This window comes from Streptomyces laurentii, assembly GCF_040635425.1.
GTDB classification, from domain to species: Bacteria; Actinomycetota; Actinomycetes; order Streptomycetales; family Streptomycetaceae; genus Streptomyces; species Streptomyces laurentii.
The window spans coordinates 1-49,524 of sequence record NZ_JBEYHT010000058.1 but is presented as its reverse complement, the minus strand read 5'-3'; the positions used below and the strand labels follow the sequence as shown (position 1 = coordinate 49,524).

The window sequence follows — 49,524 nt, the reverse complement described above, 5'->3', positions numbered from 1 at the left end:
GCCGCGGTCACTCCGCTGCTCCCGGGCCAGTACGTCCTGGAGATCGACGCGGCCTCGACCGGCGGCTTCCACGTCGACACGACGTACCACCTGACCGCCGCCCCCGTGTAGGTCCAAGGATGCCGCGGCCAGGAAGTGGCCGGTGACGACCGGGACGGCGAGCAAGGCCGCCGTCTCGAAGCTGGTCAACAGCCTCAAGGGCGTCTCCGCTCGCCGGATACGGCAGGAGTTCACCGGCCGGTTCAACCGCGCCATCATGCACGGGCGCCTGTGGTCCCCCTCCTATTTCTCCGCATCGTGCGGCGGAGCACCGTTGACGATCGTCCGCCAGTACATCGAGCAGCAAAAACGTCCACTCCAAAGTGCACGTCAGAGCAATCTTGAGATTCATTCATCCCCGGCGTGAACGCCGGGGCTTTCTGCAGGGAACCCGGCAAGAGGCCGCCCCCACAACCCAACTCCTCCCTGTCCGAGGCGCCTTGTCGGGTCGGACAGACGGCAAAACGGCCATTGCACCGAGGGGATGCATGTCGTTCGAAGAGGAGTGGAACCAGCTCAAGGCCGACGCTCTGCGCAGACGCGAGACGAGCATGGCCCTCGCCTCCGCCGACGGACGGGGCGGCGGGGGTGGGGTGGCCGCGCCCCAGAACGGCGACCTGGGACTCCGCGACGCGCCCATCCGCGCCAAGGCCTCGGGCTTGCGGGTCGCGAACGGCGAGGCGCGCGGAAAGACCAAACTGGACGACGCCCTCGCCGCCGCCATTCGGACACCCACCTTCGGGGCCCGCCGGCTTCGGCACGTTCATCGCCCGTGCGGCCCACCAGATCCGCGGCACGTCACGCTGCCCCCGAAGCTGCCGCGAGCCGCCGCCAGTCCGCCGACCGGCACGTTCTCCAGATCTCGCCGACTTCTACGGCGGCCGCGTCATCGACAACCAGTAACACCCGACGAACCCGAGAAGCATCAATGAGCCTTTCCAACCTGGCGGTAGTGGCCACGAGTTGGACGCTCCTGCGCAACGACGAAGCTCCTGGTGGACGGTGTCACGACCAAGATCCACCGTGCTGCCAGGAGCCTCGCGTGCTTGTCTACCCGTCGTCGATCGACCTGTCCAGTCGCACCCTGCGATATCTGGCCGGACATCCGACCGGATCGCCGCCGACACCCCGTACCACTCCGGGAAACACAAACGCCACGGCATGAACGTCCAGGTCCTCACCGACCCGTTCGGACGCCTCCTCGGCACCGGTCCAGGAGGCCGCACCCGGACGCGGGCCGTCCGGGTGCGGTGCGCACCGTCGGCGCCCGGACGGTCAGGGGGCGAGGTGGTAGGCGTGCAGGATGGTCTGCTCCACGGTGCCGCCGTCGGTGCTGAGTGCCGTGGCCTTCAGGGAGACGAAGGAGCCGGAGCCCGCCGGCGGAGGAGTGATGGTGACGCGATGGCTCGCGGTGCCGTCCGAGCTGACCGGGGCGTCCTGCCATGTCGCGCCGTCGTCGAAGGAGACCTGCACGGTGAGGCTCTTGGTCGTGGACGCCTCGGCGCCGGCCTGCCGCTCCACCCGCGCGGTCAGTGTGTGCTCGGTACGGGCGGTCTGGTTGGTGGTGTCGACGGGGGCGAAGAAACGCACGACGTCCAGGGGCAGCGCGTCGGTGCGCACCGCACCGTCGTCGCCGGGTGCGACCGCGGCGGAGCGGAAGGTCCATGCCGCTTCCACCGTCGTCGACAGGGGCGTCCACGGCTCTCGGCGGGTGGCCCGGGCGGTCAGCCGGTAGGTGGCGGTGTCCTGGGGGACGGCGAAGGTGGCTCTGGGGGACTCGCTGGAGCCGAGCTGCTGCCCGTCCTTCGCCAGGGTGAGGTGCACGGTGTCCTGCAGCCAGTCGGGCATCGGGCCGCCGTAGTGCCTGGGGGCCGCGTCGCTGAACAGTTGCGGTTCCGCGCTGATGGTGCCGTCACTGGCGCGGCCGATCGACGGCGCGTCGTTCTTGACGGGCGCCAGGCCCGGGCCGATGACGGCGGCGTTCCACCGGTCGACGCAGGTGCCGCCGGCCGTGCACGAGACGGTGCCGGTCTGGGTGACGGGCAGCGGCAGGTACTCGCCGCCCGCGCCGACGTGCTGGCTGAAGTACGTCTCGCGCAGCTGGCCGCGCACGGTCATGTACTCGGTGCGGGCGGCGGGCAGGGCGAAGTCCGGTTCGACGATGCTCATCCCGCCCAGACCGGACTCGGTGGGCCAGCTCGACGTGCTGCCGGCGGTACCGGGCCCTTGCGCGTAGTAGTGAGTCCTGACGGCGGCCAGGTCCTCGCGGGCGAGGCGGAAGGCCGGGTCGGGGAGGGAACCGGTGGTGAGCAGCAGCAGGTCGTAGCGGTCGGGCAGGCGTCCGTTCGATGCCTGCGTGCCGTTCTGGATGCTGCGGACGTAGAAGTCCAGGGCGCCGGCGGACGCCCGCTCGCCGGGCACGACGTAGAGGCGTCCGGGCCTGCCGAGCAGGGCGCTCTGGTCCGTGCACGGCTCGTCCTCGTCCGGGCGGTAGCAGTAGCCGACCGACAGCGAGTAGGGCTTCGCCCCGGGGTCCGGAACGGCGACGGTGACCGGCTTGCCCTGCCGGGCGTCCACCGTGCGTCCGATGTCCTGGCGGACGTCCAGCTCCGGCTGGAGGAACATGGCCGACGTCGGTGCGGTGGTGTCGGTTCCGGGGGTGACCAGGGTGCCGCCGAGGTTGTAGCGGCCCTCCGGCACGCTTGCTGCGGCCTTGCCGTCGTTGAAGGTGAGGCCGAACGTCCGGCCGTCGGCGAGGTTCGTCAACCGTACGGAGGAGAAGCCCTGTTCCCGTGAGCCCGGGCCCAGCGGTGCGCCGTTGCGGTCGACGGCCTCGACCGTGACCTGGCGCCGTACGGCCTCCTTGGTGACCGCGAAGGCCGGGCCGGTCACGACGGTGCCGCCCTCGGCGGTCGCGGTCAGACGTCCGCTGAAGGATGTGCCGGACGCCGCGGCGCCTGGGTCGATGGTGACCGTGGCCTGGGCCGTGCCTCCGGAGGGCACGGTCACAACGGTAGGCGACACGGCGAACAGCCCCTTCGGTCCCGGCTCGCCGTCCGGGCCTGTGGTGTCGGCGGCCACGGCGAGGGAGACCTCCGCCGAGCCGGTGTTGTGGTACGTGACGGTTCGGGCGACCGGTTCGGTGGCCTTCGGGTCGGCGAAGTACACGCCGGTGTCCTCGGCGGTGGCGAACACGCTCTGGGCGGTGGCCCGCGCCACGTCCAGGCGTCCGGCGCCCTGCTCGTACGCCCCCTGCCCGGCGATCGGCTTCGCCGAGGAGGTCAGGGCGGCCTTGAGCTGCGGTCCCTTCCAGTCCGGGTGTGCCTGGGCGAGCAGCGCCGCGGCGCCGGCGACGTGCGGCGTCGCCATCGAGGTGCCCGACAGGGCGGTGTAGTGGCCGCTGACCGGGTTGTCGCCGTCGGTGCCGGCCGCGCGGGCCGCGACGACGCCGATACCAGGCGCCGTCAGGTCGGGCTTGACCGCGTGATCGCCCGGTCGCGGCCCCTGGCTCGACAGGCCGGCGAGCGTGTCGTCGCGTTCGACGGCGCCCACGGTCAGGGCCGCGTCAGCCGTACCGGGCGCGCTGACCGTACCGGGGCGTCCGAGGTTGCCGGCCGCTACGACGAACAGCGTGCCGTGACTCGCGGAGAGGTTGTCGACGGCCTGCGAGAGGGGGTCGGTTCCGTCGGTGACGGCGCCGGACAGGCTGAGGTTGACGATGGGCGCGCGCGCGGCGGCCCACTCCATCCCTTGCAGGACCCACGACTCCTGCCCACCGCCGTTGTCGTCCAGCACCTTGCCTACCAGCAGTTCGGCGTCGGGGGCCATACCCCGGTAGCGGCCGTCGGACGCGGCACCGTCCCCCGCGATGGTGGAGGCCACGTGCGTGCCATGACCGTCGCCGTCGGACACACCGCTGCCCTGCGTGAAGTCCGCCGACTCGCCGATCGATCCGGAGAAGTCGGGGTGCGTGGAGTCGATGCCGGTGTCCAGCACGGCGACCTTCACGCCTTTTCCGGTCCAGCCGGACTTCCAGGACTGCGGCGCACCGACCTGGGCCGTGCTGCGGTCCAGGCTGACGCCGACCTTGCCGTCGAGCCAGACCTTGGCCACGCCCGGGGCGAGAGCCGCCGCCGGCCTGCCCTTCGACACGGCGGGGCCCCACTGCTTCCAGACCTGGGACACCCGCTTCTTGTCGGCCCGCAGCGCCGCGCCGCGCATGCTCGCCAGGGTACGCACGGACGTCACCCCGGCCGACGGTCGCGGTGCGGCTTTCCCGCCGGCCGCCTTGTCGTAGGTGACGATCAGCGGCAACCGCGGGCTGTGGGCGTCGTCGTACCCCTGGGCCACGAGTCCCGTGATGTCGAACAGTCGCGGGTCCAGGTACCCGGCGCGCAGCGGTGCCACCGCGTCCTGCGGGACCAGCGACAGCGAATCCCCGCCGCCCTGCTGGGTGAACGCGATGTCCTCGCGCCCGGGGCCGGGCAGTACGGCGACCACTGACACCGTGCCGTCGGCGCCGACCCGGGCGGTGACCTCGTCGCCCGTGATGAGCGTCACCTTCACCACGGACCCCGCCCCGGCAGCCGCGGCCGTGTGGGGTGGGGCCGCTCCGGCGGGCGGCGCGGCCGCCGTGCCGGTCAGCAGTGCGGCCAGCACGACGGCGGTCGGCGGGCCTGTTCTCCGTATGCCTCGCATCCGTGTCCTCTCGATCGCGCGGCCCCGCGGGAGCGTCCGCCCGCATGACACGGGCGGACGCTCCGGACGCGGGCGCCGCTCGCTTCCATGTCTCAACAGGACGACGGAGCGGGCAGGGCGCGGGGATGTCACGGGGTGCCGGGAAAAAATAATCCGGAGAGATCTCACTGCTCGTGACATCCCCGCGCCCGGCCCGCTCCGTCGAAGGGGCAGAGACGAACGGAGACACCCATTGCGTACCGGTGACCTGGAGGAATTCCGCGGCTTCGCCGAGGAGCGGCTGGTGCACCTGCGCCGCACCGCTTACCTGATGTGCGGTGACTGGCACCACGCCGAGGACATCACGCAGACGGCGCTGGCGAAGCTGTACGCCGTGTGGGGGCGGCGGCGCCAGATACGGAACCTGGAGGCGTACACCCACCGCGTACTGACCCGGGCCTGCGTCGACCACATGCGCAGGCGCTGGCGTCGCGAACAGCCCTCCTGCGTACTGCCCGACAGTGCCGAGCCCTGCGCGGACCCGGCGCTGGGACTTCAGGTGCGCGCCGCGCTGGCCGTCCTGCCGCCTCGGCAGCGGACGGTGGTGGTGCTGCGCTACTGGGCCGATCTGGACATCGCCGCGACCGCCGCGGCCATGGGCTGCTCCACCGGCACGGTGAAGAGCCACGCCGCGCGGGCGTTGGACCGCCTGCGCTCCCTCCTGGGGGACGACGCGGACGCCGACATGTTCGGGGCGTTCGCTCCTCCAGCCGATTCCAGCCGAAAGATGGTTGCACTGCGATGAACGACCACGATGTCAAGACCCTTCTGGAGGCCGGGCTCCACGGCGAGCCGCCCCTGCGGACCAGCGTGGAAACGGTGGTCACGGCCGGACGGCGCAGCCGTGTCCGCCGCCGTGGAGCACTCGCCGGAGTGGGCCTGACCGCAGGGGTCGCGGTGGCCGCCCTGGCACTGGTCGTGCCCGGCGCCGGCCCGGGCGCGACCCCGTCCGCCGCGGCCGACCCGCTCGTCGGGCCGCTGGTGCCCGCCGCGGCCGACAGCGCGGCGCCGCGAAGCCTGCGGCCCGACACCTTCGGGCCGGGAACCGAGCACACGACCCGGTGGAGCAGCGAGCGGCTCGCCGCCACCCTGGTCGGGCTGCTGCCGCCGGGCGGGGCGACCGTCTCGGAGGCGGACATCCCCGGCCGGACCTATCGCGTTCAATGGGACGGCGGGACCGGCCCGGTGGAGTTCGTCGGTGGAGCGGAATACACCGCCAAGGCCCCGCGGGTACCGCTCTGCGCGAGTATCACGATGCCGAAGGTCGCCCCCCGGCCGGGCGCACCTGCTCCGCGTGACACCGCCCCGGCGAGTGACTGTCGGGTGGTGGAACTCGCCGACGGAGCACGGGCGGAGGCCGTGACGCTGCGGTTCCCCCGGGACGGACAGTCGTCCTCGTACGTCCGGGTGCTGCGCAAGGACGGCCGGACAGTGTCCCTTCAGCAGTGGACGGGCCGACCGGACGCCGAGGGGGCGCCCGGCACGCGGTCACAGCCGCAGCTGGACACCACCGCGCTGCTGAAGATCGCGAACGACCCCGCCTGGACGTTCTGACCTGTGCATGCCCCGGCCCTGCCGCCTCGATCGGGCAGGGCCGGTGGTGTCCGGCTGCGGCCGAGGACCGTGAGACGGGCCCCCGCCCGGCCGGTACCGACGGGAAGGCGCCGGCGTGTTCTGTTCGTCTGGTCACCGTTCGCGGCACCGCGCCCGGACATCGCGTATCGCGCGTGATTCGCGGTGGCGGGGAGGGACGCGCGCGCTGGAGGTGGTGATCCGGAACCGCGAATGAGGTGGTGGCGGCGATGCCGTACGAGACGTCGGCCCGGCGTGCGGCCGAGCCATGGCCACGCCGGCATCGGCGTGGCCATGGCTCGGTTTCGTTCGCCTCGTCCGGTGCCGATTCGCCGGCCTGCCCGGGCCGCGTGACGGTACGGGCGTGGGGACGGGCGGCGTCGTGGCAGCGGCGGCGGCGTGGCCTTCAGCCGGGTGCCCGGTGTCCGGGGTCTCCCCAGGCCCGCCGGTGCCGAGGGGGCGCGTCGCAAGACGCCGGCCGTGGATGGGCGCGTCAGAGATCCGTAAGCGGCGTATGGAATACGTCAGCGCCGCTTCTCCTCCGTACGGGGGCCGACGCAAGATCATTCTCGGCCTCGGAACCGGGGCCGAGTGAACACCCGGGAGCGGTGGAAACCGCTGCCGGGGAAGAGGAGTGGTCATGTCGAATTCCCAGGCCGTAGAGCCGTCGAAGCGCGCGGAGATCTCCAAGCGTGCCGCGCTGAGTGTGGCGGCGCTCGCCGTTGCCGGAGGGGCGTTCTTCGTGCCGTCGGTCGGAGATGCCGCCGCATCCCCGACCGACGGCACGAAGATCGAGGCCGCGTGCCCGGAGTGCTTCCCCGACGTCATGTGACCGGCTGACCCATGCGCACGCGAGTGCGCGCGAGCACGTCCGGGACCCGCCGGTGCCTACCGGTACCGGCGGGTCCCCTCAGGGAAGGGCCGAAACAATGGACTGGCTGGAGCGGTGCGTACCGGATGCGGAGCAGCTCCTGGGTACGTACTGGCGGAAGGAACCGGTGCTTCTGCGGCCGCGGAACCCGCCGTTGGAGGTGCTGACACTCACGGACGTGGACGCACTCCTCGACGCGGGGCTGCTGCGCGTTCCGTACGTCGGCCTGTACACCGCGCAGGGGAAAATCGACGACGAGCGTTTCTGCCCGACGCGCGTCGTCACCGGGAGCCCTGCCCAGGGGTACGTCGACGCGGCGGCGGTCCGGCGACTGATCGATGAGGAGCGGGCGACCCTGCAGTTCCGCTACGTCGACCAGTGGCATCCCCCGGTGCGTGAACTCACGAGGGGCGTCGCCGAGCGGCTCGGCCGACTTGTCGAGGCGTTCTTCTTCCTGAGCCGTCCCGGCCGCCGGGGTCCGGTGCACCGGGACGACGGGGACCTGCTGGCCATTCAGCTCAGCGGCGCCAAGCACTGGCAGGTGTACGCGGGTCCGGCCGACGGCGACTGGGCCCCGGTCCGCGAGGAGAATCCGGGAGCGCCACTGCTGGACACGGTCCTGGAGGCCGGTGAGGTGTTGTACGTACCCAGAGGTTTCGCGCACACGGCCACGGCCGTGGGCGACTCCTCGTCGGCTCATCTGACGGTGGTCGTGAGGGAAGCCGGTGCGGAGCACCTGCGCGCCGCTCTGCTGACGCGGATCGTCGACGGCCTGACTCTGCCGGGCCGCCCACTGGACGACGACGCCCTGCTGCGCACCGCGGCCGACCTCCTGGACCATCTGGGCACGCGGCTTGACGCGGTCACCCCGGAGGATGTCATCGGCCAGGCACGGCCGCGTGCGTACAGCAACCGTCAGACCGTCTGATCAGGCCGACGGCATGGAGCGTGGAGAGGCAACGATGGACCCGCTTGCACGATTCGTGGACGACGAGCAGGTGTTCCACCACACCCTGTGGCGCCGCACACCCGCCGTACTGCACCCCCGCACACCCCCGATGGAGACACTGACGGTCGCCGAGCTGGACGGGATCCTGGACGCGGGTCTCCTCACCACCCCCTACGCGACGCTTGTGCGCGAGGACGGTCCTGTACCGGAGGAGCGTTACTGTTCCCCCCGTGTCGTCCAGGGCGGGATCGACAACCGCCACGTGGATGCCGGGGCGGTGCGCCGGCTGATCGGCGAGGAGGGAGCCGTGCTCCTTCTGCGGTACGTCGACCAGTGGCACGCCGGTGTACGGGAGCTGGCCGACGGGCTCGCGGAGTGCTTTCAACGCCAGGTGGAGGCGTTCTTCCTCTTCACCCCGCCGGGGACCCGGGGCCGTCCCGCGCACCGCGTCGACGCCGACGTGCTGGCCGTGCAGATACACGGCTCGGAGCGGTGGCGTGTGTATCCGGGACCGCTCGACGGGAACTGGCGGCCCGAGCGCGTCGACGGCGACCCGGGCGATCCGCTGCTGGACGTGGTTCTGCGTCAGGGCGAAGTCCTCTACGTACCGAGGGGGTTCGCGTATGTGGCCGAAGCCACCGGGGGGAGCGCCTCCGCTCGCCTCTCGTTCACGGTCCGCGAGGCCGGTTCCGCCCACTTGTACGCCGTTCTTGAGGCACTCCTGCTGGACGGCGACGGTTTGCCCGCCCGGCCCAACGATGACGCAGCGCTGTCCGGAGCCGCGAGCGACCTCATCGCACACTGCCATCGCACACTCGCCGGCCTCACGCCGGAAGAGCTGGTACGTCTGGCCCGGGGCGCGATGCGCCGCGAACGGCACGCCGTCGGCGGCACGTTGAGCGCACTGCCGGCCTGACCCGGTCGTGAGCGCGAGGTGAGAGCGGAGGCGGAGGCGGAGACGGAGGCGTCGGCCTGGTCGGGTTCGGCTTCGCGGAGGACCTCGCGAGCGAGGGGGCGACCTCACCCCGGCCGAAAGGCGCCGGAAGTCGGTGAAGGGGTCGCCCTCGACCCACTCGAAGCAGGCACAAGGATCCCCCCGGTCCCTCGGAGGGGTTCTGCGTCCACGTGGCGATGTCCGCGGGCAGCCGCTTCCGGGTCCTGGCACGGGAGATCCCGGAGAGATCGGGCGGGACATCGGGCGCCGCCCGAGCGGTTCGCGCGCTCCGTGGACACGGGCTGCTTCTTCCCTGACTCGGGCATGCCGCTCGGGCCCGACCGTGGGAGGGGAAACAGCCGAGCACATGGCCCCCTGTGGGCGGACTGGCCGGCTCCGCTCCGGTCGCGGGGCCCGGAGCTCTGCCCGCCGTGTCCGGATCCCCGTGCAGGCGCGGAACGAGCCCCGCGTCGGCACAGCCGGGACGCGGGTCCCCTGGCCTGCCGGATCAGGGCGTCACCGGGGGCCTGGGGCCGTCACATCCCGCGGGGCCCCGGCTCGCCCGGCCCTGAGCCGCCCGGTTCGCTCCCGCCCACGCGGCCCGCGCCCCGGGCCGACCGGATGAGCGAGCCGAGCTGCGTCCGCGACCGCACCCCCACTTTGCGGTACACCCGTGTCAGCACGCCCTCGACGGTCTTGGCGCTCAGGAACATCCGCGCCGCCACCTCGCGGTTGGTAGCCCCATCGCCGACGAGCACCGCGATCCGTTCCTCCGCAGATGTCAGTGCCGGGAACAGGCGTCGGCCGGCCCCGATCTCGCGGCCCGCGCCGGTCCCCTCGCACAGTGCCAGTGCCCGGGCCGCCTGCTCGCTCCACGGCCGCGCCCCGCAGCCGCCGAACAGCTCCGAAGCGGAGGTCGCCGCCTGCCGCGCGGCGGAGAAACGCCGCCTGCGGCGCTCGATCCGGCTGCGCACGAGAAGGCAGTGCCCCTGCTCCAGGGGCTGACCGAGCGAGGCGAGGCTCTGCTCGGCCCCGTCGAGGAGTGCCAGTGCCCTGTCCATGTCACCGCAGCCGGCCAGCAGTACCGCCTCGGCGCGGTCGAGCTGGGCGGTGACAGCGCTGTCCGCCGCGTCGGGCACCTCCCGTGCCAGGGCCTCGCGGGCCTCGGCCATGACGATCCTGGCCTCGCCGCTCCGGCCGAGCCGGACCAGGCCGAGGGCGAGGTCACCGTGCCAGCGCAGCACGACCGGGGCGCTCAGCCCACGGGCCCGCTCCTCTGCCGCCACCCGCTGCAGCACCTGGACGGCGCGCGGCACATCCCCCGAACGCAGCAGCGTCTGCCCCAGCGCGTGCAGACCGCGGCCCACGTAGATGGCGTCGTGTTCCTGCTCCGAGGCATGGACGGCGCGTTCGGCGAAGAACGCGGCGCGGGCCAGGGTGCCGCCGGCGAGTTCGGCCACCGCGCGGCTGTACCAGGCGGGCCCCGGGCTGGTGCCGCACTCCCGTGAGACCCGCATCGCACGGCTCGCGAAGTCCAGGGCGTCGCGGCAGCGGCCCATCCGGGCCGAGACCTCGGACAGACAGCGCAGCACCACCACCAACTCGTCGCCGAGGCCTCGTTCGACCCGGGCGAGCATCTTCAGCAGGTCGAGGCGGGCCTCGTGCAGCCGGTCGTCGAAGAACGCGAAACGCGCGGCGTGGAAGTGCGGCGACATGTGCAGCATCCCGGGTGGCGCCGATTGCGGCAGCGCCTGCGCGGCGGCGAGTGCCGCCCGTGCCTCCGCCGGACGGGCGGTGACGCGGGCGGCGAGGGCCTGCATCGTCAACGCCATCGCCTCGGTCGCCGGGTCCTGCGCGGACCGGGCGAGCTTCGCCGCGGCCTGTGCCTCACCGCGGCCGCGCTCCAACTGCCCGTTCATGATCTCCGCCCACGACAGGCGCAGCCGCACCCTGGCCGTGAGCGCCGCGTCTCCCTCCGCGTCGACGAGGGCTCCCGCGAGCACCTCGTCCATGCCCGCGACGCCCTGGCCGGACAGGTCGATCAGCGCCAGGCGGACCCGTACCCGCTGCGCGGGGTGCGCTCCGGCGGCCAGGACGGCGTCGGCGGCCCGGTGTACCGTCTCGGGGAGCGAACCGGCGGCAGCGACCTCGGCAGCGGTGACGAGCCATTCCAGCCGCTCGGCGTCGGACTCGGCCGGAGTGCGGTCGGCCGCCAGCAGATACAGCTCGGCGGCCAGCGCCCGGGCGCCGTTGCGACAGGCGGTCTCGGCGGCGGTGGCGAGGGAACGGGAGAGGTCGGCGTCGGAGGTGGCGGTGGCCAGGGCGCGGTGCCTGATCCGGCCGGCCGCGTCGGTGACGATGGTGGCCAGCGCGCGGTGGGTCCGTGCCCGTTGGGCGTCGGGGGCGGACTGGGTGATCACGCTCGCGACGACCGGCGGGGTGAAGCGGATGGCGCCGTCCTCGGACACCAGGAGTCCGGCCGAGGCGGCGGCCGCGATCTCGTTCTCGGCGAGGTCACGGCCCGCGCGCCGCAGCAGGTCGGCCGTGGGACGGTCGGCCAGGGCGGCGGTCAGCAGCGTCTGCCGGACCTCGTCGGGCAGGGCGTGCAGCCGTTCGGCGATGAACAGATGCACCGGGTGCGGCAGTGGCACCGGGCGCAGATCACCAGGTGACCGGTCGGCGAAGGCGCCGCCGAGGGCGAGTGCCAGATAGGGGTTGCCCGCGGAGTCGGCGTGCAGTTTGTTGGCGATCCGGGCGGGGAGGGCGTACTGCCGCAGAAGCTCCGTCAGAGCGCCCGGGGTGAGGGCCGGTACGGGGATCTCCAGGGCCGCGGGCAGCGCCCATTGCCCCGGGTGGCCGGCGGCGACCACCCGGAGACGGCGACCGGGCCCCGTCACGCGGCGGGTGGCATAGGCGATGACGTCGGCGGAGAGCGTGTCGATCCACTGGGCGTCGTCGACGAGCAGCAGGGCCGGGCCGTCGTCGGCGCACCGTTCGAGCAGTGCCTGCCAGGCGAATCGGCAGGCGCGTGGCTCGGGGTCGCGGAGGGTGGTGCTGCGCGCCCGGAGCAGTGTCGCGTCGACGGCGGTCCGCAGCGGACCTCTGAGTTCGCCCACCAGCTCGTGCGGAATCTGTCGGAGGAGGTCCGACAGCGCGGTGCAGGGGATCCAGCGTTCGCTTTCGGCGCCCGCGAGGTGCAGGACGCGTTCGCCGCGCGCGCGGGCCGCCGCCGCCAGGGCCTCGATCACGGCGCTCTTGCCTATGCCGCTGGGACCGGTGAGCACGACCCGGTGTCCGGCGGCGGTGTGCGCCTCGACGGAGGCGATGAGCTCCGTCCTGCCCACGAGCCGCGGTAGCGGGAGGCCGGGGCGACGCGGCGGGTTTGAGGCGTGCTCGATGATCGGTCCCTCCCCTGGCCCCCGCACGGTGTCGGCTGACGATAACCGCAGATGGGCGGGGGCATCAATGGGTGGGACACGGTCGCGTCCGACGTGCGGACACGCACGCCGGACGCGACCGGATCAAGCCAGAACGTCAGCTGACGTTCACCGTGATGTCGTCGAGCGCGAAGGACGTCTTGAGAGCGAAGTCCTCGGTCCCGAGGAAGCGGATCACGATGTCCTGGCCGGCGTAGGGCGCCAGGTCGAGAGTCCGCTGGAAGTAGCCGGACGCCGCGTTGACGTTGGAGTACGTCTTCAGGGTGTCGAGTACCCGCGAGCCGTCACTGTTGAGGACCTGGACCTTGAGGGTGTCCCAGGCATTGACGGACGACTCGGCGGTGTCGATGCGCAGCCAGTAGTCCAGGGTGTAGGAGTTGCAGCCCTGCGGCAGGGAGACACCCTGCGTCAGGGAGTCGGTGTGCTCCTTGCCGTAGCCGTCGAGATGGGCGTTCCAGGTCCCGGAGCGCGGGGGCTGGGTCGTGCTCTGGCCGATGACTCCGCTGGTGGCCGTCCAACCGGTGCTGCCCGCTTCGAAGCCGGGGTTGACCAGCTTCTGGCCGTCCGGGCAGGGGCCGCCGCTGACGGTGAGGGTGAACGTGACGGTGTGCGAGATGGCCGGGGACGTGCCGGTCACCCGCACCGCGTAGGTGCCGTTGGGCGTGGTGGGGGAGGTGGTGATGGTCATGGCCGAGCTGTCGCCCGCGGTGACGGACGCCGGGCTGAAGGTCGCCCGCGCGCCGTTCGGCAGGCCGCTGGCCGTGAGGGCGATGTCCTGGGCGGTGCCCTTGGCGAGGGTGGTGTTCAGCGTGCTGGTGACCGACCCGCCGACCGTGACGGCGCCGGAGGACGGAGAGAGCTTCACCGTGAAGTCGTTGGCGACGGCCGCGGCCGTCGCGCGCAGCAGCTTGTTGGGGGAGCCGGTACCAGGGGAGGTGACCGCGCCGTCCGTGGCCCGGGCGACCATGGCGTCGCGGATCTCCTGCGGCGTCCAGGTCGGGTTGGCGGAGGCGATCAGCGCGGCGTCACCCGCGACGTGCGGGCTGGCCATGGAGGTACCGCTGATGGTGTTGGTGGCGCCGTTGTCGGAGTTCCACGCCGAGGTGATGGCGCTGCCGGGCGCGAAGAGGTCCACGCAGGCGCCGTAGTTGGAGAACGAGGAACGGGCGTCGGTGGAGGTGGTGGAGCCGACGGTGATCGCCGACGGTGTACGGGCGGGTGACGCCGAGCACGCGTCGGAGTTGTCGTTGCCCGCGGAGACCGCGTAGGTGACGCCGGAGGCGATGGAGCGTGTGATGGCGTCGTCGAGGGAGCTGCTGGCGGAGCCGCCGAGGCTCATGTTGGCCACCGCCGGCTTGACGGCGTTGGCGGTCACCCAGTCGACGCCGGCGATGACGCCCGCGTAACTGCCGCTGCCGTCGCAGCCGAGCACCTTGACGGCGACGAGCTTCACACCCTTGGCGACGCCGTACGTGCTGCCTCCGGTGGTACCGGCCACGTGCGTGCCGTGGCCGGCGCAGTCGGTGTCGAAGCCGTCTCCGGTGGTGTTGGTGCCCCAGCCGGCCCGGCCGCCGAAGTCACTGTGGGTGGTGAGGATGCCGGTGTCGATGACGTAGGCGTGGACGTTCTCTCCCCTACCCGCGTAGGTGTAGGACGAGTCCAGTGGCAGCGCTGCCTGGTCGATGCGGTCCAAGCCCCACGACGGCGGGTTGGGCTGCACGTCGGTGGCCTTGACCGTCCGGTCGGCCTCGACGCGGGCGACGGCCGGGTCGGCGGCCACGGCGAGGGCGGCCTGCTCGTTCATGGTGACGGCGAAACCGTTCAGCGCTGTGCGGTAGACGTGTTTCACCGCGCCGCCGTGCTGCCGGACGAGCCGGTCCGCGGCGGGCGCGACGGACTGCCCCTCCTTGAGGGTGACGATGTAGCTGTCCTTGACGCGGTTCGGGGCGTCGAAGCCCTGGAGCACTGCGCCGCCGCTGGGTGTCGGTTCGGGGACGGCGGCCGTGGCCGCCGGTGAACCGACCAGCGTCATCGCCACCGCGGCGGTGAGGGCCGTGGAGAGGAACGCCCCGCGGACGGCACGCCGCCGTTCAGGGGAAGAATGTGACTCAGGCATGACAAGTCCTCGTTCGTGGGAGTGGGTGCGCCGGGCGTCAATGTCATGGAGCAAGGCCACCCCTGACGTACAGGGGGGGTGACCGGTGCCCACCCTACGAACGCGACCCCCCGCTGTAACCGGGGAAACCCCCTGCATACCGCAGAGGTTCGAGAGGGGGACGGGGGCGCGGCGACGACGGTGTTGCGTCTCTTGTACCGCTCTCGTCAAAGCCGGGCGGCCGTCCGACGCGTGAGCCGCCGCACAGCGGGCGACCTGGCTGTCGGCCGTCTCCGGGACGGTGTGCAGGACGCCGCGTTGCCGCAGGTCCTGGCGGCAACGGGCCGTTGCCGTACGCCTTGTCCGCCACGAGGCCGTCGGGCTTGTTTCGGCCACACCGAGCCGCGAGCCCCACCGTTGCCCGGGGAGCCGCTCAGCGACGCCGGGGCCGGAGACGCCATGGTGGCCGCACTCACCCTTCGACTGGCTGCGGGCGACGACCCGGTCGAGGCCTGTGCCCTCGGGGTGGCCGTGGCCGCCGTATCAGTGCTCACCCCCGACACCGAACCGTTCGATCGAGAGGTGGCCGAGTCCCTCTGCCCCGCAGTGCGGACAAGACGGCAAGCCGGCTCATGACCGAAGCGGCACAGGTCCCCTGAGGCATCCGGTGACGTCTCCTTGAGGTCGGGCGCGGTACGAACCGTCATTCCTGGCCTCAGGTGCCGGCGGCCGGTCATGCGCGACGTGCCACCGGCTGTTCCCGTGGTCCTGCCTCCCCAGCCACACCACCCGCGGGCGCAAGTCGGGGTCAGCGGGGTGACCGCTGCTGGGCGCGGTAGTAGTCGCGCCAGATGAGCCGGTACACCCGTGTCCAGCGCGGGATCGACCGGATTCCGGGGATGAAGGGGACCAGGACCAGGACCAGGCTCAGCAGGGCCATCAGTCCCCAGATCAGGGCGTCGGCATTGTCGGAACTCTTGAACGGGTCGATCTGGTACCAGAAGGTGTAGAGCCACAGCCAGGGCTGGCCGGGATAGTTGCCGGTCTCGTTCATCATGCCCCACTGATCGCCGGCCAGGTGCCGGCTCTGGGCGAGGTCGGCGAAGTAGCTGCCGTCGCCGAGGAAGAGCAGCGGGCGAGTGTAGTCGGTCTGATAGAACTTCCCTCCCTCGGTGAGCAGTTCGCCGTCCAACGCGCCCGACTGGGCCAGTTCCAGCAGCCGGGCGGTGAGGACCGGGACTGGGCCGTAGTCGCCGGGGGCCACATGTGCGGGGTCGCTGTCCGGTGCTTTGCCGAGCGCGTCGGAGTAGGCGGAGGTCCACGCCTGCTGCCGGCTCGCGGGCGCTGCGCTCCAGGCGGTGAGGGCGTCGGTGACCAAGGGTGGTTCGGGGGCTTGGCGCAGGGGTTGGATCACGAAGTCGTTTGCGGTGTCGATCGGTACGCGCACCCCGGCGAGGCTTTGCAGGCCGATCGGCCCGATCTTCTGTCCGGCTCCGGGCGTGTGGTTGTACGGGGGGCCGTACTCCGCGGTGGCGCTGGTGCCGCCGAGTTCGGACACTGCCGTGGTGGTGAAGTCGGCCGAGTCGGCGCGCGACCACGAGCCGAGGGTGACGGGCCGCTCGTCGGGGGAGGAGAACAGCGCGGCAAGGCCGGCGGTCAGCAGGGCGACCAGGACCAGCGCGATGGTGACCTCTTTGATCAGGTCGTAGGGCCGGGCCGGGAACGCCGGCGACTCCGGTGTACCGGTCCGATGGCTTCCGCGCCTCATGCCCGGCCCTCCTGCCCGGACGGGGCCCTGTCCGGGCCGGGTGTGAGGGCGTCGATGGGCGGCACGATGCCGCGCATGCGCACCAGCAACACGTGCCATCCGCTGAGCAGGCAGAGCCCGAGGGGGAACAGCACGATGTGCCACATCAGCATCTGGCCGAAGTCGAGGACGTTCCAGAACGCGCCGATGCCGACCGCGTTCATGCCGTCCTTGGCCTGGTCCGAGATCCACTGCGAGTCGAAGTTCTGCTGCACCAGGTAGCCGGAGAACGCCGTGCCGATGGAGGTGAGGAACGCGATCGCCCCGGTGACCCAGGTCAGGGCCCTGCGGCCGCGCCACGCGGCCATGAAGAACTTCGCCCACAGATGGAGCACCAGGACGAACATGAACAGCTCGACGCTCCACAGGTGCAGGCTGTTCACGTACTTCCCCACCGAGGAGACGTGCCACCACGCGGGACCCTTCAGGGCCAGCAGACCCCCGCTGACCAGCACCACGACCAGCGAGGAGACCGTGAGGACGCCGAAGACGTAGACCCAGGACGCCATGTAGGCCGGCTGAGTGTCGGGCAGCAGCTTCTCCGGCGGCAGCGCCGCGACCAGTCGGCGGCGCAGCGCCGCGGTCCAGCCGTGTTCGGGGGCCGGGGCGGTGCCGCTCATCCGCGCTTCCGTCCGTGCGGGAAGGGCAGCAGCAGTGCGAGTACGAAGACCAGCACCATCAGGGCGATCACCACGAGGTTGGCGACGGAGATCTGCACCACGCCCCAGTGGACGTAGTGCCCGGTGCCGTCGAGGTCGACCGGCGCGGCCGGTGGGCCTGCGAGCTCGTGCCTGGATCCGACCATGGCTCCCGACTTCCTGGATCAGCTGGACTGGCTGGGGCTCGCTACTGCCGGGGCAGGCGCGAAGTGGCGCTGGCCGAAAGGCCCAACCCTCAGCACCCACGGCCGATTGTTCTGCCCTGGTGCTCCGCCGCGCCAGAGGCGCTACAGCGCTTCACTCGTTGGGCCGAGCGACCCGCCCGGTCACCGGCGAGGGAGCCGGTGATCACGCAGGAGAGGACGGGGCGGTGTCCCCGGGGCAGGTGTCAGATGCCGGACGCGTGGGCGAGCCGGCCGACCGCGGCGGTGACGGCCATCGCCGGTCCGCAGCCGACGCACCGCATCGGGCGCAGGAGCGTGGTGCCGGCCACGCGGGCGGCGAGCAGGCCGGCGACGGCCGGACCGCACAGGCTGACGGCGACGATCAGCCACAGACGGCCGGTGGTGGTTGTCGCCAGCAGCCCCAGGGATGGCACGAGTCCACCGGTGAGGAAGCCGCCGCTCGCGGAGGCGATGGCCGCCTGGGGCGGCCAGGCGGCGGTGTGCTCGCTGTGGCCGAGCTCGTCGCGCAGGTGCGCCGCCAGAGGGTCGGCCCTCATGCAGCGCCTGCGCCACCTGCAGCGCGAGTGGCCGGACACGACCCGTGCCCTGTTCGTGCCCGGCCGTGGAGACGCCTGGGCCGCTTCAAGCAGGCCCTCCTCGCACTGGCCCACCTGCGGAAGAACGAGACGTTCGCCCAGCTCACGGCAGGGTTCGGCGTCTCGACCGCGACGGCCTGTCGCTACGTCGACGAGGCCCTGGACGTCCTCGCAGCATGGGCACCGGGCCCGCACGAGGCCCTGACCGGCCTGGGCGAGGGCGACTTCGTCATCGTCGACGGCACCCTGATCCCCACCGACCGCATCGCCGCCGACGAACCGTACTACTCCATGAAACACCGAAAGCACGGCATGAACGTGCAGGTCATCGCCCGGCCCGACGGCACCCCGCTCTGGTTCTCCCGCGCGACGCCAGGCCGCACTCACGACCTGACCGCAGCCCGCGCCCACGGCATCATCCAGCCCTGCCTGACCCGGCAGATCCTCGTCCTCGCGGACCGCGCCTACCAGGGCGCCGGCGCCACCGTCCGCACCCCGTACTACCACCACCGCGAACAGCCCGTGCACTACCGGCAGTTCAACCGCGACCACGCCCGGCTCAGAGCACCCGGCGAACGCGCCTTCGCCCTGTTGAAGTCATGGCGACTGCTCCGGCTACAGAGAAGGAACAGACCGACGAGACGGTTACCGACTCGCCAGGTCATGCCCAGTGCCTGCAGGATGCTCTGCATCTCAGGCAGCTCCGGCGGACGCCATGCTCACGTCCTGCACCATGGTTCCGGCGGCCCTGACCGAGCCCGAGGAATCCAGGAGCGCGAAAGCCGGATACCCCTTCACACCGAGTGCGGCGGCGACCGCTCCACCCTGCTCCTCCGTGACGACGCGCGCCACCGGGGCGAGCTGGTCCCGCTTCTCGGTCACGTTCTCCGCCGGGCCGACGACTACCGCGAACACCTGGTCCTTGCCGCCCGGGAACTTCTCAGCGAGCTCGAGGAAAGCTGGAAAGCCGCTCGTCACAGGACGAGCGTCCGTAGGCGAACGCGCCGACCAGAGTGGTCGAGTCAGCCAGGTCGTCCTGCGTCAGCGTGGCACCTTCGACGGTCACCGCCGTGAAGGCACCGACCGTCTCCCCTTCGCCGAGCATCACCTTGGGGCCGGAACCCTGGACCCTGTTCCGCGCGGTCAGCATCTCGGTGTGCTCACGGAGCCGGCGTACCACGCCGAAGGTGAAGATCATGTTGAGGATTCCCAGAACCCCGACCAGCGCTACAAGGGTGACGAGTATGGACAAGGCGCCAACCTCCCATTAGGTGGTAGATCGAAATAGCTCGGCTGTGTCGTCGGTGCGGAGTGTGATCCAGGTGAGGACGGCGGCACACAGGACCACCGTCACGAGAGCGGTCGGGTTCGGGGACGCGGACGAACTCGTCGACAGCACCGCTCCGGTGGCCGCACCTGCCGGCAGAACGAGATTGCGCAGCACGTGCACCGGTCCTACCGGGACCGACGAGGTTCCGAAGCACTGGCAGAGAACACGTCGCCTGCGTCGGACCGCCACGAGGATGCTTGCTGTGAACGCGAGGAGCAGGGCGGATGCCAGGACGAACCCCGCCACGGCTGTCGCCGGTATCGCCACGAGGATGACGATCGCGGCTTCGGCCGCCACCACCATCGGGGCCGAGGCTTTCGCCGGCAACCCGGCTGCCAGCTCTCCCGCCGCCTTCACGAAGTCCGCGTACCGCTCGCGCGTCCGGACCTTTCCGATGAAGGAGATGAGGAAGACCACGCCGATGAACACCTGGCAACCGGCGACTATGGCGGAGACCGTCATCGAGATACCTCCCTGTGCGCGAGGAACAGCCCCACCAGCGGGACGGGCAGCACGGCCAGCCAGACCTGATGCACCTTGTCCCACCGAGGACTGCCGGGATACGGCCAGACCGCTTCGAACCAAGGCAGCGTGATGACGGCGAGGCCCAGGAGCACCGCCGCCCCGATCACCGCGGCGAGCCGCTCGGGCCGCTGCCGCACGACGAACGCGGTGCAGGCGAGTCCTGTCAGCAGACAGACGATCGCCTCCGTGGCCAGCCCGGGGGCTGCCAGCTCCGCGCCTTCGGCGAGCCGGACCGACAGGATGAGGAACGTGCCCGCCCAGACGGCGGCGATGGGGGCGGCCACGAGCAACAGCCGGAGCCACTGCCGCGGCCAGCGCGGTACCGGAACCACCATCGTCGTGGCGGAGGCCGTGTCCACCAGCGCGAAGCCGGCGGCAGCGCCGAGAAGCACCCCGGCCATCCTCAGCGTGATCGCGGCGTTGTCAGGCTCTACCGGGGAGCCCGGGGTCGTGGCCAGCGCGAGGCCGACCGAGACCGAGGCAACCGCTGCCACGGGAGTCCAGTCGACCGCCCGGATCAGCGGTCCGAGCAGCTGGCCGGAGATACGCGTCACTCGCACGGCGATCCCTTCGGTGTCTCGGCGGCGGCCCGGTCCAGTTCCAGCAACGGCAGCGCCTGATCGACGGTTGTGGTGGGGGCAGTCAGTACGGTCCAGTTCGCCCAGATTCGTTCACGGGCCCCGGACTGCTCCAACAGCTGGTTCGCATAGGCGAGTTCGGAGGATCCGTAGTCCACGGATCCGAGGTCGGAGCGCGGCACCTCCATCACCTTCTGCTTGCCGTCGCCCGTACGAATGGACGTACGCGTGCTCGTGGCAGCGACCGGCCGCTCCACCTGGCCGATCAGCCACAGGGCCACGACGGTGCGCGCCTGCCCTCGGGCGTCGCAGCCCTGTGGGCCCCCGCCGCGCTGGGTTCCCCACGGGAAGCCTCTGGCCGCTGCGGCCATCTGCGCGGCCAGCGCCCGCCGGGAACCGCGTTCCGCTCCGTTGCGCCCCCAGGACGTCGTCGTCAGGATGCTCTTGTCGGCGACCGCAGGATAGAGGACCCCGGTGGGGGCGCGCTGGACGATGCCGGGCAGCCGCTCGCGCGCCTTCCGGGACCGCCGCCACCACTGGTTCGACCGCATCCCGCCATGGCCCGCGCGGCCGCCACCGCGCCGGCGGTGAGTTCCTGAACGAAGGCCGCCCTGGCAGGTACGGGGGAACCTGCCAGGGCGGCCTTCGTTCAGCGTACGGGCGCCTGTGCCCGTGGATGCCGGCTTTGCGTCAGACGCCCATCACCAGGTCGTCCACCCATCCGGCGAAGCCGTCCCGTCCGAGCGCCGCGACCCCGCACATCGACAGGAAAACGGCCTCATAGTGAGCCGAGACCTGCCGGCCGTGCGCGGACCGGGCAGAGGCGTGGCCGGTGTACCTCGTCGCGGAGGTGAAGGCCGTCTACCGGCGCCCGGAGGCTCAGCGACAGGACTGGTGGCGCCCCGAGGCGGCCCCTGAGACCGAGAGGTATGGCACCCCTCCCATCACAGCTCACCCCCTTTAGAGGAGCTAACAGAAAGCTTTGTTGAACCCATGACTCTTCCTGGGTAGCTCGTTGAGCGGGTCATGGGGAAGGGGAAGGGGCCTCCGTGGGTGGTGTCGGATGACCTGTGGGGGCGGATCGAGCCGTTGCTGCCGGTCAGGCAGCGCCGGACGCGGAATCCGGGACGGCTGCCGTTGGATGATCGTGGTTGTCTGCAAGGGATCTTGTTCGTCCTGCATACCGGGATCCAGTGGGAGTGGCTGCCGCAGGAGCTCGGCTTCGGGTCCGGGATGACCTGCTGGCGGCGGTTGCGGGACTGGCCGCCGCCGACACCGCCGTCTCCTCGGGCTCGACCACCACCGTCGGCCCCAACGGTGTGTCGACCAGCTCCGGGACGAGCGTCAACACCTCGAATGGCCCCGGCTTCACCATCTCCGAGACGACGCACGAAGTCGTGGCTGGCGTCGCTGGTTTCAGCATGACCGACACCAACGTGACCATCAGCTTCAACTGAGATTGGCGGGCGGGCCGGCTGACCACGATGCGAGAAGGCCCTGACGCTCGTTGAGCGGTGGGTTTCCCGGCAGGCGCCGGGGCTCCGCGGCGCAGGCCGCCCGGCATGGTGTACGGGGATGTGCTGGATCGTCGCCGCCTTGGTCATCGCTCCCTGAGGTGGCGACGATCCGTTTCCTGGCCGGCCCGCGGCGAGGTGCTACTGGCCACCTCGCCAAGGAACGGGCGGACGGTGCCGAACCGCCCCACGAGCATGGACCGCGCCACTCCTCGTCCGCGTCGGAGTCCAGCGGCGGCGTCAGCTCGAACAGCGCGGCGATCGCGGCGGCCGGCTCGTGCCGGGGCACCATCGCCTCGAAGCTCTCCACCGCCGTGCCGGGGGCCTCGCCGGTGTCGGCGTCGACCAGCTCGCTCGTGGTGTCGAAGACGACCTGGAACGCGGTCGCGAGCTTCGCCGAGGCCCGCCCGGCCTTCGGCAGCGTCTTCATCTCCTCCGAAGCCGTCTCGCGCTCGGCCCTGGCCAGCGGCTTCGTCGTGATCAGCACCTCCAGGAGGTCAAGCACGTCGTCGACGGCCAGGTCGTCAGGTAGACGGCGGCGGCCAGCAGCGTCGTCAGCCGCCGCGAAGCGCCGTGCCGGCGCAGCAGCGACGCCTTGCCGTCCACCTCGTACCGGGGCAGCTCCGCCAGGCGGCGCGGCGGGATCGCCGACACGTCGAGGTCGCCCATGCCGAGGGCGGCGATCTCCTCGGCGCGGACCCGCTCGCCGGGCGGCACCGTCAGCAGCGAGTCCAGCACGGCCCGCTGCCCGGTGTTCAGCAGCCCGTACAGCGTGTCCCACAGCCGCTGGTTCGCCGCCTCGCGCACCGTACCCGCCAGCCTCGTCAGCGTCGTTGTCCTGGGCAGAAGCACCCGCCGCCCGCGCAGCCACCCAGCCGCCGCGTCGAGCAGTGCCTTCGGCCCGTCCCCGGTCGGCCAGGCCCGCGCGTCCAACCACCCGCTCAGCTCGTCCCGGGCCTCGGCGAAGTCCCGCCAGCCCCCAGCCACCTGGGTCTCCCCGGCGTGCGTACGGGCCGTACCGTCCCGCTCGCCGTACATCTTCAAGTACACCGCCCGAATCCGTACGGGCTCGGATCGCCGAATAAGGGAGAGTTGCGTGTCAACGCGAATGGGCCCAGGCCCCTTCACCGCAGGGAGCGGGAAGAGCCCGGGCCCGGGGCCGGTGCTCTCAGCTGGCATCGGTCAGGCCGCCCTCCGGAGCGGAGGGTCAGGCGCCTCCGCCGCTAGAAGAACCCGAGCTTCTTCGGCGAGTAGCTGACCAGGAGGTTCTTCGTCTGCTGGTAGTGCTCCAGCATCATCTTGTGGGTCTCGCGGCCCACGCCCGACTGCTTGTATCCGCCGAAGGCGGCGTGTGCGGAGTTTGATGAAACTCCGTAGACACGGAAGGTGGCTGACCAGGGGTGATGACGGATGCAGAGTGGCTTGATCACTGGTTGCAGCGGGCCCCGGCCCTCTCAGGCGAGGCTCTGGATCGACTTGTGGAGCACCTGACCGAGGGCGAGGAGGATTGATCATCGGGACTTTGTCGTTACTTCGAGCCGGCAAGGCTCGAAGGCTGCTCGGGCAGCAGGCCGCGGAGATGGCCGAAGACCCAGGTGTCTACGGCGTCGGGGTAGCCATTGATCCAGTCCGTCGGTGGCACTCTCGGTGACAACATCATCTCGCAGTGGTGCCACGGCCTGGCTGAACCGCATGGCGCCTTCGTGGGCGATCCAGTTCCGGGCCTGCCTGGCTTTGTGCAGGATGCCCATGTCCATGGTCCGGCCCATCGCGTGGGCGGCCAGGCTGTGCAGTGTGCCGCCCAGCAGCTTGTCGGCAGGGACTGAGGCGACGGCCTCTTCGAAAGTCATGGCCGGGTCGGCTTGGTGGGCGGTGATCAGGTTGCCGACACGGAGCACGTAACAGCGCATCGAGCAGCTCCGGTTCCCGGGGTCTCAGGAGGCTAAGTGACCAGCTCATGCCTGACACGTTAGCGCTCGGCTCCCGGTTGCTGCGGTCCTTTTCCGGCGGACGGCTACTTGCCGCGGGCGATGTCGATCTGTAGTTGCACTTCTCGGTCGACGGCCATGACGGCCTTCTCGACGAGCTCCTCGAAGGGCTCGAATGCGTCCTCGATGGCTGCGTACTCGCGTACCAGCTCGTGCTTGTCGGTGATGGACTCCAGGGCGGAGATTCGGCTTCGCCACTGCTCCATGTCTGCCTTGGAGTAGGGGTACTTCTTTCCGCGGACCTGTTCGAGGGTCGGGTTCGCGGCAAGGTTCGCCTGCACGAGACGCATGGCATCGCCGCGCACGAGGTGCGGGACCCCAAGGTTGTCCTCGATGGACGTGAGACCGTCTGTGATTTCGTCCAGCCGGGCAATGAGGTATAGGGAAAGTGCGCTGCGGACCTGGGGCAGGTCGAGGCCCACTTCGCAACGGAGCTGCGCGGCGATCCTCTGCGGGAGATCCATCTCCAGGAATCCCGAGCCGCCTCCGGTGAACCGCGAGAGCTCCGGCCCCAGAGGATTGCCGGTGAAGGCCATCATGGGCGGCTTGTACGCCTCCAGCGCGGTGCAGGCGGAGTCGAAATAGATCAGGGCGGCCGGCTGGAGGACCTCGCGCCGCAGCTTGTCGCGGTGGTACATCTCGTTGCGATACTTATGCAGCTTCGTCAGGACGGGGCCGAGTGCCGGATCGAGCATCTTGCGGTCGGCCAAGAACGCCACCTTGGCATCGAAGTTCCTGTCGATTTCCCTCAGTTTCGACTTGGAGATCACCCGGGCCTCGATTGAGGGGATCTTCGCCGCCGCTTCTTCGTGTCCGTTGGCCGCGAGCTCCTTGCACTTTGCCAGCAGGCCCGTCAGCAGCTCCTGATCCCACAGGGCGGACTGCACCGTTCGCTGAAGGATCAGCTCTGTCACGCTGTCGAGGAGTATGTACGCCAGCCGCAGGTGGGGCACCCGCCCTTTCTCGATCAGCCCCTTCGCTTCTTCGAGTTGCACGACAATCAGTTCCAGGCGCTCCATACCGACCTCTCCCTCGCGCTGCCCAACATTATCCTGCCTTGCAGCGGAGGTGGACGGGCTTGCCAGTTCCGTAGCACAGCAAGGACGGTCGGCCGCCAGGCAGGAGCGCCGTCAACCCGTGCAGTCGTGCGGAATCTCAGGTCCATGGGACGGGCTCGATCTCGCTGACCCACCTGTTGGTCCTGGAGAGGTCCTGGTAGGAACCTCGGTAGCCGATCGAGCGGAGTACCAGCAGCGCGAGGTAATGGCGGGTCAGTAGCCAGGTCTCGGTGACCAGTCCATTGACTCCGTAGACGGGCTCTTGTGTCTCTTTGGGATGCACAAGACGGTTACGGACGCGTGTGACGACGTCGGCGCCATCCGCCGACCGGACTTCGCTCACTTGCTGCCCGGTCGCGAAGGCGGCGGCCGCCGGCAGAGGGTCTGCACGCACCCTCAGATCTACCCCGGCGTCCGTCAAGAGCGTACGCAGCTTCTTATGGGCCGGCCAGGCGCGGGATGTGAACTCGGCTTCAGTGAGCCGACCGCTGAGCACCAACTTCCTGCCACATCGCATGCTCCAGGCCGGCAGCCCCACTCATGATCCGCTGTTCGACGAATCCTCTGTCGGCAATGGCGGTGATCGCATACTGCATTTGCAGGCGAAGCGCCTGTCCCGTGCAGGGATCGCGGAAGGACGGCAGGAGGCAAGCCAGCAGATTTGCCAAGGATGCCTGGTCTTCGGGCTACCACCAACCGGAGCTGATGCGGCGTGCCGGGTCGCAGAGCATCGGGCCGCACTGGCCCCACACCATCTGTTCGTGGTCGTTCTGGCCGACAGGCAGGGCGGGGGCGACCCACCGGCCGAGCGCAAATGACAACCCGACGTGCATGGCACTGAGGACACGGGTGACCTCGGCGTCGGTGAACGCGGTTCCGTTCAGCCGACGGATCTCCATTACGTGGGTCATGGCGTAGACGTCGGTCTGGTGCACGTCAGAGAGGACGGCCTCGTGGTCGGGTCGAACGTCAAGCGTGATCCTCCATCCGTCCGCCTTATACACACTGCGGCCGGCGGGCACCAGTCGTGGGGTTCCATCGGCGGTGCGAGCTGTGAGGTGGGCTGATCCGTGCCAGCGGGGCAGATTGAACCAGTGTGCGATGACGGTCGAGCGGAGCGGTGGGGTCCCCTTAGGAAGTGCCGTTGGACCAGCCGCTCGCAGTATCCCTGGCAGATACCGGCAGTTCGAAGCCGAGCTCAAGGAGACTCAGCTCGGTCCTGTCCGTAGAGGTGAGGTCGTGGTCCTCGGTTTGTACGCTCCAATATCCCGAGCTTCGGGGAGCAGTCGAGCTGGACAACCCCGGGCACCTCAGTCGCTGCTGGTCCGGTAACCGGCCCGTCGAACGAGGACTGAGGCCCATGATGACGGACCCCAGGAACACCACGGCGGCGTGCGCCGACAACAGCGGGCGCTCCGTCGGCAGCGACGTAGTGGCTGGACGGGCCGGTTCGGGGCCGAACGGTCCGGGGGAGGGCGTGTGTGGGTACCGAGGCATCTGGGGGCTCCTTGCAGGGCGGAGGACTGGTCGGCCGCCCGCTATGGGAGGACGCCGGGCCGAGCCCGCGCTTCGGCGACGACGTCTGGAAGATGGCCGCTGCCTATCACCTGCCCAACCACCACAAGGGGCAGAGCGCCATCACCTTCACCACCATCGAGGACTCAGGTCCATCGGGAATGATTCTGAGAAATCCCTGACCGTGGCCCTGCCGGCGGCCTCGGAAGGCGACGAGACGCCACCCTCCGAGGCTGGATCACCGATCACTTCGATCGCGAATCGGCTATTCCTTGAGATAGCTGCTACCCCGCCTCACTCCTCACCAGGGCTCTCCCATGCTGCTCTGACTACGCCATCTGCATCCGGCACCACGGCGCACCACCCCGCCAAGACCGCATCCGCCAGCATGAACGAAAATCCCCTGCCAGCTACTTCGGCAAGACTATCGGCCCCTCCTGGGTGGGCACGGTAAATGAGTTGGCCAGGCGTGAGCGGGGCTTCGAACGCAGTGAAATCTTCGCCCAATAGCCCTGCATCGAGCCGCAGGTCCGGGTTTGCGACGACGCAGAGGAGCGAGCGAGACCGTACAACCTGTGCCACCTCCGTCATATTTTCCGCAGTCACCCGGAACCATCGGCAGCCGTAAGCGCCATGCGCCCAGCGCTCACACAAGAGCACTAGCCCATCGGCCGCCGCTCGAACCGAGCCCCAAAACTCGTCATCCACGACGCCATCGACAAGTCTTGGTTTCTCCTGCGGGTCCGGTTCCGATGTGCGCCACTCAAGACACAGGTTGTCGCCAGCAAGTCTGGTAAGTGAATTGGCTACCGCTGGATCCATTGAGATATGGATGGCCCCATCCCATCCCGACTCGACGCGCAGCCGCCCCGGCGTGATCAGCCGGCAGTACGGCCCGAACCCAGCCGCCATCCGCTCAGCGAGATCTATCGCCTCCGCCGGGCTGGCCTGCATCCCGTTGCGGAGCCTCCAGTACCTGTCAGGGAGCGGTTCGCTGACCAGCAGCTCACTGACCTCGAGACGGTCAGCTCCGCATTCCTCGATCACCACGTTGAGCAACCTCCGCAAATCCGCCGCGTAGGCACTCCAGGCCGGCGCCTCTGCCAGGGAGGTGCGGACATGCTGGTCGCTCGGGCTGACGACTAGCTCGGCTGTCATTTGGCTAGCCACTTGAGACCCAATACCTCTCCTGTCGGGGATACATCCAGCCCATACGTTCCATCCCGAGCCGAATCCTTCGTCGACTGGAAAGGATTACGGAAGCTTGCACCCTTGAATATCGCCTGCTTGTTATGCCCGGTCCGATCGTACGTGATATATCGAGGTTGACCACCTCCAGCCTTCTTGTTCTCCCAAATTGGGGCCCCGCCTGCAGACTTCATTTTAGTCTTCGTGTACCCCAAGAAATTTGCAACATCGTCGGACTGTGCACGCGTGAGCGAGTTGCAGTTGCTGTTGTGAACGAGGACCGGCGTCTGACCAGCGAGCACATAGTACGTGTGCTATGCGACCCCGCTCTACCTGCTTCTTTGCAGGTCAGCGGCGATTTCTGGCTCCGCTGGTGTCCGTGGTTGTGCGGGGAAATCCGTGGGTGTTGCCGTCGCTACTGCCGTCAAGGGCTCGGGCCGCGCGGTCGCGTTGCCGCTGGCGTGGTGTCACCCTCGGGGACTTCACTGCCATGCGCCAGGCTCGGCACGGACGAGGGCGCGGACGGTCTGCTCATACAGTTCGTGGCCGCTCTGGGCGCAGTGTCCGGCGATCCAACGGGTCAGCTCGTCCGAGGTGTGCAGCGTGCCTGACGTGGCACCGCAGCTGCGCTCTTCGCCAGTGACGCAGACCGCCTCCATGGTCGGCAGCGCCAGAGGGTCGGGGACGGTGGTCACGCGGTACTCGCGGAAGCGGTAGCGCCCCCGAGAGGCATCGCGTACTGGTGTGCCGGCGTTCGGAGAGTCAGGCATCCTCGGGCGCCACTTCCTGATCCGGGATGCGCTGTCCGCGCGAGTCCGCGACCCTGAGCGCGTCCGTCAGGGCTTCTGTCAACCGGCGGGCCAGCCAGCGGTATTCGGTCGCCGACCGGGATTTCGCGCCAGGTGCCGTGGCGTCGCGGGCGTACTCCAGCAGTTCCTGGCCCATGCTGAGCTGTACCGTCTCGATGCTGTCGGCGAGGGCGGAGAGGTAGCCCCGGCCGTCGGTGCTCAGGTAGCAGGGCTTCCCCTCCGGGCTGGTCCACGGCAGTAAGCGGGGACCTCCCCCGCCCGACGCGGCGTCGTACAGCTCTCTGCGACGCATGCGGTCGGCATCGCTCCTGGGCTGACTCACTGGGCACCCCCGGCCTGGGTCACTGATGGTGGACACACCGACCGTAGGCACTGACTGATCGTCACCCCAGCCAGGAGTCATGGCAGTTCGCGACTCTTGGTTCACGAACTGCCACGCTGCGTGGCAGCTACCCGACTACGCCCAGGTAGTCGGCCACTTCGCGCATCTCTGTCGTGAGGGTGCGCTTGCCGAGGATCTCCTGCATGGTCTCGGCGGCCCCGTTCTGGTGCCGCAGCCACTGTGGGGCGGCTTCCCTGGCACGGGTCAACTCGTCCATGGCGGCGGACAGGTCGCCGGTCCGGGTGTGGGCGCGCGCCACATCGAGGGTGAAGCGGTTCCCGTCGTTGGTGCTGGGCCTGCCCAGGCGCTTCCACGCCTTGGGCGACAACTCCTCCTGCTCGCCTGCCTTGCGCACCACCGCGCGGGCGTCGCCGATGACCAGGGAGTCTTCGAGTGCCTTGACCGCGACGGTGACCGGCCCGAAGACGGACCAGTGCCGGGAAACATTGCGATGCGCTGTCCCGACAGCGGTTGCCGCGACCCGGGCGGCCTGACGGTACGCCTTCGCCTCGTCGGGACGGTTGTTCCTCGCGGCTGCGGCGGCGGCCTCCATGGCCAGGCCGCCCCACACCGCGTAGTGGTCCGGCTCGGCGCCGGTGATCTTCGGCTCCACCGCGTCCATGCTCCGGGCAGCGACCTGTTCCGCCTCATCCAAGCGGCCCTGCCTCACCAGCAGCCAGCACATGCAGCCGACACCTGAGCCCGCCGCAAGCATGTCTCCGGCCTGACGGGCATCCATGATGGCGCCGCGCACAGCGGCGTACGCGATGTCGTACTGCCGTACCTGGGTGAGGTAGGTGCCGGCCAGACGCAGCGCCTCGGCGCGGGCCAGCAGGGCCTGCCGGTGCTCGTCCCCGCTGTCGTAGTAGGCGACGGCCTGTGCGGCATCACGCAACAGGACCGGCAGCTGAGCCGCGACGCTCTTGTAGCTGTCCGAGAAGTACAGCACCCGTGCGTCTTGCAGGGTCCGTCGGAAGGTGCGCAGGTTCGGTTCCTCGGCCACGGATTCGGCGTCCTGATCCACAAGTCCGACGGCTGGGGTGAGGGCGGCGCGGAGCTGGATCAGGTTGACCCGGTTCGGCTCCTCGGTCTGCCCAACGGGCTCCGGGGCATCGGACGCCATCAACGCGGCGGTGGTCACCCCCAGCGCGCGGGCGAGCGTGTGCAGGGTCTCCATACGGAGAGTGCCGCCCTGCTCGGCCTTGCGAACCGTGCCCGGCGAGACACCTGCGGCATGAGCCAGTTCCTCCTGGCTCATCCCCGCGCGACGCCGGTACCTGCGGACGTTGTCGGCCAGCTCCGTAATCATCAACTCACCACCTCCCACTCCACGGTACGCCCGGCCGGCACATCACCCGGGGACGATCCGGCAGACACCCACCCACAGGAGTGCCCCACCACCTGGCGCGCCGGAACTCCGGCAGAATCGGGGCCTGAGCGGGAGGGGCCCCTCGTCGGTCGGGCAGCTTCGCCGTGCCAGGGTTCCCCGGGGGCCGCCAAGGCTCACACCGTGACGCATGCGCTCGGCCTTGGCGGCCCCCGGGGGTTCCTGGTACGCCTCCGGTGACCGGGCGGCGAGGGACCCCTCCCGCGACCCGCGACCCCACACCACGACGAAGTCGCACACGTAAGTCGTCCCCCTGCCCCTCAGAGGGAGGGCCGGGGTCTGGGGCGGAGCCCCGGAAGTGGTTCGCTGTGCTGGTTGTTGCGCGCCCGGACCGGCGGGGTCGTCGGCAAGCGGGGCGGAGACAGGAGCGGGCGGCGGCCCCGCAGGGCCGGAGCGCGCGCGGCCCGCGTCAGCGGGCCGCCTTGATCAAGTAAAGAAACTCTGAACAGCTCACCCACGGACCGAGCTGTCAGCCTGTCCGTCAGTGGCCCTGCTGTCGGCGCTTCTTCGCGTCGGCGAGTCTGTCTTCGAGTTCCTTGCGGGCGGCTTCGGGATCGTCGTGGAGCGGTGGCGCGAGTTGGCCACGGCGGGCCAGTTCGCGGGTGATCTTCCGGCCCTTCTCGACCGCTGCTTGGTAGGCCGTGCGGGTCTGGTTGAGCTCGTCATGGATTTGGTCGGCAAGCGCTTTGAGCTCGGCGTCGGCGAGATGTGCGAATTCGCCGACAGCCCTGTGGGCCTGGCGTTCGACCTCCTCGCGCTGGAGGTGCTGGACGACCTTGGAGCTGTAGTTCTTGCCGGGTGTCGGGGCGGTGCGGACGAAGACGCCGCGCCCCTTGACGGCGTAGATCAGCCCCTCGCTCTTGAGGAGGCGAAGGGCGTTCTGCGCGGTGGAGTTGGCGATGGTGAACCGCTCTTGAAGCTCACGCGCGGACGGCAGCTTGCTACCCGGGGGGAAGAGTCCTTCCTTGATCTCTTCGCGCAGGGTGTCCGCGGTCCGGACGAAGGGGGGACGGTTGTCCTCTGCGCGGGCCGAACGCCATCCAGGAGGGAAGGGGCCGTCTCCTGTCGCGCCTTCGTCGCCGTCCTTTTCTCCGGTGTCCTGTTGGTCAAGGGGCAGGCTGACGTAGCTGCCCCGGCCGAGGACGGAGTAGACCAGCCCCTCCTGTCGCAGGACGCGCAGGGCGTTCTGGACCGTGGAGCTGGCGACGCCGAACCGCTCTTGCAGCTCACGCGCCGACGGCAGGCGCTCACCGGGCTGGAGTTCGCCGCTGAGGATGGCGGCCCGCAGCACTTCGGCGGCCTGGAGGTAGGGGGGCCGCGGGTCGTCATCCAAGGGCAGAGTCATGGGCCAACCGTAGCGTCCGTAGCGCCTGCCGCACACGCCCGCACCACCGTCCTTATCGACCGTCCCACCTATGCGTGCGTTGCATCTGTATCGCTGTAGCGCTATGGTCATCATCGAGTCGATCAAGCGACTCCATCGAACAAGGATGTGATGGCATGGCCATGACCCGTATCCGTGTTGCCCTGCTGCCGTCGGCGGTGTGTATCGCGGGCACCGATCCAGTGCTGAAGATCAAGGACCAGCAGACCGGGGAGGTCGCCACCGACCGGGAGACCGGTGCGTCGCTGTACACGGTGACCGTGATGCTCATGGAGGACGGTCGGGCCGAGGTCCTGAAGATCACGGTTCCGGAGACCGGTCTTGCGGCTGGGCTGAAGCCGGGGGCGATGGTGCGGCCGGTGGAGCTCTTCGCGACCCCGTGGGCACGGATCTTCAACGGTCAGCTCTCCGACGGCGTCGCCTACCGCGCCGCCCGCCTGGAGCTGGTGACGGTGGAGGCGGCCCAGTGATCCGCTTCGAACACCGCACTGCAGGGCGGAAGTTGCACCCGATCTGGCCGCTGCCGGGGACCGAGGGCAAGGCCACCTTCGCCGTCTCGGCCGCCGTGCTCGATCTGCTCGGCCTGAGCTCGGAGCAGGCGGCCCGCATCGACCTGGCCCACGTGTTCCACCTGATACGCGAAGAAGGGGGCGCGGCATGGAAGCCATGACGGGATACGCGTCGTACGCGCTGCCGATCGCTACGACGCTGGTCGGTGTGTGGCTGGTGTGGACGGTGGTGCGCTACGTCCGCGCAGACAAGGGCACGCGGGTCAGCATGCGGCAGGCCGTGCGGGTGCGCTGGAGCTGGGTACGCCTCGCGCGGATGGCCGGACTGACGGTCACCGACAAGACCCCGAGCCTGCTCGCACAGATCACCGCGCAGAAGGACAGTCCCCCGCCCTCGCCCCGGGTGCTGACTCCGAAGATCAAGGTCAAGCCCGACCAGTACGGGGTGATCGTCCGGGCCCGCACGCTGCCACAGGTCGGGCTGGAGGAGTACCAGAAGTCGGCGCGGTTCCTGGCGGACGCGTGGCGGTGCACGCGAGTTTCCGTCCTGCCGGACGGCCCCGGCCGGGTGGTGATCCGGGGCGTGCGCTCCGACCCGCTCACCACGCCCACCGAACACCGGCCCACCGGCCGCCCGCTCGCGGATCTGACGCGCTGGGAGCTGGGCGTGGATGAGTACGCCGCCCGGGTGTGCGTGTCCCTGGCCAACGTTCCCGGGGTGACCGTGGCCGGCGTCCCGGGCGCGGGCAAGACCTCGGGAGTTAACAAGTTCGTCTGCGACTTCGCGCCCTCCGCCGCCGTGCAGATCGCGGGGGCGGACGGGAAGGTGTCACGGGCCTCGGAGGGCGACTACGCCGACCTGGTCAAGCGGATGTTCGCGTTCTGCGGCGACGACCTCGACGAAGCGAACAAACTGTTCAAGCGCCTGGTGGAGCTGCGCAAGCGGCGCTCGGCGACCATCCGGGACGTGCTGGGTGTGAAGAACATGTGGCACGTCGGCCCCTCTCCGGAGTGGCCGCTCACGGTCCTGATCATCGATGAGGCGCACACGTTCTTCCGCGAATACAAGGGCAGCGACGCCACCACCAAGCGCCTTGCCGCGTTGACGGCGGAGAATGCCCGGCTGGTGGAGGACCTGGTCAAGAAGGGCCGCAGTGTCGGCATTCTGGTGATCCTGATCAGCCAGAAGACCACCGGCGACGCCATCCCCACCTTCATCCGCGACGTGTGCCCCATCGGGCTGTCGTTCGCGCAGAAGACGGTAGAGGCCGCAGTGGCCGCGCTGGGTGAGGACATCCGCAACTGGCCCGACGCCAGCCCGGTCACCTTGCAGGACCCCGCCTACGTCGGCGTCGCGGTGATGGCGATGCAGGGCCACCCGGGCTACACCCGCATCCGCACCCCCTACGTCTCGGATGCCGATGCCGCCCGCGTCGCCGAGGAGACCTCGCACCTGACCGCCGACCCGGATCTGTGCCTGGACGCCCTTCTACGCAAGACCGGCCGGACGGCAGTGTCCACGCCCTCGCTCACCAAGTGATCCAGAACAGCACGCGACAGAAGGGAGGTTGAGGTCATGGCGGAGGAACGGTTCACCCGGCGCACCGTGACCGTGGTCATGGCGGTCATCGCGGCCCTGGCCTTCGTCTTCTCCTTCGGCAACGTCTGGGCGCTCGCCCTGCGACTCGGCGTCCCCCACCCGATCGCGCCACTGATCGCCCCCATGGTCGACCTGTCCGTCGTCGGGCTCCTGGTCGCCCTGCGCTTCCTCGCCCTGCGCGGCGTCCCCAAGGCGGAGCTGAAGGCCGGCACCCGGCTGCTGCACCTGTGCGGCCTGCTCACCCTCGCCCTGAACACCGCCGAACCGCTGCTGACCGGACGCTACGGACGAGCCTGCCTGGACACCGTCGCCCCGCTCCTGCTCCTCGGCTGGGGCCACGTCGGCCCCGCCTTCCTCGCCCAGTTCCACACCCTCACCCGCCCCACCCGGCACCTGGAGGCCGCCGCCCCCATCTCTGAACCGGTGCCCGACGAAGCACCCACACACGAGCCCCCAACGCCCGCCCCGACTCCGGCCGCCGCTCAGCCCGTCGTCGTCGCCAAGACGGCTCGCCCCGCCTCCGGCCAGGCCCTGCCGGTCGCCCTGCTGGACTCGGCCCGGCGCATCGCGGACACCCACCGCGCCGAGCACGGAACGCCCATCACCGCCGCCCACCTGGGCACGCGCATGGGCATCGCCCTGCCGGTGGCCACCACCGCACTCGCCCAGCTCTGAGCCCCGGCCCCACCGGCAACACCTCCCTCACTGAACCCACGCCCACCCCCGGGCCCGGTTCGCCATGCCTCGAGCAGCACCAACACGCGCACAGATCCGGCCGGTTGCTGCTCGGGGCCACCCACCCGAACAGAAGGAACACGCCCCGAATGGTCACCCTGGACCTGCGCCACGTGGCAAGCCCCGCCGTACGGGACCTGCTCCACCTCGTCAACCACCCCGACTTCGACCGCGCGCAACAGCAGATCGAACGCCTCGGCGGCTGCACCGAACCCGTCCGCCTGACCGGCCACACCACCACCGTCGACATCACGACGGGTGAGGTGCTGCGCACCTATACATCCTCCGACGAACCGACGAGCAGCCTGCTCACCGCGTGCGGCAACCGCCGCGCCTCCCGCTGCCCGGCCTGCTCCCGCCTCTATGCCGCCGACACCTACCACCTCATCCGCGCCGGCCTCTCCGGCGGCAAGACCGTGCCGGACACCGTCCGCACCCACCCCCGCGTCTTCGTCACGCTCACCCCGCCGTCCTTCGGCCCCGTCCACAACCGCCTCACCACCCCCGGTGGCGACATCCGTCCCTGCCGCTGCCGCAAGCTCCATGAGCCCACGGACGCCCTGATCGGGACGCCGCTGAACCCCGGGACGTACGACTACGAGGGCGCGGTCCTGTTCAACGCCCACGCCTCCGCCCTGTGGGCCCGCTTCACCACCTACCTGCGCCGCGAGATCGCCGCCCGGCTCGGCATGACCCAGAAAGCCGCCCGCGCGGTCCTGCGGCTCTCCTTCGCGAAGGTGGCCGAGTACCAGCAGCGTGGCCTGGTCCACTTCCACGCCGTCATCCGGCTCGACGGCCCGGACGGCAACAGCCAGCCCCCGCCGCCGTACGCCACCGTCGCCGTACTCACCAAGGCCGCCCGCGCCGCTGCCGCACGGGTCCACGTCACCGTTGAGTCGGATGCGGTCGGGAAACGCGAACTTGGCTGGGGCGAACAATTCGACGTGCGCGAGATCGCCTCCTTCGGCACCGACGCCGAATTCACCGACCAGGCCGTGGCCGCCTACGTGGCCAAGTACGCCACCAAATCCGCCGACGCCTCCGGCACCCTCGACCACACCCTCCTCTGCCGCCCCTGCCAGGGACGCGGCGCCACCCTCCTGCCCCACGGGACCCCGCTCCCGTGCACCGCCTGCGACGGCACCGGACAGGCCCGCCCGCTGACCCGGCTCCCCGTCGCCCGGCACGTACGGCAGATGATCCGCACCTGCTGGAAACTGGGCAGGCTGCCGGAGTTCGCCCACCTCAAGCTTCGGAAGTGGGCGCACATGCTCGGCTTCCGGGGCCACTTCTCCACCAAGTCCCGCAGCTACTCCACCACCCTGGGCGCGCTGCGCGACGTCCGCCGCGCCTGGCGCACCGAACAGGCCCGCGCCCACGCCGGACTGCCCGAGTCCGACCCGTCGACCACCCTCGTCGTCGGTCGCTGGGACTACCTCGGCTCGGGGTACAGCCCCGGCGCCGCACTCCTCGCAGCCGACGTCTGGCATCGCAAGGAACTGGAACGGCAGTTCGCGGCTGAAGGGGGCTGTTGATGGCCTTGCCCCCGCTCGCCATCCTCCACACGGAACCGGCCCCGGCCCCGGCCCCGGCGCTGGATCTGCTCACGGTGCCCCAGGTGATGGCACGCCTCCAACTCGGCCGCTCCGCCGTCTACGACCTGCTCCGCACCGGCCAGCTCGCCTCGATCACCCTCGGCCGCGCCCGCCGCATCCCCACCCACGCCCTCACCGACTTCATCCGCACCCGCCTGGAACAGGAAGCCGCCTGATGACCACAGCCCGCCCCGCTTCGTCCCGCCGCTCCCGCACCCGCGCGAACGGCGACGGGACCGTCTACCAGCGCAAGGACGGACGCTGGGAAGCCGCCGGATACGTCCTGGCCCCCGGCAACACCCGTAAGCGCGTCCGCGTCTACGGCGCTACCCGTAAAGACGCGATGACCAAGCTCGCCGAGAAGATCGCCGCCAGCAACCGCGGCCTCCCCATCGCCGCAGCCGACAGCACCGTCAGCGCGTACCTGAGGTACTGGCTGGACGGCGTCGCCGTTCACCACCTGCGGGAGAACACCCACACCCGCTACGCGGCCTCCATCCGCCTCCACCTCAATCCCGGCCTCGGCGTCAAGAAGCTCGCCCGGCTCACCACCCGCGACGTCCGCACCTTCCTCGACGGGCTGCGCACCACCTGCCAGTGCTGCGCCCAGGAACGAGACTCCGTCCGGCGGTCCTGCTGCGCCATCGGCCAGTGCTGCGGAAAGCGGCTCTCACCGCTGACCGTGACGTACGTCCACGCGGTCCTCAAGTCCGCCCTGGAACACGCCGTCCGCGAGGACGAGCTTCCACGTAACGTCGCCCGGAACGTCAAGACGATCACACCCCGCCCCAGGCGTTTCCAGCCCCTCACCGCCGCCGAAGCCCGTCAACTCCTCCGTGCGGCCAACGGCGACCGGCTTCATGCCCTGTACGAACTCGCCCTGCGCACCGGACTTCGCAAGGGCGAACTCCTCGGCCTCCACTGGGAAGACCTCAATCTCGACGGCGGCACCGCCAGCATCCACCGCTCGCTCCAGCGCACCCGCAGCCAGGGTCTGACCGTCCTGAAGACCAAGACCCTGGCCTCCGAGCGCCGTATCGCCCTCCCCACCGAATGCATCAGCTCCCTCAAGGCCCATCAGGAACGGCAGCAGGAAGAGCGCCAGGCGGCCGCAACGGGCTGGACGGGAAACGGGCTTGTCTTCACCACCCCGAAGGGCAGGCCGCTCGACCCCACCAACCTCACCCGCCGCTTCCGCCGCCTCCTCCACAGCGCAGAACTTCGGACCATCCGCTTCCACGACCTCCGGCACTCGACCGCCACCCTGCTCCTGGAACAAGGCGTCGACCTCGTCGTCATCAAGGAACTCCTCGGCCACGCCCACATCGGCGTCACCGCCGGCGTCTACGCCCACGTCCGACTCCGCCTCCAGCGCCAGGCCATCGACACCCTCGGCAACGCCCTTCGCGATGGCGTCGGCCCTGGCGACCCGCCGCCCAACGTGGCGCCTGTCCGCTGACGTTGCCGTCAGCGTTGCCGTCAAACGACATAGATGCCCCACCAGTGCTTACTGGTGGGGCATCTATTTTTTCTCGCCGAAAACTTGAGAGTAATACTCGCGGAGAGTTCCTAGAATCCCACGATGGCGCTCGAAAGGAAACCCTCACGTTCACTTACAAGAGGCGAGGAAAGGAACCTTCAGATCCGACTAATCGAAACTACTCTGTCCCCCTGAGCGGGCCAAACTTCGAGGGGGCATGGTGATCACCAAGATCCTCGTGCCAGGAGCATCGTCGCGCCAGAACATAGCCTTCTCCCCCGTTAAGGAGGTACAGCACCCCGGGGAGATCCGCCGCCAGTTGGTCACCCAAAATTTCCCCCCTCTCCACACTGGTTGCCTCGCTGATTTCCAGGCGAGCACAGTAGGGCTGCAGGTGCATCAGCTCAACCGCCGTGAAGAGAACATCGATCCGCGTCTCAAAGCCTTCCACGTTCACGCTGCGCAGGAGCAGCATGGAGTGACTGACGGAGTACTGCCAAACTTGGAACTCGCGTTCCCACTCTGCGATCTTCGCCATGTCACCCTCCGGAAAGAAAACCAGGCTTGGGAACCTGCACTACGGACCCGCCTCGATAGAATGTGATGCTATCCCATGAGCGATCACCAACTCGTACGGCCTTCCCCACGTGGTACATCTCCCGTTCCGTCGCAAACCAGTTACTCCCACTACCGTTGCGATAAGCGCTAGAGAACTGCTCGCCGGGATTAGCTCCGCGGAACCCGTCGAGTGATACATGAAGCCTGACGTTCGGGTTATGGGCGGCCGCACGAACCTCAGCCTCCCAAATATCGCTATCCAGATAGTGGGTGTACCCCTTGCCTTCGGCGAATCCTCTCAGGCCATTCTTACGAAGCCCCAATGCCACGTCCGTCGGGCATCCACCAGAATTATGAACTAGGACCGGCGTGTCCCCAGCCAGCACATAGTACGTGTGGAGGTCGGAAACCGTCAGATTATAAGTACTCTGCTTGGTCAGGTATCGACTGGTGGCGAGAATCGACACATCGGTCTGACCGTTACTCCGAAGCGTCATTCCAGGCTCAAGAGAGCCTGCATCGATCCACCTCCGCTCGGACTCAGACCAGAAGGGGTGATGCTCTGTGGCGGTGACGGTGCGCTCGCCTTCCGCCGTTCCCACCGTGATGTCGACGTACGCTTTGTCGTCGACGGTGAGGATACTGGCTGCGACCTCTTGCGCGCTTGTCTCGCCGGTCTCCGGGTCGGTCGCGAGAACTCTGTCCCCTGGCTTGATGTCTTCGATCGGCTTTGACGACCCATCCGCCATCAGAACAGGGGTTCCTGCGACGAAACTATTCCGTGTCACGCATCGGGTGAGCGCGAGGCTGGCATCGTCGCCTTCCCGGATGGCCAGCTTGCCGGCCCGTGCGGCGGTGGTGGCGAGTTTTCCGGCTCCTGCGGTCACCAGGGTGAGCGTCACGTCGAGGGCGACCCATGCGCACGCGGCTCCGTCACCCTTGACGCAGTCGACCACGTCCCGGACACCGATGAGTGCGAGAAAGTCCTTGGTCTGGCCAAGCCACCCCATGTCGCTCGCCGCCGAACAGAAATCGACGTTCTGGTCCAGCCGCTGACAAACCTGGATAGCCCATCTGCTCACAGCGTCGTCGTAGGTGCCGTTCGCGGTGGCGAAGCTCATCAGCTTGAGTTCCTTGAACGTCGGCACCCGCTTGCCTTCGACCGTCACCGTGTCGCCATCTCGCTGGATGTACACGGATCTGGAGACGGAGGATTCCGCCTGGCTGCCGGTGGGCGTGTCCCCCTTCTGCGGCTTCTTGGTGGAACCGCCGCCCCGGTTGTAGTTCGGCTTGCCGTTGGGCTTCCAGCCGGTGTCCGCCTCGCAATGTCCGTTGCCGGCATCGATGCACAGGCCCGTGGGGTCCGCGTACGTGGCGGGGTTGCCGCTGGCGTAGGTGTACCCGTTCATCTGGAGCGGGTCGGTGATGTCGATGATCGGGTCCACCGACAGGAAGCGGCCGGTCGTCGGGTCGTACTCGCGGGCCCCGATGTGGGTGAGGCCGGTCGTCGAGTCGTCGATGCCGGTGCCCAGGAAAGTGCGGCGGTCGGCCCACGCAGTCGGTTCGGTGCCGCGGGGATTGCCGTACGGGTCGTAGAAGCGGCGGGTGACCGGCTGGTCGCCCGACTGGTCGACAGCCGTTGTCGACGTGCCCTGACGGTCGGGAAGCTGGACCGTCAGTTTGTGACCGGCGGGTTTGCCGGAGGTGGTGCGGAGCGTCGTCGGCGCGCCGGGCTGGGTGTAGTAGCGCTGGGCATTCAATACCTGGCCGCTGCTCTTGACGCTGATCTGGCAGTCTGGGAGGAAGAGCGTCCGCGTGGTCCCCGTGATTTCGATGAGTCGGCTGCCCCCGGCGTCGTACAGGTAGCGCGTGGTGTCTCCGGGGCTCCACTTCTGAGCGTCCGTCTTGTTGCACGTGTACATCTGGAGGTCGTTGCCGTCCGCGGTGTCGCCACCGGGAACGTCGACGCACTTGCCGGATGCGGCGTTGTACAGGGCCAGGTCGCCATCGGCGCGGCTGACGAACTGTTGGGCTGTGTTCTTGTCCACGCAGGTGGAGAGGACGATCAAGGCGTCCTTGATCGTCGCGCACTTGCCGTACGCCTTGAGCGTGCCGTCGGAGAGCTTCCACTCCTGGGCCTTGGTTCCGTTGCAAGGCCAGATCTGGAGGGGCGTACCATCGACGGTCTTCGCGCTCTCGACGTCCAGGCACTTGCCTGAGGCCGGGTTGACGAAGGCGCCCTTTCCGCCGCCGAAGCCGGTGACGGAGGTGACCTTGTTGTTCCGGTCCCAGTTCAGGCTCTGGGTATCACCGTTGAGGACACGCTTGGTGGTGTTGCCGGAGGCGTCGTACTCGTAGGTGTTGTGCGACTCGACGGTGGAGGTGGGAGTGACGACCTTCGCGTCAGTCTTGACCAGGGTGTGCGGCTGGACGAGTTCCGGCTGCTGGGTGCCGTTGTTGGGGACCGTCTTGCCGTAGGTGTAGCTGTAGGTGTCATCCAGCTTCGCGTCGGTCAGGTCGTGGACGGTGAGCGACGTGCGGTTGCCGATGGTGTCAAACGTGTACGAGTGGAAGTAGCCGCTTCCGCCAATGCCCGGGGAGACCTGGGCCAAGGTGGGCCCCGCGCCCTGGGCGGTCGCGCTCGTGGGGCACTTGTCCGCTCCGGTCCAGGCGTGGACCAGGCGGCCCATCGGATCGTAGGCGAAGCACTGGCGGTCGATGTCGGTCGCCGACTGTGTCTCGGTGACCGAGGTGACGTTGCCGACGGTGTCGTATCCGTAGGCCAGGGTGGACACCGGGGCCTGCGAGGTCTCCTTGTTGTTGTAGGTCTTGGTGAGCCGGCCCGTCGCCTCGTCGTACTCGTTCGTGGTCCAGATCCGGCGCCCGCCATCCCCGGAGGTGGTCCGCATGACGTCGCCGTATGGGCCGTAAACCACGCCGGAGGTGTACCAGTCGAGGCCGGACGTGGTGATCGGCAGGCCGTCGGCGTCGTATCGCGTGATCACTTTCTCTTCCGCGAGACCGCCGGGGGCCTGGGGCAGGGTCACCGACTGCGGATTGCCCGTGGGCGTGTAGGTGTTGCTGTAGTTGTAGGTGCCGTCGAAGCCGTTCGTGACGCCGTCGACCTTCGGGATGACGACCTTGCTGCCAGTCGGGCGGTATTCGGTGTCGTACCCGGTGACCTCGCTGGTGTACTCCGCTCCGTCGGTGATCCGGGTGGCCGCCACGGGGTACCCCTTGGCGCCGGGCAGGGTGTCGTAGGTCCACTTCGCGACAAGCGGGCCCGTGGCCGAGTCCTCGTGCACCTCCGTCTGGCGTCCAAGGACGTCGTAGACGGTGTACTGGGCTCGCTCGCGGCTGTCCGTCGTCCGGATCCGGCGGTCGAGCTCGTCGTAGCCGAAGCCGGTGGAGCCCACGTCTGGGTCCTTCGTCGTCTTCAGCCGGCCCCGGACGTCGTAGTCGTAGGTCCAGGTGTTCTGCTGGGGGTCGGTGACAGTGGACAGCTTGCCCCGGGTGTCGTACGCGTACAGCGTGTCCAGAGTGACGGCTGGCGCGGTGACGGACATCGAGGCGTAGTGCTGGATTTTGACCGTGCGGCCCGCCGCGTCGTTCCACGTCTTCACTGCCCGGCTGCCACTGAGCGGGGTGGCTCCGTCCGGCGACATGCCTGTGCGCGTCAGGGTCCAGTCACCCCCGTACTGCACGGTGTCCGCGTACTTCTCGGTGCCCTTGTGAAGGGTCGTGGCGCGGACGGGGCGGCCGAGACCGTCGTACGAGAATCTCGTGGAGTGGGGGATTAGGTAGAAGGAGGCCGGGAAGTAGGTCTCGGCCGTGGGCTCGCCCTTGTCGAAGTAGCCGTCTCTGGTCTCGCTCACGGTGCCGTTGGCGTTGTACAGCGTGTCCGTGATGACACGGCCACCGCCTACGGCGTCCGTCTGGGTCTGGCGGGGGCGCAGGTGCCCGTCGTAGAGGGCGATGGAACGGGCATACGTGCCGTTGTCGCGCAGGGTCTCGGTGATCACCGCGGGCACGACGTCGTTCTCGATGCGGTAGGTGAAGCGGGCCGTGGGGCTGTCGCTGTCCGGCTTGCGGGAAGGCGCCCAGGCAGCGACGAGGCGGCCGAGGCTGTCGTAACGGCTGTTGCTCGTGCGACCGTTGGCGTCAGTCACCGACAGGACGCTGTTGCGGCCGGGGTCGAAGGTGGTCGTGGTGGTGTGCCCGGCGGCGTTGGTGCCGGTGACCGTGAAGGCCGTGCCGGTCGCAGGGCTGTAGGAGGTGCTGCTTGCGTTGCCCTGCGCGTCGAGGACCTTTGTCGATCGGCCCAATGCGTCGTATTCCTTGCGGGCCGTGGTGATCCAGCCGTCGCCGTTCTCGTTGACGGTGTCGATCTGGCGGACCAGTCCCTTGGACGGCGCGGTGCCGAAGGCCTTCAGCGCGTCGTAGGACGTGCGGACATCGCTGATGATCTTGTTGCCGGATGCGGTCTCGTTCGCCGAGCAGTCGCCGACGGTGGCACGCACCCGCTGCGGCAGTCCGACGAGGAGGACGTCGGCGGTGTCCTTGTGGACGTAGGTGGTCTTCGTGCAGGACTCGTCGGCCTTGGTCGTGCCGTCCTTGCCCAGCGTGTAGGAGTAGGAAGTCTCCGGAAGGCCGTACGTCGGCTCGTAGGTGGGGACGGTCGCCTTAGTCCGTGTCGTGCCGTCGCCCAGGGTCTCGATGGACTGGGTCCACGCGGTGCTGACGCGGTACGCCTTGAGGTCGGGCAGGCCGTTGCCGCGGACCCGGGTCGCGGTGACCACGGCCTGGGGAACGGTCACCTCGCGTCCGACGACGGTTCCGCCCGCCACTGTGTAGGTGGTGGTCTCCGCCGTCAGCCCCTGGTAGGCGGGCAGGTCCTCGACGGGCGTGGCCTTGTTAGTGGCGTCCCCGAGGACGACGAAGACGTCCGAGCCGCCGGCGTCCCGTGACATGCCGCGGAAATACCGCGTGACCGTCTGCGACTGCTGGGTCGCGGGGCTCGCGGCCGATGTGACGCCGCTCTTTACCGTGACCTTGGCGTAGCCCCGCCAACGGTCGAAGGTGCGCAGCTCGGGCTTGAGGAACTCGTCGGTGTTCTTGGCCCAGGCACCGCCCGTGGCCTCATCGTAGGTATAGGTCGTCGTCATGTCCGGCTGGCGGGCGGCACGGTCCTTCTCGGTGACGCTCGTGACGACGTACTTGTTGAACCATTCGATGCCCGGATGGTCATCGTCCGGGTCGGGTGACCACTTCGCCGGGAAGCAACGAGTCGTGTTGCCCTCGGGCGCCTTCGGAATCTCGGTGGTGGTGCAGGGAGCCGAGTAGGCGACCTGGATCTCGCCTCCGGTCTCGGTGCGGATCGTCTCCACCCGCTGCCGGTCGAAGCCGGGGGTCTGGTCGGCGGCGCCGGTCCTGACCCGGTTGGGCATCGCAGTGACGTTGGGAAGGAAGGAGACGGACAACGGCGCGCTGCCCGAGTCGTCGTCCCCAGTCCCGTATCCGGTGTGGTCGATGGCCTCCAGCCACAGTGGCGGGTGGGTATCGGTGCTCTGACTCGGGAAGGACTGCTGCAACATCCAGGTGTCGACCAGGGAGAGCGCGGTCGAGCCGGGACGGCGTTGGGCCTCGGTGGTGACCGCGGTCAACCGCTTCCGGCTCCAGAACGTCGGGACAGAGACGTAGCAGTTGGCCGTCGTCGACTTGCAGTACAGCGTGGAGGGTGTGTCCCACCACGGCTGCTTCTTCTCGTAGTTGGCCGAGTCGAACTCGGCGTCGCTACAGGTGGTGAGCCCACCGCGGATGCATCGCTCGTCGACGCGGAACGTGACCTTGCCGGCCGGGGCCCCGCCGAGATCACCGGCCCGCAGTCCGTAGAGAATCTGCGTCGGGTAGGCGGCCCGGTCGTAGGAGATCGCGGGCTTGTACTTGCCGTTGCGGGCGTAGAGGTTCTTCTCCTGCTTCCAGTCGATGATCATGGCGTTGCCATGGATGTCCTCGACGTAGTCAAGGTTCCAGCGCCATGCCTGTTCGCAGGAGGAGTCGGCGTACGCGGCCTGGTGGCAGGGCTCTCCGGCCTGGTTACCGAAGACGGGAACCTTGGAGACGGAGTCGGTCGGCGCCCGCGTGCCCGCGGTGCCGTCGACATCGTTGCGGCCGAAGTAGTAGCGGGTGCCGTCCCGGGTGGTCAGGCGCCAGTGCTCGCCGTTGTACTTGGCGCTCTGCGGTGTGGTCTTGGACTTGCCGGAGCCGTCGAGGTACTCCATCCGTGAGCCATCGTCGTGGTCAGGCACCCAGCGGGTGCCTTCGTGGACCAGCTCGGTCGACGAACCGCCGAGGGACATGACGACGTTGTCGCTGGCCCAGCACAGATCCGACTTCTTCTTGTCGGTGGCGTTGTCGTTGTTGCCGTCCTTCCGGTCGTCGGCGCAGGTGCGGTAGCGGCGCTCGATGAAGCCGGGGTGGTAGTCCCAGCCATCGCCGACCCAGGACGCCTGTCCGTTGGCGACCGAGGTCCTGCCGTCGATCGACTGTGAGGAATAGGTGAAGTTGATCTGCGGTGTCGGACCGGCCGGGGGCGCGGGCACGGTGAGGGGGTACCTCCAGGAGAACCCGCCGGAACTGCCACCCGCTGACCATGAACCGGTGGTGGCGAGGGACGTGGCCCGGTACGAGCCGGCGGCGCCCGCACCGGAATCAGAGGCGACCAGGACAGTGGAGCCGCCCCCGGACTGAGTAGCCAGGCCCTGCGACTGCGTCCCGGCTGGATCGACGGTGCCGCGGATGGTCCGGGCCACCGGGTCGTTCGTGCTCGGGACGTCGACGGGAGTGCTGCACTCTTCCAGCTCCGGCGTCTGAAGGAAGCACTCCGGCAGCTGGACGAGCTTCAGGCGGGTGGCCCACGCCGTGCCGTACAAGTCCTGGAACCTGCTGTAGTCGAGTTCCAGGTCGACGGGGGTGGAACCGGTCGACGGCGGGATGACCTTGAGGACCGCACCGTCGAACGCCTCGGCCTCGGCCGCCTCCGGCGGGTTGACGGCGACAGCCCACTGGCCTGAAGGGTCGGGAGGCGTCGTACCCGCTCCGGCAGATGCCTTGCCCAGCCGGACAGGCAGGTTGCCGACGGCACGGAGCTGGTCGCCCGCGCCGCTCAGGTCCACGGAATCGGTGGCCGCAGCCAGCGGCGCCACGGCTTGCGGAATGTACTCCGGCGGCGGCTCGTTGGCCGGGCCTGTCCAGTTCCGGTGGCTCTCGATCTCATCGTCGTCCGGGGGTGCAGCCTCCGCCTTCTGGATCTCGGGGAGCGTCACCCCGAAACGGGAGACGTCGGGTGGCAGCGCCCAGGCTGCCGAGGGCAGCAGGGTCGCGACGAGCGCGGCGGACACCACGATGCCGATCCGCCGCGCGCGGGACCGCGCACGTCCCGCGCGCGCCGGCCACGGGGCACCGGCAACCGGGCCCGACGTGCGGCCGGGCATGAAGAGAGAGCGCCCAGGACGGGACGAAGACATGAAACCCCCCACATCCGCTGCCGGCCAAGCGGCACGAGCGAACAGCGAATCGACGAAATGTCAGCAGATTGTGCAGAGGGGCGCCACAGGAAGTTCACAGACAATCGCCATATGTGATCCGGATCACATATGGATACCGACCCACCTCGCCCTGAAATCTCTTAAGTGCCTCAACCGAGTTGAAGGCGAGATGTTTATCGTCAACCTTGATCAATCAAAATGAATGCACCCAGCAGGCTTGAAATCGGTACATCTCACCCCGTAAAATAAGACACTTTAGCACCCTTCGTCCTTCGCGCCTCGCAGACTCTCAGTCAAAATCGCACGAGCAGTTGTCGAGTTGAGCTTCGATGGGGCGCGAAAAGCACGATGCCCGGTTTTCGTCCATTCGCCGCGCTACCCGTGACGAGATCGTGAAGATGGGCCATGCTCTGCGGGCACACATCCGCGCGCTCTGCGATTCCCAGGGGGCTGCTCGGTATCCCAGAGTCCGAGGGGGAAGGGAAACCATGGACGCCTCACATGCCACGAAGAACGCAGAGCCGTCGAATGCGGGTATATCCGGCCTGATGTCACCGCAAGCGACGGATAAACATCAACCACCGAATCGGACAAGGCGCCGCACAGCTGCCCTCGCTACACTTCTGGCCGCCGCGCTGGCCGTCCCCTTGGCCCTCCACTTCAGCACCGACGCCACCACCGCCCCGGCTCCCGGCTCACACGGCAAGGCCGACAAGGCGGCGGAGCCGACCACCGTGACCGAGGCCCTGCGGAAGGCCAAGCGCACGGGCAAAGACGTCGTCGTCGCCAAAGCGCACACGGCCACCTCGACGACCTGGGCGCAGCCGGACGGCTTGCTGCGCACCCGCATCCACAGCGCCACAGTCCGGGCCGGGACCAAGGATGGCTGGAAACCAATCGACACCACGCTACGGCGGGTCCAGGGCGGCTTCGCACCCCAGTCGGTCAACGCTCCCCTGCTCTTCAGTGCCGGCACACCACGCACCGCGAGAGCCGGCACGCCGCGCACGTCACGCGCGCTGAGCCGCCTCACACCCCACCAGGCAGCGACAACCGCAGTCACGGCTACGGACGAGCCTGTATGGACCGAACTCGTACGCCTCACCACAGAGGGGCATGAACTCACGGTCAGTTGGCCGGACCCGCTCCCCCAGCCCGTCGTCAGCGGATCCCGTGCCCTCTACGAGAACGTCCGGCCCGGAATCGACCTGCTTCTCACCGCACGCGACAACGGCTACTCACACGTTCTCGTCGTCCACACCCCGGAGGCTGCCCAGGACCCCCTGCTGAGGAAACTCGACTACCGCCTTTCCTCGCCATCCCTGTCCTTCTCGCTCGACGGCACGACTCACGTGGTCAGCGCGTGGGACAAGAACGGCGAAGAGATGGCCGTCGCACCCACGCCCTACATGTGGGATTCGGCAGGAAATCCACGGACGACGGTGGGGGAAACACCGTCGTCCGTCGATCCCGACGTCCCAGGCACCGCTCTCGGCCTGCCCGGCATCCTGGGACCGCAGCCGGGCAGCCATGACGCCGTACTCGGCGCGACCCTGGACACGGACAACACGCTCGGCCTCACAGTGCCGGCCAAGAAACTCGCCGATCCGGACCTGGTCTACCCAGTGTTCATCGACCCGTCCTTCAAGGGCCACAAGAAGAGCTGGACCCTGCTCTACGACAGGTACCCCTCGTCGAGCTTCTACAACGGACAGAATTTCAACGACGGCACCAACGAGGCCCGAATCGGCTACGAGTCGACCACCGGTGGCACTTCCCGGTCCGTCTTCAACTTCGACTTCTCCAGCACCCTGTACGGAGTCACCGTCAAATCGGCCGCGTTCCATGCCCTCCAGACGTACTCCTGGGGCTGTGCGTCACGCAAATACGACGTCTACCTCACCAGTGCAATGAACAGCACGCACACTTGGAACAAGCAGCCGGCATGGGAACGCATCGTCGGCAGCCAGACGAACGGTCACGGGTACAAGGCCGACTCATGCCCGGACAAGTGGGTGGCCGTGGACATCAAGTCGACCGCGCAGGAGGCCGCCACCAAGAAATGGACGCAGATCACCCTCGGGCTGCGCGCGTCCAACGAGGGCGACGCCAGTTACTGGAAGAAGTTCATGGCCAACGGCGAGACTGCCCCGTACATCGACGTGGTCTACAACCGGCCGCCGACCGAGCCGGCCGCATCCGCCATGTCCACCAAGCCTGGCGGCACCTGTGACTACACCGCCCCGTTCCCGTCCGTCGGGCTGAGCGACGTCACCTTCCAGGCCAAGGGCGCGGACGTCGACGGCAATCTGCGCTACGTGCACATCAAGGTCTGGCCGACCGGCGACACGACACACCCCGTCATCGACAGCAACTACAGCCCCACCAGCGACGGCACCGTCAGCACGGCGGTGGCGGCCTCGAAGTTCACCGACGGGCGCGCCTACTCGTGGACGGCCTACACCATCGACACGGAGGGAGCGGCATCGGCCTGGGGACCCAGCGGCACGACCGCGTACTGCCAATTCACCATCGACAAGACCGCCCCCACGAGCCCGGTGGTCACCTCGGCCGTGTTCCCCGAATCCGGAGACGACCAGAGCGTCTGGAGTACCGTCACACACGGCACTTCCGGAGCATTCTCCTTCCTCTCCACGGGCGACGTCGCCTGCTACGAGTACAACTTCAATTCCACCCGCTTCAGCAGCGCTTGTGTCGCCCCCAAGGAGGCGGGCAAGGCCGCAGACAGCCCGCCCCTCAGCCCCCCGCTCGCCGGACCGAACACGCTGTACGTACGCGCCCGCGACAAGGCAGGCAACGTCTCCTCGCCCACGACCTACTCCTTCTTCGTGCGCCCCCGCCCCGGCAAGGACAAGCCCGGCGACACCAGCGGCGACGGCTTCCCCGATCTCTACACCGTCGACGACCAGGGCGGACTCCAGCTGTGGACGAGCAGCGGCGGCGACCTCGACGCGTCCATGCCCGCCGCGTACACCACCGAGGACGGGAAAGCGACGCCCGCCCCTGAGGGATACTGGACTGGAGCGCTGCTCAGCCACACCTCCGACTGGTTCCCCGGTGACGGCGTCAACGACCTCCTGGCCCGCACCAAGGGCGACGACAGCACCTACCGGCTCGAGCTGTACCCGGGAGACGGGTACGGCGGGTTCGACATCAACAAGCGCATCGGCGTACTCCTGCCGTCCGGATCGCCCGCACCGGCTGATCTCAAGCAGATCGTCACCATCAGCGACGCAACGGGGGACGGGTACCCCGACGCCCTGGCTACCACGAAGGACGGAGCCCTGTGGGCCTTCACCGGATACACGGGAGGCGCGTTCCAGGAGGCGAAGCGCCTGGTCACCGGAGCGTGGGCCGACCGGGACATCTTCATCGCCGGTGACGTCAGCGGTGACGGCGTCCTCGACCTCGTCTTCCGCAACAACGCCGCAGGCGAACTCCGCCGGCGCGAAGGCAAGCCCAACGCCACGGGAACGGGCACCGACCTGAACTCGCTTGCCACAGCAGCGGTTTCGGCCACCCCAACAGACCCTGTGTACAGTCTCGCGCCAGGCTGGCAACCCAGCGAGATCACCCTCTTCCTGGGCACGCCGGACCTCAGCGGAGACGGCATCCCCGACTTCTGGGCCATGTACAAGACCGGCGTCGTGCGCTTCTACCGAGGCGGACGAACCGCCCACGAATCGGCATACGACAACGTCATCGTAGCCACGGACGACCTGTGGACCGACAAGATCACCTTCGGGTAACCACACCGAATTGGTATGCCCCGTCCCGGCCTCCTTCCGTTCTAGTGGTCTGAGTCGGAGATTCGTCGGCAGTAGGTGGCGAGTTTGTCGAGGATCTCGTCGGCTGTCTTTGTCCAGACGAAGGGTCTGGGGTGCTCGTTCCAGTCGGTGAGCCAGGCTCGGATGTCGCGTTCGAGGGCTTGGACGGAGCGGTGGACGCCGCGCTTGAGCTT

At 69.1% G+C, this 49,524-nt stretch carries 40 protein-coding genes and 7 pseudogenes; 20 read left to right on the top strand and 27 right to left on the bottom strand.

Annotated features, from left to right (window positions below):
* Positions 1-163: 163 nt before the first annotated feature.
* Both ABZ693_RS28695 and ABZ693_RS28690 read left to right on the top strand, forming a co-directional pair.
* Positions 164-406, top strand: a pseudogene (locus ABZ693_RS28695) (IS200/IS605 family transposase); the annotation flags it as partial.
* 740 nt (positions 407-1,146) lie between these two features.
* A pseudogene (locus ABZ693_RS28690) lies at positions 1,147-1,254 on the top strand (IS5/IS1182 family transposase); the annotation flags it as partial.
* A 60-nt stretch (positions 1,255-1,314) separates the two neighbouring features.
* On the opposite strand, the gene ABZ693_RS28685 reads toward ABZ693_RS28690, so the two are convergent.
* Positions 1,315-4,737: a S8 family serine peptidase gene (locus ABZ693_RS28685; RefSeq protein ID WP_359883059.1), complete on the bottom strand. Its 3,423-nt coding sequence runs from the start codon at positions 4,735-4,737 to the stop codon at positions 1,315-1,317.
* 232 nt (positions 4,738-4,969) lie between these two features.
* Here ABZ693_RS28685 and ABZ693_RS28680 point away from each other — a divergent pair, with 232 nt between their 5' ends.
* The 5 genes from ABZ693_RS28680 (at position 4,970) to ABZ693_RS28660 (ending at position 9,084) form a co-directional block, all read left to right on the top strand.
* Positions 4,970-5,521, top strand: coding sequence for a SigE family RNA polymerase sigma factor (locus ABZ693_RS28680; RefSeq protein ID WP_359883056.1), 552 nt, complete (start codon positions 4,970-4,972; stop codon positions 5,519-5,521).
* A complete protein-coding gene (locus ABZ693_RS28675) occupies positions 5,518-6,330 on the top strand; it encodes a hypothetical protein (RefSeq protein WP_359883053.1) in 813 nt (270 codons plus the stop codon). The genes ABZ693_RS28680 and ABZ693_RS28675 overlap by 4 nt, the downstream gene beginning before the upstream one ends.
* Positions 6,331-6,988: 658 nt before the next feature.
* Positions 6,989-7,180: a hypothetical protein gene (locus tag ABZ693_RS28670; protein ID WP_317873026.1), complete on the top strand. Its 192-nt coding sequence runs from the start codon at positions 6,989-6,991 to the stop codon at positions 7,178-7,180.
* A gap of 217 nt (positions 7,181-7,397) precedes the next feature.
* Positions 7,398-8,147 (top strand): JmjC domain-containing protein, encoded by a 750-nt coding sequence (locus tag ABZ693_RS28665; protein WP_359883050.1) that lies wholly within the window; start codon positions 7,398-7,400, stop codon positions 8,145-8,147.
* A gap of 34 nt (positions 8,148-8,181) precedes the next feature.
* Positions 8,182-9,084 carry a JmjC domain-containing protein gene (locus tag ABZ693_RS28660; protein WP_359883048.1) on the top strand — a complete coding sequence of 301 codons (903 nt, stop codon included), beginning with the start codon at positions 8,182-8,184 and terminating at the stop codon, positions 9,082-9,084.
* Between the two features lie 554 nt (positions 9,085-9,638).
* Here the strand turns inward: ABZ693_RS28660 and ABZ693_RS28655 are convergent.
* Together ABZ693_RS28655 and ABZ693_RS28650 are read right to left on the bottom strand one after the other, a co-directional pair.
* A complete protein-coding gene (locus tag ABZ693_RS28655) occupies positions 9,639-12,446 on the bottom strand; it encodes a helix-turn-helix transcriptional regulator (RefSeq protein ID WP_359883045.1) in 2,808 nt (935 codons plus the stop codon).
* A gap of 190 nt (positions 12,447-12,636) precedes the next feature.
* Positions 12,637-14,655, bottom strand: a complete 2,019-nt coding sequence (locus ABZ693_RS28650; RefSeq protein WP_359883042.1) for a S8 family serine peptidase — start codon at positions 14,653-14,655, stop codon at positions 12,637-12,639.
* Between the two features lie 78 nt (positions 14,656-14,733).
* Here ABZ693_RS28650 and ABZ693_RS28645 point away from each other — a divergent pair, with 78 nt between their 5' ends.
* The gene (locus ABZ693_RS28645) at positions 14,734-15,270 is read left to right on the top strand and encodes a PfkB family carbohydrate kinase (RefSeq protein ID WP_359883040.1); all 537 of its coding nucleotides are present in this window, start codon (positions 14,734-14,736) and stop codon (positions 15,268-15,270) included.
* A 172-nt stretch (positions 15,271-15,442) separates the two neighbouring features.
* On the opposite strand, the gene ABZ693_RS28640 is transcribed toward ABZ693_RS28645, so the two are convergent.
* The 4 genes from ABZ693_RS28640 to ABZ693_RS28625 form a co-directional block, all read right to left on the bottom strand.
* On the bottom strand, positions 15,443-16,402 hold the full coding sequence (locus ABZ693_RS28640; protein WP_359883037.1) for a hypothetical protein: 960 nt from the start codon (positions 16,400-16,402) through the stop codon (positions 15,443-15,445).
* The gene (locus tag ABZ693_RS28635) at positions 16,399-17,061 is read right to left on the bottom strand and encodes a cytochrome b N-terminal domain-containing protein (RefSeq protein ID WP_359883035.1); all 663 of its coding nucleotides are present in this window, start codon (positions 17,059-17,061) and stop codon (positions 16,399-16,401) included. The genes ABZ693_RS28640 and ABZ693_RS28635 overlap by 4 nt, the downstream gene beginning before the upstream one ends.
* Positions 17,058-17,246 (bottom strand): hypothetical protein, encoded by a 189-nt coding sequence (locus tag ABZ693_RS28630; protein WP_359883023.1) that lies wholly within the window; start codon positions 17,244-17,246, stop codon positions 17,058-17,060. Before ABZ693_RS28630 ends, ABZ693_RS28635 begins: the two co-directional genes overlap by 4 nt.
* Before the next feature lie 242 nt (positions 17,247-17,488).
* Positions 17,489-17,821, bottom strand: coding sequence for a VIT1/CCC1 transporter family protein (locus ABZ693_RS28625; RefSeq protein ID WP_359883021.1), 333 nt, complete (start codon positions 17,819-17,821; stop codon positions 17,489-17,491).
* A gap of 66 nt (positions 17,822-17,887) precedes the next feature.
* Here ABZ693_RS28625 and ABZ693_RS28620 point away from each other — a divergent pair.
* Positions 17,888-18,514: pseudogene (locus ABZ693_RS28620) on the top strand (transposase family protein); the annotation flags it as partial.
* A gap of 39 nt (positions 18,515-18,553) precedes the next feature.
* On the opposite strand, the gene ABZ693_RS28615 reads toward ABZ693_RS28620, so the two are convergent.
* The 5 genes from ABZ693_RS28615 to ABZ693_RS28595 are packed head-to-tail and all read right to left on the bottom strand — an operon-like array spanning position 18,554 to position 20,844.
* On the bottom strand, positions 18,554-18,775 hold the full coding sequence (locus ABZ693_RS28615; RefSeq protein WP_359883067.1) for a hypothetical protein: 222 nt from the start codon (positions 18,773-18,775) through the stop codon (positions 18,554-18,556).
* 25 nt (positions 18,776-18,800) lie between these two features.
* Positions 18,801-19,112 (bottom strand): hypothetical protein, encoded by a 312-nt coding sequence (locus tag ABZ693_RS28610; RefSeq protein WP_359883065.1) that lies wholly within the window; start codon positions 19,110-19,112, stop codon positions 18,801-18,803.
* A 15-nt stretch (positions 19,113-19,127) separates the two neighbouring features.
* The gene (locus ABZ693_RS28605; RefSeq protein WP_359883018.1) at positions 19,128-19,652 is read right to left on the bottom strand and encodes a MauE/DoxX family redox-associated membrane protein; all 525 of its coding nucleotides are present in this window, start codon (positions 19,650-19,652) and stop codon (positions 19,128-19,130) included.
* Positions 19,649-20,275 carry a hypothetical protein gene (locus ABZ693_RS28600; RefSeq protein ID WP_359883016.1) on the bottom strand — a complete coding sequence of 209 codons (627 nt, stop codon included), beginning with the start codon at positions 20,273-20,275 and terminating at the stop codon, positions 19,649-19,651. Before ABZ693_RS28600 ends, ABZ693_RS28605 begins: the two co-directional genes overlap by 4 nt.
* Positions 20,266-20,844, bottom strand: a complete 579-nt coding sequence (locus ABZ693_RS28595) for a hypothetical protein (RefSeq protein WP_359883014.1) — start codon at positions 20,842-20,844, stop codon at positions 20,266-20,268. Before ABZ693_RS28595 ends, ABZ693_RS28600 begins: the two co-directional genes overlap by 10 nt.
* Positions 20,845-21,319: 475 nt before the next feature.
* On the opposite strand from ABZ693_RS28595, the pseudogene ABZ693_RS28590 reads away from it, so the two are divergent.
* Together ABZ693_RS28590 and ABZ693_RS28585 are read left to right on the top strand one after the other, a co-directional pair.
* Positions 21,320-21,556, top strand: a pseudogene (locus tag ABZ693_RS28590) (transposase); the annotation flags it as partial.
* Positions 21,493-21,750, top strand: a complete 258-nt coding sequence (locus ABZ693_RS28585) for a hypothetical protein (protein ID WP_359883062.1) — start codon at positions 21,493-21,495, stop codon at positions 21,748-21,750. The pseudogene ABZ693_RS28590 and the gene ABZ693_RS28585, both read left to right, overlap by 64 nt.
* Before the next feature lie 215 nt (positions 21,751-21,965).
* On the opposite strand, the pseudogene ABZ693_RS28580 reads toward ABZ693_RS28585, so the two are convergent.
* From ABZ693_RS28580 to ABZ693_RS36275, 6 genes and pseudogenes are all read right to left on the bottom strand, one after another.
* Positions 21,966-22,851: pseudogene (locus ABZ693_RS28580) on the bottom strand (DUF4158 domain-containing protein); the annotation flags it as partial.
* Between the two features lie 179 nt (positions 22,852-23,030).
* Positions 23,031-23,165 (bottom strand): annotated as a pseudogene (locus tag ABZ693_RS28575) (aldehyde dehydrogenase family protein); the annotation flags it as partial.
* Positions 23,166-23,821: 656 nt separating this feature from the next.
* Positions 23,822-24,814 (bottom strand): hypothetical protein, encoded by a 993-nt coding sequence (locus tag ABZ693_RS28570; protein ID WP_359883011.1) that lies wholly within the window; start codon positions 24,812-24,814, stop codon positions 23,822-23,824.
* Positions 24,815-24,950: 136 nt separating this feature from the next.
* A complete protein-coding gene (locus tag ABZ693_RS36280) occupies positions 24,951-25,370 on the bottom strand; it encodes a hypothetical protein (protein ID WP_494485955.1) in 420 nt (139 codons plus the stop codon).
* On the bottom strand, positions 25,327-25,521 hold the full coding sequence (locus ABZ693_RS28565) for a hypothetical protein (protein ID WP_359883008.1): 195 nt from the start codon (positions 25,519-25,521) through the stop codon (positions 25,327-25,329). Before ABZ693_RS28565 ends, ABZ693_RS36280 begins: the two co-directional genes overlap by 44 nt.
* Before the next feature lie 18 nt (positions 25,522-25,539).
* Entirely contained in the window at positions 25,540-26,055 is a 516-nt protein-coding gene (locus ABZ693_RS36275) for a YopA family protein (RefSeq protein ID WP_494485954.1), read from the bottom strand.
* A 279-nt stretch (positions 26,056-26,334) separates the two neighbouring features.
* Here ABZ693_RS36275 and ABZ693_RS28555 point away from each other — a divergent pair, with 279 nt between their 5' ends.
* Positions 26,335-26,550, top strand: a complete 216-nt coding sequence (locus tag ABZ693_RS28555; protein WP_359883003.1) for a hypothetical protein — start codon at positions 26,335-26,337, stop codon at positions 26,548-26,550.
* Positions 26,551-26,662: 112 nt separating this feature from the next.
* Here ABZ693_RS28555 and ABZ693_RS28550 read toward each other — a convergent pair whose 3' ends face one another.
* From ABZ693_RS28550 to ABZ693_RS28525, 6 genes are all read right to left on the bottom strand, one after another.
* Complete coding sequence (locus ABZ693_RS28550) at positions 26,663-27,526, bottom strand: hypothetical protein (RefSeq protein ID WP_359883000.1); 864 nt, start codon at positions 27,524-27,526, stop codon at positions 26,663-26,665.
* On the bottom strand, positions 27,523-27,858 hold the full coding sequence (locus ABZ693_RS28545) for a toxin C-terminal domain-containing protein (RefSeq protein WP_359882997.1): 336 nt from the start codon (positions 27,856-27,858) through the stop codon (positions 27,523-27,525). The genes ABZ693_RS28550 and ABZ693_RS28545 overlap by 4 nt, the downstream gene beginning before the upstream one ends.
* A 180-nt stretch (positions 27,859-28,038) precedes the next feature.
* A complete protein-coding gene (locus ABZ693_RS28540) occupies positions 28,039-28,326 on the bottom strand; it encodes a DUF7848 domain-containing protein (protein WP_359882995.1) in 288 nt (95 codons plus the stop codon).
* Positions 28,319-28,657 (bottom strand): hypothetical protein, encoded by a 339-nt coding sequence (locus ABZ693_RS28535; RefSeq protein WP_359882993.1) that lies wholly within the window; start codon positions 28,655-28,657, stop codon positions 28,319-28,321. Before ABZ693_RS28535 ends, ABZ693_RS28540 begins: the two co-directional genes overlap by 8 nt.
* 157 nt (positions 28,658-28,814) lie before the next feature.
* Positions 28,815-30,056 carry a helix-turn-helix domain-containing protein gene (locus tag ABZ693_RS28530; protein ID WP_359882990.1) on the bottom strand — a complete coding sequence of 414 codons (1,242 nt, stop codon included), beginning with the start codon at positions 30,054-30,056 and terminating at the stop codon, positions 28,815-28,817.
* Positions 30,057-30,615: 559 nt separating this feature from the next.
* Positions 30,616-31,479 carry a GntR family transcriptional regulator gene (locus tag ABZ693_RS28525; protein WP_359882987.1) on the bottom strand — a complete coding sequence of 288 codons (864 nt, stop codon included), beginning with the start codon at positions 31,477-31,479 and terminating at the stop codon, positions 30,616-30,618.
* Positions 31,480-31,634: 155 nt separating this feature from the next.
* On the opposite strand from ABZ693_RS28525, the gene ABZ693_RS28520 reads away from it, so the two are divergent.
* From ABZ693_RS28520 to ABZ693_RS28490, 7 genes are all read left to right on the top strand, one after another.
* Positions 31,635-31,988: an SCO3933 family regulatory protein gene (locus ABZ693_RS28520; RefSeq protein ID WP_129768518.1), complete on the top strand. Its 354-nt coding sequence runs from the start codon at positions 31,635-31,637 to the stop codon at positions 31,986-31,988.
* Positions 31,985-32,188 carry a hypothetical protein gene (locus ABZ693_RS28515; protein WP_359882984.1) on the top strand — a complete coding sequence of 68 codons (204 nt, stop codon included), beginning with the start codon at positions 31,985-31,987 and terminating at the stop codon, positions 32,186-32,188. The genes ABZ693_RS28520 and ABZ693_RS28515 overlap by 4 nt, the downstream gene beginning before the upstream one ends.
* Positions 32,176-33,567, top strand: coding sequence for a cell division protein FtsK (locus tag ABZ693_RS28510; protein ID WP_359882981.1), 1,392 nt, complete (start codon positions 32,176-32,178; stop codon positions 33,565-33,567). Before ABZ693_RS28515 ends, ABZ693_RS28510 begins: the two co-directional genes overlap by 13 nt.
* A gap of 36 nt (positions 33,568-33,603) precedes the next feature.
* A complete protein-coding gene (locus ABZ693_RS28505) occupies positions 33,604-34,302 on the top strand; it encodes a DUF2637 domain-containing protein (RefSeq protein ID WP_359882978.1) in 699 nt (232 codons plus the stop codon).
* Positions 34,303-34,451: 149 nt separating this feature from the next.
* Entirely contained in the window at positions 34,452-35,897 is a 1,446-nt protein-coding gene (locus ABZ693_RS28500) for a replication initiator (RefSeq protein ID WP_359882975.1), read from the top strand.
* On the top strand, positions 35,897-36,133 hold the full coding sequence (locus tag ABZ693_RS28495) for a helix-turn-helix domain-containing protein (protein WP_359882973.1): 237 nt from the start codon (positions 35,897-35,899) through the stop codon (positions 36,131-36,133). The genes ABZ693_RS28500 and ABZ693_RS28495 overlap by 1 nt, the downstream gene beginning before the upstream one ends.
* Positions 36,133-37,416 carry a tyrosine-type recombinase/integrase gene (locus ABZ693_RS28490; RefSeq protein ID WP_359882970.1) on the top strand — a complete coding sequence of 428 codons (1,284 nt, stop codon included), beginning with the start codon at positions 36,133-36,135 and terminating at the stop codon, positions 37,414-37,416. Before ABZ693_RS28495 ends, ABZ693_RS28490 begins: the two co-directional genes overlap by 1 nt.
* A 199-nt stretch (positions 37,417-37,615) precedes the next feature.
* On the opposite strand, the gene ABZ693_RS28485 is transcribed toward ABZ693_RS28490, so the two are convergent.
* Entirely contained in the window at positions 37,616-37,975 is a 360-nt protein-coding gene (locus tag ABZ693_RS28485) for a hypothetical protein (RefSeq protein WP_359882967.1), read from the bottom strand.
* 1 nt (position 37,976) lies between these two features.
* Positions 37,977-45,398, bottom strand: coding sequence for a ricin-type beta-trefoil lectin domain protein (locus ABZ693_RS28480; protein WP_359882965.1), 7,422 nt, complete (start codon positions 45,396-45,398; stop codon positions 37,977-37,979).
* A 632-nt stretch (positions 45,399-46,030) separates the two neighbouring features.
* Here ABZ693_RS28480 and ABZ693_RS28475 point away from each other — a divergent pair.
* Positions 46,031-49,312 (top strand): DNRLRE domain-containing protein, encoded by a 3,282-nt coding sequence (locus ABZ693_RS28475; protein WP_359882962.1) that lies wholly within the window; start codon positions 46,031-46,033, stop codon positions 49,310-49,312.
* A gap of 41 nt (positions 49,313-49,353) precedes the next feature.
* Here ABZ693_RS28475 and ABZ693_RS28470 read toward each other — a convergent pair.
* A pseudogene (locus tag ABZ693_RS28470) lies at positions 49,354-49,524 on the bottom strand (IS630 family transposase); the annotation flags it as partial.

Bases quoted from the DNA above. Each gene is read 5' to 3' on its own strand.
- ABZ693_RS28550 (WP_359883000.1), bottom strand. From the start codon at position 27,526: ATGACAGCCGAGCTAGTCGTCAGCCCGAGCGACCAGCATGTCCGCACC.
- ABZ693_RS28525 (WP_359882987.1), bottom strand. From the start codon at position 31,479: ATGACTCTGCCCTTGGATGACGACCCGCGGCCCCCCTACCTCCAGGCC.
- ABZ693_RS28520 (WP_129768518.1), top strand. From the start codon at position 31,635: ATGGCCATGACCCGTATCCGTGTTGCCCTGCTGCCGTCGGCGGTGTGT.
- ABZ693_RS28630 (WP_359883023.1), bottom strand. From the start codon at position 17,246: ATGGTCGGATCCAGGCACGAGCTCGCAGGCCCACCGGCCGCGCCGGTC.
- ABZ693_RS28535 (WP_359882993.1), bottom strand. From the start codon at position 28,657: ATGCGTCGCAGAGAGCTGTACGACGCCGCGTCGGGCGGGGGAGGTCCC.
- ABZ693_RS28625 (WP_359883021.1), bottom strand. From the start codon at position 17,821: ATGAGGGCCGACCCTCTGGCGGCGCACCTGCGCGACGAGCTCGGCCAC.
- ABZ693_RS28505 (WP_359882978.1), top strand. From the start codon at position 33,604: ATGGCGGAGGAACGGTTCACCCGGCGCACCGTGACCGTGGTCATGGCG.
- ABZ693_RS28490 (WP_359882970.1), top strand. From the start codon at position 36,133: ATGACCACAGCCCGCCCCGCTTCGTCCCGCCGCTCCCGCACCCGCGCG.
- ABZ693_RS28530 (WP_359882990.1), bottom strand. From the start codon at position 30,056: ATGATTACGGAGCTGGCCGACAACGTCCGCAGGTACCGGCGTCGCGCG.
- ABZ693_RS28650 (WP_359883042.1), bottom strand. From the start codon at position 14,655: ATGCCTGAGTCACATTCTTCCCCTGAACGGCGGCGTGCCGTCCGCGGG.
- ABZ693_RS28570 (WP_359883011.1), bottom strand. From the start codon at position 24,814: ATGGAGCGCCTGGAACTGATTGTCGTGCAACTCGAAGAAGCGAAGGGG.
- ABZ693_RS28510 (WP_359882981.1), top strand. From the start codon at position 32,176: ATGGAAGCCATGACGGGATACGCGTCGTACGCGCTGCCGATCGCTACG.
- ABZ693_RS36280 (WP_494485955.1), bottom strand. From the start codon at position 25,370: ATGCGATGTGGCAGGAAGTTGGTGCTCAGCGGTCGGCTCACTGAAGCC.
- ABZ693_RS28640 (WP_359883037.1), bottom strand. From the start codon at position 16,402: ATGAGGCGCGGAAGCCATCGGACCGGTACACCGGAGTCGCCGGCGTTC.
- ABZ693_RS28605 (WP_359883018.1), bottom strand. From the start codon at position 19,652: ATGACGGTCTCCGCCATAGTCGCCGGTTGCCAGGTGTTCATCGGCGTG.
- ABZ693_RS28595 (WP_359883014.1), bottom strand. From the start codon at position 20,844: ATGCGGTCGAACCAGTGGTGGCGGCGGTCCCGGAAGGCGCGCGAGCGG.
- ABZ693_RS28540 (WP_359882995.1), bottom strand. From the start codon at position 28,326: ATGCCTGACTCTCCGAACGCCGGCACACCAGTACGCGATGCCTCTCGG.
- ABZ693_RS28485 (WP_359882967.1), bottom strand. From the start codon at position 37,975: ATGGCGAAGATCGCAGAGTGGGAACGCGAGTTCCAAGTTTGGCAGTAC.
- ABZ693_RS28675 (WP_359883053.1), top strand. From the start codon at position 5,518: ATGAACGACCACGATGTCAAGACCCTTCTGGAGGCCGGGCTCCACGGC.
- ABZ693_RS28670 (WP_317873026.1), top strand. From the start codon at position 6,989: ATGTCGAATTCCCAGGCCGTAGAGCCGTCGAAGCGCGCGGAGATCTCC.
- ABZ693_RS28475 (WP_359882962.1), top strand. From the start codon at position 46,031: ATGGACGCCTCACATGCCACGAAGAACGCAGAGCCGTCGAATGCGGGT.
- ABZ693_RS28660 (WP_359883048.1), top strand. From the start codon at position 8,182: ATGGACCCGCTTGCACGATTCGTGGACGACGAGCAGGTGTTCCACCAC.
- ABZ693_RS28635 (WP_359883035.1), bottom strand. From the start codon at position 17,061: ATGAGCGGCACCGCCCCGGCCCCCGAACACGGCTGGACCGCGGCGCTG.
- ABZ693_RS28685 (WP_359883059.1), bottom strand. From the start codon at position 4,737: ATGCGAGGCATACGGAGAACAGGCCCGCCGACCGCCGTCGTGCTGGCC.
- ABZ693_RS28495 (WP_359882973.1), top strand. From the start codon at position 35,897: ATGGCCTTGCCCCCGCTCGCCATCCTCCACACGGAACCGGCCCCGGCC.
- ABZ693_RS28500 (WP_359882975.1), top strand. From the start codon at position 34,452: ATGGTCACCCTGGACCTGCGCCACGTGGCAAGCCCCGCCGTACGGGAC.